This is a genomic window from Rhodococcus sp. B7740 (genome assembly GCF_000954115.1).
Classification (GTDB): Bacteria; Actinomycetota; Actinomycetes; order Mycobacteriales; family Mycobacteriaceae; genus Rhodococcoides.
Window position 1 is genome coordinate 4593759 of record NZ_CP010797.1, and the last position, 56479, is coordinate 4650237.

Genomic DNA, 56479 nt, shown 5'->3' on the forward strand with positions numbered 1-56479 from the left:
CGCCGCAACGTGGTCGACGCCTACCGCTACTGGCGACGCGAGGCGATCGTCGCCGACATCGACACCCGACGGCATTCGCTGCACGTCGCCATCGAGAACTTCACCAACGACGCGAACATCGGCACGGTGGTGCGCACCGCGAACGCCTTCGCCGCGCAGGCGGTCCACATCGTCGGACGTCGTCGGTGGAACCGTCGCGGTGCCATGGTCACCGACCGCTACCAGCACATCCATCACCACGACTCGGTGGAGGCGCTGATGGCGTTCGCAGCCGAGCAGGGCCTCGTGGTCGTGGCCGTCGACAACACCCCTGGGTCGGTACCGATCGAGACCGCGGAGTTGCCGCGTCACTGTCTGCTGCTCTTCGGTCAGGAGGGACCGGGTGTCACCGACAGTGCCCGCGAATCGGCTTCGATGACGGTATCGATCGCGCAATTCGGTTCCACGCGCAGCATCAATGCAGGTGTTGCCGCCGGGATTGCCATGCACTCGTGGATTCGGCGGCACGCGGATCTCGATGCAGCGTGGTGAGTCGCAGCGCTGTCCGACGGGGTTTCCGGGGCGGGATGTAACGAATCGGCAACGGTAGTGGCAGGATTGCGGCTATGCAGGAGTTGTGGTCGCAGCGTGCGGACGCTGCGGAGGGGGCCGTCGTCGCGCGGCACATGCGTCGGCTGTGGGGGCTGCCGGGCACGGCGTTGGGAGTCGTCGCCTGGCCACCGGCGCGTTCGGAACGGATGTTCCTGCGTTGGCACTACTGGTGGCAGGCCCACCTGCTCGATTGCGCGGTCGACGCCGCCGATCGCGATCTCACCGCCAAGCGCCGTCGGCGATTGAACAAGATCACCCGAGCGCACCGAACCCGCAACGTCAGCGGGTGGACCAACAACTACTACGACGACATGGCGTGGCTCGGGTTGGCACTCGAACGCGCGCAGCGGCAGCATTTCGTCGGCAATCGCGGTGGCATCCAGCAGATCGAGATGGAATTGTTCGACGCCTGGGCTCCGGCCGAGGGCGGCGGCATTCCGTGGCGCAAGAAGTCGGACTTCTACAACGCACCCGCCAACGGCCCGGCCGCGATCCTGCTGGCCCGCACCGGTCGGCTGTGGCGTGCCCAGGAGATGGCCGATTGGATGGACCGCACCCTCAAGGACCCGCGTACGGGGCTCGTTCTGGACGGAATGCATTCCACTCGTGCACTCGTCGACGCCGGAAAAACCGGCGAGATGGAGCGCGCCGTGTACAGCTACTGCCAGGGCGTCACGTTGGGCCTCGAGACCGAACTCGCTGTCCGACTCGGAGAACCCCGGCACGCCGAGCGAGTCCATGCCCTGGTCGACGCCGTCGACAACCACCTGACCCGCAACCTCGTCGTCACCGGCGGCGGTGGGGGAGACGGCGGCCTGTTCAACCCGATCCTCGCGCGCTACCTGGCGATGGTCGCGGTGGAGCTACCCGGAGACTCGGACGCCGACGACCGGGCACGCGAACTCGCTGCGGCGATCGTGCTGAACTCGGCCGAGTCGGCGTGGGAGAACCGTCTCGAAGTGGAAGACAATCCACTGTTCGGAGCCGACTGGACCCGCGAAGCCCGCTTCCCGGGGCAAGGCCTGCACATCGCCACCTTCACCGAGGGCACGGTCCGACCGTCCGATGTGCCCGAACGGGATTTCTCGGTGCAGCTCGGCGGCTGGATGCTGATGGAAGCGGCCTACCGAGTCTCGGCTGCGGGTTTCTAGAACACCTCGTCGGAGCGGACCGACGCAGACCCTATTCGACGACCTCTTCGACCTCGATGGTCTCTTCGGGCCGTGCCATTTCCTTGCGGTACTGCCAGATACCGAGACCGGTTCCGACGACGAGCAGCACCACCATGCCGATGAGGACGGCGGGCATCAGCCAGGGGATGCCCTCGATGAACGACCCGAAGTAGAACCCGATCAGCAGCAGCACCGGAGCCCAGATGATGGCACCGAGAGTGCTGGCGATCGTGTACTTGCGGTGATCCATCTTCGCAGCACCTGCGACCAGCGGGCACAGGGTGCGGACCCAGGGGATCCACCGCGCGACCAGCACCGCCCAGAAACCGTGCTTCTCGAGCAGAAGATTGACCTTGTGCAGGTTCTTGGTGTTGAGGTACTTGCCGTTCTTGCGGGCCACCAGAGTCGAGCCGGTGCGGTGCCCGATCGAATAGCCCACCTGGTTGCCTGCGATGGCGGCGACCATCGCACCGAGCGACAGCGCCCAGATGTGACCGGTGCCCGACGCGTGGGTCGCCATCACGATTCCTGCCGTGATCAACATCGAGTCTCCGGGCAGGAACAACCCGATGATCACTGCGCATTCGATGAACACGAAGGTCATCACGACGATCCACACGACGAGTGGGCCCGCTGTCTCCAACGGACCGAAACTGCCGGCGGCCTGGACGGACTCGGTCGACAGCGCAGTGGTAATCGACGACATGGACTCGATCACTTTCGGAAGATCTCGATCAGGACTTGGTGTCCGGGGCGTCGGCCTCGATCACGTCGGCCGCCTCCCCGAGCGGGGTCTTGCGGGCCTTGATCATGCGCTTGCCGACCTCGGCGACGATGGGAAGGACGGAGACGGCGACGATGATCAGGAAGATGATGTCGACGTGCTCGCGGATGAACGCGATCTGCCCGAGCAGGTACCCCAGCACCGTCACGCCCGCGCCCCAGAGGACGCCGCCGACGACGTTGTAGGTGAGGAACAGCGAGTACTTCATGTGCGACGCACCGGCGACGACCGGTGCGAACGTACGCACGATCGGTACGAAGCGCGCCAGGATGATGGTGATCGGGCCGTGCTTCTCGAAGAACAGGTGCGACTCGTCGATGTACTTCTTCTTGAAGAATCGCGAATCGTTGCTCTTGAACAGGGCCGCGCCACCCTTGGTGCCGATGAGATAGCCGACCTGGTCGCCGAGGATGGCCGCGATCGGGATCAGAACGACGAGGGTCCAGATGGACGCGAACGGCTCGATCTCGGTGGACTTCGACGCGGCGATCAACCCGGCCGTGAAGAGGAGGGAATCACCTGGGAGCAGCGGAAACAGCAGCCCGGACTCGATGAAGACCACCAGCAGCAGCCCGATCAACACCCAGTGCCCGAAGGAGTTGAGCAGGTTCACCGGGTCGAGAAAGCCCGGCAACAGGGCCAGGTTCGTCGTCATCGTTTCCGAGGCAGCTAGGAGACTCACCGCGCCCACACTACCGGCCGAAACTGGTAAGTCCTGAACAGATGGTGTCGCTCTGCTGTGAACGTGATGGCTTGTTCGGCACCGTCGACGGGCCGTCGCTCCCGGCCGACGTCAGCGGGAGTGGAGCCTGCGGAATGACCGGAGGGGCGCGGGAGTGGAGCCTGCGGAATGACCGGGGTGACGCGGGTACGCACGACACCGGGCCGGGAGGTTGCCATACTGCACTGGACACAACCGAACTTTTCTATGGAGGAATGACGCCGTGCCTATCGCAACTCCCGAGGTCTACGCCGAGATGCTGGGCCGGGCGAAGGAACACAAGTTCGCCTTTCCGGCAATCAACTGTGTGGGTTCCGAGTCCATCAACGCCGCCATCAAGGGATTCGCCGACGCGGGTAGCGACGGCATCATCCAGTTCTCGACCGGCGGAGCCGAGTTCGGCTCCGGGCTCGGTATCAAGGACATGGTCGTCGGTGCCGTGGCGCTCGCCGAGTTCGCGCATGTGATCGCGGCCAAGTACGACGTCACCATCGCTCTGCACACCGACCACTGCCCCAAGGACAAGCTGGACACGTACGTTCGTCCGCTGATCGCGATCTCGCAGGAGCGCGTCGACGCAGGCAAGAACCCGCTGTTCCAGTCGCACATGTGGGACGGCTCGGCCATCCCGATCGACGAGAACCTCGAGATCGCCAAGGATCTGCTGGCCCGCGCTGCGGCTGCGAACATCATTCTCGAGGTCGAGATCGGTGTCGTCGGCGGCGAGGAAGACGGCGTCGAAGCCGAGATCAACGACAAGCTCTACACCTCGAACGAGGACTTCCTCAAGACGGTCGAGGCCCTGGGCGCAGGCGACGCGGGCTCGCGCTACCTGCTGGCGGCGACCTTCGGCAACGTGCACGGCGTGTACAAGCCGGGCAACGTCAAGCTCAAGCCGTCGGTGCTGGCAGACGGTCAGCGGGTCGCGTCGGAGAAGCTCGGTCTGGCATCGGGATCCAAGCCCTTCGATTTCGTCTTCCACGGTGGATCGGGTTCGGCGAAGAGCGAGATCGAAGAGGCACTCGAGTACGGCGTGGTGAAGATGAACGTCGACACCGACACCCAGTACGCGTTCAGCCGTCCCATCGCCGGACACTTCTTCTCCAACTACGACGGTGTGCTCAAGGTCGACGGCGAGGTCGGCAACAAGAAGGCCTACGACCCGCGCAGCTACCTCAAGAAGGCCGAGGCCGGGATGACGGCCCGTGTCGTCGAGGCCTGCAACGACCTCAAGTCCGCCGGTCGCAGCGTCAGCGCCGGCTGATCCCCGTGAGCGGAACTTCGTAGCAGGCTACGAGGTAGGAGTGGAGCCTGCGGAACGACCCGCAGGCTCCGCCGCTCACGTCGGTCAGTTGCACACCTTCCACTGGTCGCCGTCGAGGCGCAGGTCGAAGGTGCGCGGGGAGCGATCGTTCGGGTTCGCGTCGGTGTGCGCGATCACCTGAGCGATCGCGGTGTCGTCGTCACCGACCTGGATGGCGTCGATGCTGTCGACGGTGGGGATGTTGCCCTGCTCGAGCGAGACGCGATGGACGTCGGCGAATTCCGCGTCGGGGATGTCTCGGTAGAACGTCGCCAGGTCACCGCACGAGGTGCTGCGCAGTGTGGCGAGGTCGCCGACGGCCAAGGCTCTGGTGAACGACTCGACGGTCGTCCTGATCCGGGCCTCCGGGGAGTCGTCGACGCTCGGGCGGTCGATCAGCAGGTATGCACCGGCGGCCACTGCCCCGATCACGACAACTGCGGCCACCAGCGCCGCCCACCACTTCTTGTGACTCGGTGTGCCGTGTTCCGTCGGGTCGGGTCCGATGCGCTGGGGACCGACCTGCTTCGACCCTGGTTTCTGCGGTTCGATCCTTCTCGGCCCGACTGGTTGCGGCACGGCGGCAGGTGATTTCTTCTCTGCCGCAACATCTTTCGTCCGATTTTCGGACGGGTTTCGGGGTGGGATACGACGCGGGGCCGCGGTCGGCTTTGCGACGGGCTTCGATTCCGCTGCGGCCGGTTCCTCGGCCGGAGCAGTGGCGATCTTCTCGGTGGCTGCGTCGGCCGGCTCGTCGACCTGCTTCTTCTTGTGGAGATCGATCTTCTCGGTGGCTGCGTCGGCCTCGGAGGGCGCCTTCTTCTTCTCGTCCGGCATGCGTTCTCCCTCGTTCACCGAATCCTGCGAGAACTCACGAGTTCTCGATTTCGTCAGCTGGCAGCCTATCGACCGTGTCGGGCGCTCGGCGCGAGCGCCACCGGGGGTGTTCGGACACGATTCGGTGACGTAGGGGCACAATGAGCGCCATGACTTCTTTCGGTGATCTGCTCGGACCCCAACCCACACTGTTGCCCGGCGACGACGAGGCCGAATCCGCGCTGCTGAACCACGAGGCACCCGAGACCGTCGCGGCGGCGCATCCGACGGCGTCCATCGCGTGGGCCTACCTGGCCGAGGCGGCGCTCGAGTCGGGAGCCACCATCACGGCGTACGCCTACGCTCGCACCGGCTACCACCGAGGTCTTGACCAGTTGCGTCGTAATGGATGGAAGGGATTCGGGCCGGTCCCGTACAGCCATGAGCCCAACCGAGGATTCCTCCGATGCGTTGCAGTCCTCGCCAAAGCGGCCCGCGACATCAACGAGCACGACGAGTACGCCCGCTGCCTCGACCTCCTCGAAGACTGTGACCCCAAGGCAGCAGAAGCGCTCGGCCTGGGCTGATCGGGCTCGCGCCAGCCGGGCGCGGGGTCGAACCCGGCTGAAGTCGGGCAGTGCTCGGCTGAAGTTGTCGCTGCTGCCGATCATTCAGTGCGCGTTGGCTGCGGGAGTGGCGTGGTTCGTGGCGACGGACATCGTCGGTCACGAGAGCCCGTTCTTCGCTCCGATCGCCGCTGTCGTCTCGCTCGGCGTCTCGCTCGGTGCTCGCCTGCGCCGATCGGCCGAGCTCGTCGTCGGAGTGACGGTGGGCATCGGCATCGGGGATCTGCTCATTTCGCTGATCGGTAGCGGGCCGTGGCAGATCGCTCTGGTCGTGGTGCTGGCGATGTCGGCAGCGGTGTTCCTCGACGGCGGGCCGATCATCGCGATGCAGGCCGGATCGTCCGCGGTGCTGGTGGCCACGCTCATCCCGCCCGGCAACATGGGTGGCCCCAACCGCATGGTCGACGCGTTGGTCGGTGGTCTGGTGGGCATCGCGATCGTGGCGTTGATCCCGACGCACCCGGTGTGGCGGGCCCGCAAGGATGCGGCGAGTGTGTTGGCCACGGCTGCGAGTGTGTTGCAGAAGGTGGCCGACGGCTTGGTGGCGAACGATCCCAAGCCGATCGAGGAGGCGCTACGTAAGGCGCGTGCGACGCAGTCGGGTATCGATGCTCTGCGAACCGATCTCAAGGGCGGCCGAGAGATCGCGCGAATCTCGCCGATGTACTGGAATCACCGCAACCGTCTGGCGTCGCTGGCGGCGACGGCCGATCCCATCGACAACGCCGTCCGCAACATTCGGGTGCTCGCGCGACGGTCGCTGACGCTGGTGCGCGACGACGAGATCCTCGATCCGCGCGTCGTCGACGAAGTGGAGAAATTGGCGCATGCGGTGGAGGTCCTGCGGCAGATGATCCTTGCCGATCCGGGGCAGAAGCCGGATGCGGCGGAGGCGGCACGAGTGTTGCGGTCGGTGGCGGCCGGTGCCAAACCGGAGTTGATCTCGAACGCCGGTCTGTCGGCAACGGTGGTCCTGGCACAGTTGCGCTCGATCATCGTCGACCTGCTGCAGGTCGCCGGGCTCAAACGTATTTCTGCGTTGGCGACGCTTCCGCCGACGGTGAAGCACCCGCACGTCCCGCCGGAGTTGTGACCCGAGGACACCATTGCATATATGCGTATGTACGCATATGGTGACTCCCGGAAGTCGATGCAGTCACGAGGGGGAGTCATGGGCGCGGGTCACGGGCACAGCCACGGCGTGGGCGGACACACGCCTGCGGGTGCGGGGCCACCCAGGTCCCGCGTTCGCAAGATGATCGTCGCCCTCGCGATCCTGGTGGTGTTTCTCGTCGTCGAGGCGACCGTCGCCGTCGCGATCGGCTCGCTGGGCCTGCTCGCCGACGCGGGCCACATGCTCACCGATGTGCTCGGCATGACGATGGGCTTGATCGCACTCGTGCTCGCCCGCAAGGGAAGTGCCGCAGCGGCAAGGACTTTCGGCTGGCATCGGGCGGAAGTGTTGACCGCCATCGCCAATGCCGTTCTGCTGCTCGGTGTTGCGGCGTTCATCATGTACGAGGCGATCTCGCGCATCGGCGACGCTCCCGAAATCCCCGGTGTTCCGTTGATTCTCACTGCGACAGCCGGTCTCGCGGCCAATATCGTCGTCATGCTGCTCATTCGCGGCGACGCCAAGGACTCCCTGGCCGTCCGCGGTGCGTACATGGAGGTTCTGGCCGATGCGGTCGGCAGCGTCGGGGTGCTCGTCGCCGGCGTGCTGATGGTCGTGTTCGGGTGGACCTGGGCAGACATCGTCGTCGGTGTCCTGATCTCCCTGTGGGTGATCCCGCGCGCGATCAAGCTCGCCGGCTCGGCACTGCGCATTCTCACCCAGGCCAGTCCGGGGCACGTCGACGTCGACGCATTGACCGGCGACCTGAGCGCGCTACCGGGCGTGACGGGGGTTCACGACCTGCACGTGTGGACGCTGACCACCGGAATGGACGTGGCGACAGTGCATCTCGAGTGCGAGGGGTCGTCGTCGATGGTGCTCGATCGCGCCCGGTCGTTGCTGTCCGCCTACGGTCTCGACCACGCCACGGTCCAGGTCGAACCCACCGCGCACGGCCGGACCTGCAAGGAAGAGCTCACCTGGTGACGGTGTGCACCTCGGAGCCGGGACGCCACACGTCGATCTGCATGTGATCGTCCACCAGTGACGTCAGGACGACCTCGGTGATGTCGAGGTCGAACACGTGGTACGGCACCAGTTCACCCGGTGCGGCGTCGAATATCGGTTGCAGCACAGCAGGATCGGTGATCTCGACGGCACGGCCGCCGATCTTCGCGTCCCCGCCCTCCATCGAATGGTGACCCGGATTGCTGTGCAGCGCGAACCGTCCGTCGCGCTGCAGATCTCGTGCTTTGACTGCCCCCAGCATCGAACCGAGGCGCAGCACACCGCTGTCGGCGAACTCGACCTCGGTGCCGCTCACGCGCGGTGAGCCGTCCGCCCGAAGGGTGGCGAGTACGTGGTGTTTGTGGGCGGTGAACCTGGCCTGCACTGCCGAGGCCAGGTTCGGGGCGGCTGTCGAGAAGTCGTTCCACGTCGTCATGGGGGAATTATGCGACCCGCCACCGACCGAATCGGGAATTGCTGCACACAACTTCTCGACAGCGACGGAAATCCCGTCGGTCACGGTCGGTGTCGTGCAGTCCTTCCCGGCGCTCGGGTCACAGCCAGAATCGCATCAGGTAGTTTCCGTTGCCTGCGAAGAACTCGGGAACACCGGACAGCCCGAACAGGGTGTAGATCGCCCCGAAGAAGGCGGAATTGACCGCGGGCACGAACAGCAACGCGACGAGAACGAGGATTCCGTAACCCTTGAACTGGTTCAGCGAGGCGCGGGTGGCGGGTGAGAGCGAGGGTTCGAGTGCGGCGTATCCGTCGAGTCCGGGCACCGGAATCAGGTTCAGGATCGTGGCCATGATCTGCAGGAACGCCAGGAAGCTGAGCCCGTACCAGAAGGCCTGATGGGTGCCGTCGGTGCCGAACATCCGAATGACGATCAGAAGGACCACGGCGACAACGGCGTTGGCGAACGGTCCGGCGAGAGCGATGCGCCGCTGAGTCGACGCCGAGAATCGGTCGGTTCGCAGGTACACGGCACCGCCCGGAAGCCCGATTCCGCCGATCGCGATGAACAGCACCGGCAGCACGATCGAGAGCAACGGGTGGGTGTACTTGAGCGGGTTGAGCGTCAGATAGCCGCGGAGTTCGACTTCGCGGTCGCCGGCCCGAAATGCGGTGTACGCGTGCCCGAATTCGTGCAGGCACACCGAGGCGATCCACCCGGCGAGCACCAGCACGAACACCCCGAGTCGGGCGGTGAGAGAGGTGACGTCCTCCGCTGTCCACGCCAGCGCGCCGCCCACTCCTGCGACGGCGAGAACGGCCACGAACACCGGGCTCGGCAGAACGGGACTGCGGCGTACCGGAACGGTCATCGGACCAGCAACCACTCTTCGTGGTGACGGTAGAACGTCGACCGCTTGACTGTTCTGTCGCCGGCGATGCCGTCGCGCATCAGGTCTGCGGCGGGGGAGCCGAGCTGCATCGCGCGTCCGCTCACCCAGCGGCGCGGCAGCAGTCGTCGACGGCTGATCACCCGCGCACGAAGGCCCGGTAGCTCCGGGGTCGGTGCCACCTCGACGCCGGGAACGACTCCGGAGAACAACCGCGTGTCGTCGACGTACGCCTCGCCTTCGAGGTCCGCGCCGCCACCGCCGCCGAGCAGAGCCCGCCCGACAACGGCCTTGCCCGCGTCGTCGCGGATGAGGGGCGTGCTCGACGCCGTGCCGGTCAGTGCCACCTTGGCCGCGCGCGAACCGGTGCCGAGCTTGTAGATGTGGGCGGCGTTGGTCGCGGTATCGGGCACGAACGCGACCTCGATGTGGAGGCGTTCGGTGCGCATCAACCTGGTCAGGACCGCGGCCAGCGAGGCGTCGTCGCCCAACACGATGATGCGCGGTGCGGGGGCCGATTCGATGTCGGCGAACAGTGCGTTGCAGTCGTCGTCGGTGGGCACGGCATCGGCGTTGCGCAATGGGACGTCGGTCAGCGTGATCGGCAACGGCGGGTTTCCGCAGTGCAGAACGAACGGTGTCACGGCGCTCCTAGATCATCGGTGAACCCTCGAACGACCATAGTGCCCTCGTTTCGGCTCCACCGTAGCGGCATGCGGGCCAGCTCACCGCCTCGGCTAGACTGTTCCCCCGGCCACTGTCGCGCCTGCGGCAATTGGTGACGGCTGCGTTCGATCGAGCAATATCTGCAGTACGTCCTCGCACGAAAGCAACGTAGGAGAGCACATGCCGGCGATAGTCCTGATCGGCGCCCAGTGGGGCGACGAGGGCAAAGGCAAAGCCACCGACCTTTTCGGTGAACGACTTCAGTGGGTCGTTCGCTACCAGGGCGGCAACAACGCCGGCCACACCGTGGTTCTCCCGAACGGCGACAAGTTCGCGCTGCACCTGATCCCGTCGGGAATCCTCACAGCCGGCGTGAAGAACGTCATCGGCAACGGCGTCGTCGTCGACCCGGGTGTGCTGCTCACCGAACTCGACGGCCTGGAAAAGCGTGACGTCGACACCACGAACCTGCTGCTCAGCGCCGATGCGCACCTGATCATGCCGTACCACGTGGCCATCGACAAGGTGACCGAACGCTTCCTCGGAGCCAAGAAGATCGGAACCACCGGCCGCGGCATCGGGCCGTGCTACCAGGACAAGCTCGCTCGTGTCGGCGTCCGGGCAGCCGATGTGCTCGACGAGAAGATCCTGACCCAAAAGGTCGAGGCTGCACTGGAATTCAAGAACCAGGTGCTCTCGAAGATCTATAACCGGCGGGCGCTGGACTCGCAGCAGGTCGTCGACGAGGTGCTCGAGCAGGCCGAGGGCTTCAAGCACCGCATCACCGACACCAGGCTGCAGCTGAACCTGGCTCTCGAGCGCGGTGAGACGATTCTGCTCGAGGGATCGCAGGGCACTCTGCTCGACGTCGATCACGGCACGTACCCGTACGTCACGTCCTCCAACCCGACGGCGGGCGGCGCATCGGTCGGTTCCGGCATCGGCCCCAACAAGATCGGGACGGTCCTCGGCATCCTGAAGGCCTACACGACGCGTGTCGGCTCGGGCCCGTTCCCGACGGAGCTGTTCGACAATCACGGTGAATACCTGGCCAAGCAGGGCGGCGAGGTTGGCGTCACCACCGGGCGGGCACGACGCACGGGCTGGTTCGACGCCGTCATCGCGCGGTACGCCACCCGCGTCAACGGCATCACCGATTACTTCCTGACCAAGCTCGACGTGCTCTCGAGTCTGGACACGGTGCCCATCTGTGTCGCGTACGACGTCGACGGCGTCCGCCACGACGAGATGCCGATGACGCAGACCGGTTTCCATCATGCGAAGCCGATCTACGAAGAGATGCCCGGTTGGTGGGAAGACATCTCCGGTGCCCGCACGTTCGAGGAACTGCCGATCAACGCGCAGAACTACGTCCTGCGTCTCGAGGAGCTCTCGGGGGCGTACATGTCGTGCATCGGAGTCGGACCGGGCCGCGACGAAACCATCGTCCGCCGGGACATCCTGAGGTAGACGGTCGACACGAAACACCAAGCCCCGAGGCCACACGGCCTCGGGGCTTTTTCGTGCCCGGGGATGCCCGTCAGGATCCGATTCTCGACAACGCGACGAAACAGCGCATTCAGTAGGAAACCGACGCGAAAAAGTACTGTGTTTGCTGTAGCCGAACGGTATTGCTGGGGACCTCGCTGCAAGGCGGTATTTTTCGTACTTCAGGTAGCTTTGCGCATCGCGTATTCGAGTAAACCGAAAGCATGAAACGGGCGACCACCGACAATTCGTGGTCGCGAACGGTGATCGATCCGACGGCGACGGAACAAATTCCGGCGGATATTCTCGTGCTCTTGAATTAATGCCGTCACATATATGTCGGAATCGAACTGCACATCTGCTCGCCTGCGTGGATAATTGCGCCCAGGTAAATCGACGGAAGGTCGAGCGATGACTGAGAATTACAACGGATTGGAAGTTTTCAGCTACCAATTCGATCGCTTCGCATACGAACATCCATGGATCGGCGCTCAGGCCGGTGAATTCATGCTCGGCCCGAGGGTGGGGGAATGCTCGAATTCACGCACGCTACCGTCTTCGCGCTTCCCGAGGGTGGCGCGCACGAAGTGCACGGTCCGATCCTCGACTGGTACCTCGGTCACGGGGGACCCTATGGCGCACTTGGCTATCCGATCAGCAACGAGCGTCCGACACCCACCGGATCCGGTCGCTACAACCTCTTTCAACGCGGAGCTATCGGGTGGTTGCCGGAGGTGGGTGCATTCACCATCGGTGGTCGGCACGAGGAATCCGATGTGACTCCGGGCCCGGAAGCTGAATTGGTGTCGGCGGTGGACGCTCCAATCAACGCACTCGGTATTTCTGCCTGAATCCGTTCCTGCTCCCCGTTTCGATCCAATTATTCGGTCTCGCGGTTTTGTTCGTCGATGAAGCAGCTCAGAACAATGTCGGCTCGTCGAATCCTGGGACGCCTTCGATGCCGAGTATTTTCTGTTTGGTGTTCGCGCCACCCGGTGCCGAGAAGCCGCCGACTTCCGTGCCTGCGCCGAGTACCCGATGGCACGGCACGATGATCGGCACAGGGTTGCGTCCCAACGCGCCGCCTACGGCCTGGGCTGCACCGGGGTGGCCGAGTCGGCGGGCAATGTCGCCGTAGGTGAGTGTCGCGCCCCGGGGAATGCTGCTGCACACGGTGTAGACCGAGGCGTCGAACTCCGAGATGTCGAGGACCAGCGGAATCGGGCTCATGTCGACTGTCCGTCCATCGAGCAGGTCGACAATTCGCGCGATCGCGTCGGCCGCCAACGCATCGACAGGCCCTGCTGCTGCGCCGAAGCGGTTCAGATAGTCCAGCATCGCCTCGTCCGACGGCTCGGGCAGGGCGACTGCGAGCACGCCGTCGTCGGTCCAGGCGATTCCGCAACGGCCGATGGAGGTGTCGAAGAGCGTGCTGCTCGGCATCGGTCCAGTATCCACCTGCCCTCGTGTGGCAGTCCAGTGGAATGCGCAATGGACTTGAATGTCGGAGGCCAGTGGGCGAATACTGGAGTGCATGGCTTCGAGAGTCCTCAATGCAACGTCACTGGCCCGCGATCTCGGCAGCTGGCGCGGCGACGCGTCCTCGGACGGATCCGGGAGGCGCAAGGCGTCGCGTCCGACGTATCGCGCATTGGCCGATGGCGTTCGACTGCTGATTCACGACGGTCGCATTCCGCTCGGCGTCGGTCTGCCCAGTGAGCGTGATCTGTCCGCGGCTCTCGATCTCAGTCGTACCACCATCACGTCCTCGTACTCGGTGCTGCGAGACGAGGGTTATCTGATCAGTAAGCAGGGATCACGCAGTACCGTCGCTCTGCCTGCTGTGCCCACCCCCAACGGAATGTTGATTCAGTCGACATCGCCTTCGGGTCCGGTGGTGGACATGTCTCACGCAGCGATGGCAGCAGCGGACGGCACCATGACCGCGGCGTACGAGTCTGCGCTGCAAGCACTTCCGACCTATCTTCCGACGCACGGCATGGAGCCCATCGGTCTGGCGGTGTTGCGGGAGGCCATCGCGCAACGCTTCGTCGAGCGTGGCCTGCCGACGACGGCCGACCAGATCATGGTCACTTCCGGTGCGCAGCAAGCAGTTCGGCTCCTGCTGGGTACCTTGACCTCGCCCGGCGATCGGGTGCTGATCGATCACCCGACCTATCCCAACGCCCTCGAAGCGATCAGGCGAGTGGGTGCCCGTCCCGTACCGGTGCCGGTACGTCCGGCCGACGGCGACTGGGATCTCGACGGGATACGCAGTGCAGCACGGCAAACGGCAGCCAAGGTTGCGTACCTGATTCCGGACTTCCACAATCCAACCGGGCAGGTGCTCGGTGCCGAGGGGCGGGCCGAACTCGCACGCATCACCCGCGACACCCGTATGACGCTCATCGTCGACGAAACCATGGTGGACCTGTGGCTCGACGCCCCGCCGCCGCCGCCGGTCGCGTCGTTCGGGCGGGTCTCGGGGTCCGACATCGTCACGATCGGTTCGGCGTCCAAGTCGTTCTGGGGCGGACTGCGCATCGGATGGATCAGAGCGCATCCGTCGCTCGTCTCACAGCTCGCGGGCTCGCGGGCAGCGCACGACCTCGGCACCTCGATCATGGATCAGTTGGCGTCCTCGTTCCTGTTGCAGGACGCCGAACCCGCGCTCGAGCTCCGTCGATCGCACTTGCGCGAGCGTCGGGACGTACTCGAAGAGGCTCTGGCCGAACATCTTCCGGACTGGCGCTACCGCCGCTCCGAGGGCGGCATGTCGCTGTGGTTGCAGCTGCCTGCACCGGTGTCGAGTGCGCTCGCCGCCACCGCGCCTGCATTCGGCGCGATACTCGCGGCGGGCCCGCGATTCGGCGTCGAGGGTGCGTTCGAGCGCTACCTCAGGTTGCCGTACACCCGTGAGCCGCAGGAGCTTCGGGCCGCGGTGATGGCGACGGCTGCTGCTTATCGTGCCCTCGCTCCCAGCGCCGAATCGGAGCAGCCGGCCCTCGTGTTCTGAGCGGCCATGTTCTGACCGCGAACTCGAAGTTATGGACGGAAATCAGCCGAAAGGCGTCCACAACTTCGAGTTCGGCGCAAACAGATCAGACCCAGACCGACGCGATGTCGGTTGCTTCGGCGGGCGGTGGCGTCGGGACTCCGTTTTCGGTGCGGGAGAAGCGCGGTGCCGGGCGGTGCTGGGTGACGCCGCCGATGTCGATGAGGGAGTCGCGGTCCTTCATGTGCGGATGGTTCGGGGCCTCGGCGAAGGTGAGGACCGGCGATACGCAAGCGTCGGTGCCGTCGAAGATCGCGGCCCATTCGTCGCGGGTCTTGGACAGGAACGTCGAAGTGAATCTCTCGCGCAGCTCGGGCCAGCGCGACTTGTCCATCTGCCGCGGGAGGTCCGCATCGGCGAGGCCGAGGCCGGTGAGCAGCTGGGCGTAGAACTGTGGCTCGAGCGAGCCGACCGCCATGTACTGGCCGTCGGAGGTTTCGTACGTGTCGTAGAACGGTGCGCCGGTATCGAGCAGGTTGGTGCCACGGTCGTCGCTCCAGGCTCCGACACCACGCCAGGCCCAGATCATGTGCGAGAGTGCGGCGGTGCCGTCGACCATGGCCGCGTCGACCACCTGGCCCTGTCCGGAGTTCTGGCGCTCGTAGAGCGCCGCCATGATGCCGAAGACGAGGAACATCGAGCCCCCGCCGAAGTCGCCGACCATGTTCAGCGGCGGCACGGGGCGCTCGCCCTCGCGACCGATCGCGTTCAGCACGCCGGTGACGGAGATGTAGTTGATGTCGTGGCCTGCGGTCTGCGCCCACGGGCCTTGCTGGCCCCAGCCGGTCATGCGGCCGTAGACCAGGCGTGGGTTGCGGGCCAGGGCGTCGTCGGGTCCGAGGCCGAGGCGTTCGGTGACGCCGGGTCGGAAGCCCTCGATCAGCACGTCGGCGCGTTCGACGAGACCGAGCACCTTCTCGATGTCGGCCGGATCCTTGAGGTTGGCCTCGACGATGGTGCGGCTGCGCAGCTGGTGGTCGTGGGCAGAGATCTGCCCGGCACGCTGGACGCGTACGACGTCTGCGCCGAGGTCGGCCAGCAGCAGTGCGGCGTGCGGGCCGGGCCCGATGCCCGCGAGTTCGACCACGCGAAGCCCTGCGAGTGGTCCACCAGTGTTCGACACGTTGTTTGCCTCGTTCCGACTCGTCACCTGCGAATGTGAATGGAGACTAACTTGTACTAGGTCGTCCAACCGATCGGGGTGTGGATAATAGGGCTGTGACTGCCCCAGATCCCGTCCGTATCGGTACACCGCTCACTCCCGGGGCCACCCGGGTGATGCTGCTCGGCTCGGGTGAGCTGGGCAAAGAGGTGATCATCGCGTTCCAGCGCCTCGGCGTCGAGGTGATCGCCGTCGATCGCTACGACAACGCCCCTGGTCATCAGGTGGCTCATCACGCGTTCACGATCGACATGAGCAACCCCGAAGAACTACTGGCGCTGATCGATTCGCAGCAGCCGGATTTCGTGGTGCCGGAGATCGAGGCCATCGCGACCGATGCCCTGGCCGAGGTCGAAGCGCGGGGCAGGAGTGTGGTGATCCCGACGGCGCGCGCGACGCAGTTGACCATGAACCGTGAGGGCATCAGGCGTCTCGCCGCCGAGGAGCTCGGGCTGCCGACGTCACCGTACGCCTTCGCCGATTCGCTGGAAGACGTACGAGAAGCGTTGTCCACCATCGGCTTTCCTGCCGTGCTCAAGCCCGTCATGTCCTCGTCGGGCAAGGGGCAGTCCGTCGTGCGCAGCGAGGACGACGTCGAAGCGGCGTGGGACTACGCCCTGAAGGGCGGCCGCGTCGACCTCGGCCGTGTCATCGTCGAGGGATTCGTCGATTTCGATTACGAGATAACACTTCTCACCGTTCGAGCGAGCGACGGAACTTCGTTCTGCGAGCCGATCGGGCACCTGCAGGAATCCGGCGACTACATCGAATCCTGGCAACCACAACCGATGTCCGACGCGGCCCTGGCCGGTGCGCGCGACGTCGCCGAGCGCATCACGACGGCGCTCGGTGGGCGTGGGTTGTTCGGTGTCGAACTGTTCGTGCAGGGCGACAACGTGTACTTCTCCGAGGTCAGTCCGCGGCCGCACGATACGGGCCTGGTGACGCTTCGTACGCAACGGTTCTCGGAGTTCGAGCTGCATGCCCGCGCCGTTCTGGGTCTGCCGATCGACACGACGCTGCTGTCGCCCGGTGCGTCGGCGGTGATCTACGGCGGTGTCGACGCGGACGGCATTCACTTCGAGGGCGTCGCCGATGCGCTGGCCGTCCCCGAGACCGACCTGCGCCTGTTCGGCAAGCCGACGAGCTTCGTCCGACGCCGGATGGGCGTCGCGGTGTCGACGGCCTCGGACATCGAGACGGCACGGAGCAGGGCCCGCGAGGCAGCAGGCAAGGTTCGTCCTGTCGTCTGAGTCGACACAGGGCACACTGAGCCCATGAGCGTGCTCGGTGAGGTCCTGGTCGGCCTGGTGATTCTGGTCGGCCTCGTCGGTATCGTCGTCCCGATTCTGCCGGGCACCATCTTGATCTTCGCGGCCGTCGCCGTGTGGGCGTGGGTCACCGGCGGAGCCGCCGCCTGGACGGTGTTCGCGATCGCGACGGTGTTGTTGGTTCTGAGCGGCGTCGTGAAGTACACCTGGCCGGGCCGGCGCATGCGGGAGGCCGGAGTGCCGATGCGATCGTTGATGATCGGCGGACTGCTCGGCATCGTCGGATTCTTCGTCATCCCCGTCGTCGGACTGTTCGTCGGCTTCATCGCCGGCGTTTACGTCGCCGAGGTGCCCAGGCATCGCAATCATTCCGAGGCATGGAGATCGACCGTGCACGCCACCAAGGCGGCAGGACTGTCCATCCTGGTGGAGCTGTTCGGCGCGTTGCTCGCCTCGGCGGTGTGGCTCGGGGGAGCCGTGCTCGTATAGATCAGGAGACCCGATACCAAGCCCGGGCGTTGCCGTCGAGAACCGCCGGGAGATCGCCGCCGACGGCGTGAGAAATGATGTCGATGTCGGTCTCCGAGAACGGACGCGGGGCGCGGGTGCCCGGTAGATCGGTGCCGAACATCAACGCTGCCGGATTCACGCGATGAATCTTCTGCAGAGTGTCGATGATGTCGAGGTCCACCCGGCCGAATCCCGTTGCCTTGACGCGTACTCCGCGGTCGACGAGGTCGAGCAGATACGGCAGGCCCTGCGTCGACAGTCCCAGGTGGTCGATGCTCACGGCCGGCAGCTTCGCGAGGATGGGTTCGAGGGAGAGCAGCAGGGACGCGTCGACGTACAGCTCGGCGTGCCACCCCACCAGTTCGTGCACGCGCCGCGCCTGGGTGGTGAGCATCTGGACGTCCGTCTCGCCGCGCTTGAGGTTGAAACGCATTCCGCGGACACCCGCGTCGTCCAGCGCGACGATGTCCTCGTCGGAGCACTCCGGATCGATCTGAGTGACGCCCACCCAGCCACGCCCCAGGGTCTTCAACGCCGCGAGCAGGTAGGTCTGGTCGGTGCCCTGGAACGATCCCGAGACCACTGCGCCACCGGTGATACCGAGCCCGTCGACGTCGTAGAGGTAGTTCGAGACGGTGTACGGATCGGGCAGGAAACCGTGGTTCTCGATGAGCGGAAACGCGGGGTCGATGATGTGTAGGTGGGCGTCGAACACGGGCCCCAGCATGCCAGCTCGCGCATTCGGCGTCGCGGCCACCGTCCGCGGTGTTTGAATTCGAAACATGAAACCGGAGACCACAGTCGTTCTCGACGGATACACCTACTTCGAATGTCCGAGATGGCACGAGGGGAGGATCTGGGTATCGGACTTCTACTCCCATCGCGTCGTGTCCGCCCTCGAGGACGGCTCCGACGTACGAGTCGAAGCAGAGGTGCCCAATCAGCCGTCGGGCCTGGGATGGTTGCCCGACGGGCGGCTGCTGATCGTGTCGATGCGCGACTACAAGTTGCTACTACGTGAGCACGACGGTTCGCTGACCGTGCACGCGGATCTGTCGACGTATGTTCGGGCGAATCTGAACGACATGCTCGTCGACGCCCAGGGGCGCGCGTACATCGGCAACTTCGGCTTCGATCTGATGAACTTCGCGCCCGTCGAGACGGCCGACCTGATTCGCGTCGACCCGGACGGTTCCGCGCACGTCGTGGCGTCGGATCTGTACTTCCCCAACGGAATGGCGTTCACCGCGTCGGGCGAACTGCTGGTGGACGAGACGGTCGGCAATCGGGTCAGTGCCTTCGACATCGCCGAGGACGGGTCACTGGGGGAGCGCCGTGATTGGGCGAAGTTCGGCGAACTGCCGTCGTCGACGGACATGGCCACGGCCATCGGGGAGGTGAAAGTGGCCGCCGACGGATGCTGCATCGACACCGACGGCACGATGTGGATCGCCGACGCACTGGGGCAACGAGTGCTGCACGTTGCGCAGGGCGGGGAGGTTCTCGAGCAACTCGATTTCGATCTCGGAGTCTTCGCCTGCGGACTCGGCGGATCCGACGGCCGCACGCTGTTCGTCTGCGCTGCACCGGATTTCAACGAGCATCAACGGAAGATCGAGACCGAGGGCAAGTTGCTGGCAGTGCGCGTGTAGTGCGCTTCGCGCAGTGGTGCGGTTGTGCGCTCCCTGGGGCACACAACCACACCACTGCCGCAGGCACTCAGGCCTTGTCGGGCTCGGATGCCTTCAGCATGTCCTCCCGCTCGACGACCTTCACCCGCTCGCGGCCCTCGGGCTCGCCGAGTGAGCGCTCGTGCGCGTCGAGGCGGTACCAGCCGTCCCACGTGGTGAAGGGGACCTGCTTGCCTTCGAGGAACGAGGTGACGGCATCGAGATCCGGTTCGACTGCGCCGACGAAGCTCGGCGCATCCTCGAGGAGATTCGCGACGGTCTCGTTGGCGTCGCCCTTGGTGTGGCCGATGAGGCCGACGGGTCCGCGCTTGATCCAGCCGGTGACGTACGTGGCCGGAACGGGCGTGGTGGACGACGGGGACTCGACGACGCGTCCGGCCTCGTTGGGGATGGTGCCTGCCTGCTCGTCGAACGGGAGCTGGCTGATGTTCTGGCTGAGGTAGCCGACGGCGCGGTAGACGGCCTGAACGTCCCAGTCGTTGTACTTGCCGGTGCCCTTGACGTTGCCGGTGCCGTCGAGCTCGGTGCGCTCGGTGCGTAGACCGACGACCTTGCCGTCCTCGCCGAGTACCTCGTGGGGAGACTCGAAGAAGTGCAGGAACAGCTTGTGCGGGCGGCTGCCGACGTCGCGGATGGCCCAGTCCTGCAGGGTGTTGGCGACCATGTCGATCTGCTTGGAGCTGCGGCGGGCCTGCTCGGAGCCCTCGTCGTAGTCGATGTCCTCGGGAGAGACGATGACCTCGATGTTGGGGGAATGGTCGAGCTCGCGCAGCTCGAGCGGGGTGAACTTGGCCTGAGCCGGTCCGCGGCGGCCGAAGACGTGCACCTCGACGGCCTTGTTGGCCTTGAGGCCCTCGTAGACGTTGGCGGGGATCTCGGTGGGGAGCAGTTCGTCACCGGTCTTGGCGAGCACGCGCGCGACGTCGAGAGCGACGTTTCCGACACCCAGGACGGCGACCTTCTCGGCCTCGAGCGGCCAGGTGCGCGGCACGTCCGGGTGGCCGTCGTACCAGGAGACGAAGTCGGCGGCGCCGTAGCTGCCCTCGAGGTCGATGCCGGGGATGTTGAGGGCGCGGTCCGCGTTGGCACCGGTGGAGAAGATGACGGCGTCGTAGAAGCGGCGCAGGTCGTCCAACGTGATGTCGGTGCCGTAGTCGATGTTGCCGAGGAGGCGAACCTGCGGCTTGTCGAGCACCTTGTGCAGGGCGGTGATGATGCCCTTGATGCGCGGATGATCGGGGGCCACGCCGTAGCGGATCAGCCCGAACGGCGCAGGCATGCGCTCGAAGAGGTCGATGCTGACGCCCGGTCCGCTGACATTGTGGTCGGACTTCATGAGCGCGTCGGCGGCGTAGATGCCTGCCGGTCCGGCACCGACGATGGCGACGCGGAGTGGACGAGTCTGATCGGTCATGTGCAGCGAGCTACCTTCTTCGAGGGAAGTGCGGACACCCCAGCATAAATTAAGGACTACCTGAGCTGGGGCAGTGGGCAACTTGCCGGATTTCCCGGTTTCCGGTAGGAATTGCTCTGTGCGCACGACATACCTGGTCCGACGGTTCACCGTCGACTTCTGTCGTACCTGCACCAACATGTGTTGTCGGTGACAAGACCCGACGCCCCTTCCCCTCCTCCAGCAGGACGGGACCCCTCTCTCGACGGCAGCGTTGCCGAAGATCAGCGCTCGACCGTGCACGGATTCGAGGACACATGACCACTCTGGAACAGACCGCAACTCTCACTCTCGACAAGCTCGGCCCGAGCTTCGGTGCCGAGGTCATCGGCCTCGACGTCGCGTCGGCGTCGGACAGCCAGATTCACGCCGTACGACGAGCCCTCGTCGAACACAAGGTTCTCGTGTTGCGTGGACAGACGCTCGACGACGCGGGCCACATCGATTTCGGCCGCAGGCTCGGTGACCTCACCGCAGGTCACCCGGTGCACGACAGCGGTCACGTCGCCCCCGAGGTCTACGCCCTCGACAGCCAGGACAACGGATTCGCCGACGTCTGGCACACCGACGTCACGTTCATGGAACGCCCGCCGATGGGCTCGATCCTGCGTCCCGTCGTCCTACCGCCGCACGGTGGCGACACCAATTGGGCCGACAGTCAGCTCGCCTACGAATCCCTGTCCGCACCGGTCCGCCGAATGATCGACGGGCTCACGGCAATGCACGACGGCAACCGCGAGTTCGGTTACTACCTCGCGCATAAGCGCGGCGGAAAAGGCAACGTGTGGGACGGCAAGGAGGTCACCGCGCTGGTCCCCGTCGAACATCCGGTCGTGCGGGTCCATCCGGAAACCGGCCGCAAGGGGCTGTTCGTCAACCCGGGTTTCACCTCCCACATCGTGGGTGTGTCGGAGGCCGAGAGCCGCGGAATCCTGGACCTGCTGTACGCGCACCTGACCAAGCCCGAACACATCGTGCGGCACCGCTGGCGCTTGGGTGATCTGGTGCTGTGGGACAACCGCAGCACCTCGCACTACGCCAATCGCGACTACGGCACCGAGCACCGCAAGATGCACCGCATCACGTTGCGAGGAGACATTCCCGTCGGACCCCGCTAGTGCCCGGCCCGTCGGATCGAGGAAGATTGGCCGCATGGCGTCGTGGAGTGAACGTAGGCAGCAGTGGGTCGACAGTCGTGAGGAAGCGCGCAACAACGCGTCCAAGGCGGCTGCCGACTCCGGCGAGCAGCGTCCGCCCAACGCGTGGCCGTTCATCCTCGCCGTCGGCGTCGTCGTGGTGTTGCTCGTCGGCATCTTCGCGGCCTCGAAGTTCGCACCTGCCGAGGACAACGTGACGCAGGCCCAGTTGCTCACCGACGCCGTCGACGGATTCCTCGAGGCACAGAACACCGGCGACGCAGACTTGCTGCGCCAGAACACCTGCTTCGATCAGGTCGAGCGCCTCGTTCCGGGCGACGATGCGCAATACCGAACCGATCGAGCAGGCGAGGTCGAGCGGAACGGCGAGACGTCCATCGACGGGGTGCCCTCCGACTATCAGGTCAACGGCGACCGCGGAATGGTCACGGTCCCGCTGAAGGAAGAGAAATCCGGAGCGCAGACCGACGACGTGTGGAAGTTCCTCCGCGTCGACGACAAGTGGCTGGTGTGCAATGTCTGATCTCGGTATGTGTGACGTAACGGCAAGTGACGGAAGGCTGATCCAGTGACCTACGCAGGTGACATAACCCCGGAAGCTGCCTGGGAGTTGTTGCAGAACAACCCCGAGGCCGTGCTCGTGGACGTTCGTACGCGCGCCGAGTGGCAGTACGTCGGAGTTCCGGACACCTCCGGCATCGACCGCCCGACGCACCTGATCGAGTGGGTCAGCTTCCCCGACGGTGCCCGGAACGCCAACTTCGTCGACGATCTCAAAGCCGCAGGCGTGGACGGCGATCGACCGGTGGTGTTCCTGTGCCGCTCCGGTCAGCGATCCGTCGGAGCCGCCGAGGCCGCGACGGCAGCGGGCATCGGTCCGTCCTACAACGTGCTCGACGGCTTCGAAGGCGCCACCGACGCCGACGGCCACCGCGGAGCCACGGGTTGGCGTGCGGTCGGGTTGCCGTGGAGGCAGTCGTGACGAACCTTCCCAAAGGCGGCGGATTCGACAAGCCCTTGCCCGAGGGCGTGGGTCAGGGAACGCTGGGAGTGCGCGGCGGCCTAATGCGATCGGGCTTCGACGAGAACGCCGAAGCCCTCTATCTCTCTTCGGGTTTCGTGTACGAGAGTGCCGGTGCGGCCGAGCAGGCGTTCACCGGTGAGATCGATCATTTCGTGTACTCGCGCTACGGCAACCCGACGGTCAAGATGTTCGAGGAACGGCTGCGGCTGATCGAGGGTGCCGAGGCATGCTTCGGGACCTCGAGCGGAATGTCCGCGGTGTTCACGGCGTTGGGTGCATTGCTGAAGGCCGGTGACCGGTTGGTCGCTGCGCGTAGTCTTTTCGGGTCGTGCTTCGTGGTGTGCAACGAGATTCTGCCGCGGTGGGGAGTAGAGACCGTCTTCGTCGACGGCGAAGACCTCGAGCAGTGGGAGCAGGCGCTGTCGGTGCCGACCACGGCGGTGTTCTTCGAGACCCCGTCCAATCCGATGCAGTCGTTGGTCGACGTCAGGCGCGTCTCCGAACTGGCTCATGCGGCCGGCGCAACGGTGGTGCTGGACAATGTGTTCGCGACGCCGCTGCTGCAGCGCAGCCTCGAACTCGGTGCCGACGTGGTCGTGTACTCGGGTACCAAGCACATCGACGGGCAGGGGCGGGTTCTCGGCGGTGCCATCCTCGGCTCGAAGGAGTACATCGAAGGACCGGTGCAGACTCTGATGCGACACACCGGCCCGGCGCTGAGCCCGTTCAACGCCTGGACGTTGCTCAAGGGCTTGGAGACGATGCCGGTGCGGGTGCGGCATTCGGTGAAATCGGCGCTGCAGATCGCCGAGTTCCTCGAAGGCCATCAGGCGGTCAGATGGGTCAAATATCCTTTCCTGCAGTCGCATCCGCAGTACGAGCTGGCGAAGTCGCAGATGTCGGGCGGCGGTACCGTCGTGACGTTCGAGCTCGACGCTCCCGAGGGCGAGGGCAAGAAGCGTGCCTTCGAGGTGCTCGACGCATTGCGCATCGTCGACATCTCCAACAACCTCGGCGACTCGAAGACACTGATCACCCATCCGGCGACCACCACGCACCGCGCGATGGGGCCGGAAGGCCGTGCGGCAGTGGGCATCACCGACGGCGTCGTACGCATCTCGATCGGTCTCGAAGACACCGAGGACCTGATCGGGGATCTGGATCAGGCGCTGAAGTAGTCGGTGTCAGAGTGTCACCGGTACCGGTTTGTCGATGAGGGAGTAGTGCGCGGCATCGCCTGCAACCACTCGGCTTCTCTCACCCTTCGGGTGTACCGGCACGTCGCCCGCCAAGGTGATGCGTTCGAGGCGACGGTACTGATCGTCCCAGTCGGCGACGGCGTAGTGCTGGGTGGCACGGTTGTCCCAGATGGCCACGTCGCCGAGGCTCCAGGTCCAGCGAACAGTGTTCTCCAGCTTGGTCACTCGATTCTGTAGGAGATCGAACAGCGTCTGCGACTCCTTGGTCGACAATCCGATGAAGTTCTTCACGAAGTGACCGAGTAGCAGAGTCTTCTCGCCGGTCTCGGGGTGTACGCGGACGACTGGGTGTTCGGTCTCGAAGTATGTGGACTGGAACTCCTTTCGGTACTCCTCGGTCTTGTCGTTCCTGATCTTCTCTGCAGCAGTCGCCGAGTAGTCGTAGTTGTTCGAGTGCGTGGCCCAGAGGTTGTCCACCAACGCCTTCAGTGAATCCGGCAGCTGAGCGTAGGCGGCGGTCTGTGAGGCCCAGGTGGTGTTCCCGCCGTATTCCGGGAGGCTGACCGCACGCAGGATCGAGGCCTTCGGGATGCGATCGACGAACGTCACGTCCGAATGCCAGCTGTTGGCCTTACCGTATTCGGAGTCGATGGCCAGTGTCCTGGTGCCACGGGAGGTCACCGTCGGGTGCGGGGTGGTCGGCGACCCGAGCAATTCGGCGAACGCATACTGGCTTTCGTCGTCGAGATGGTGCTGGCCGCCGAAGAAGATGACCTTGTGCTCGAGCAGAGCCCGACGAACGAACTGGACAGTGTCGGCATCGAGATCGCCGCCGAGTCGCACGCCCTCGATGCGGGCACCGAGGTTGCCGCCGATCTTGATCGCACGCAGAGCTGTCATATTCTCGGCAAGAGTGTCCACCGACATGTCGATACCTTTCGCTGGTCGAAGACTGCCCGAATCACACTGGCGCAGTCCGTAATTCAACAAGCTGACCACTGTCGATCGTGGATGTACACAGTTCGATTCACCGTGATCTCAACACCACGATCTCGACACCAGGATCTCGACACCACGATCGATCGGTAGCGGTGTACGGGTGGACGTCAGTGCTCGAATACGCTGAGAACGGTGCGGAACTTGGCCGTGGTCTCGTCCAGCTCGGCGTCGGGGTCGGAATCCGCGACGATGCCCCCACCTGCCGTGGCCGTTCCCGAAAGTCCGTCTGCCGAGAGCTCGATACAGCGGATCGTCACCATCCACTCGCCGTCGCCGCTGCCGTCGGTCCAGCCGACCGCTCCGGCGTAGAAGCCGCGGGAGCCCTCGACGTCTGCGATCGCCGCCATCGCTGCCGCTCGGGGGACACCGGCGACAGCAGCGGTGGGGTGCAGTGCCAGCGCGAGGTCGAGCGCCGAGGTCTCGGGGTCGGCCAAGGTGCCGACGATCGGCGTCGACAGGTGCCACAGCTGCGGAGTGCTGCTGAGCTGTGGCGACTCGGGCACCTCCAGCGTCTCGCAGAACGGCGTCAACGCAGCCCGGATCTCGTCGACGACGAAGCGATGTTCGGCCTGATCCTTCGCACTGGCCGCCAACGCCGCGGAGATGCGCGCTTCCTCGTCGGGGTCGGTCGATCGTGCGGCCGTTCCGGCGAACGGATGGCAGGTGACGATGTTGCCGCGCTTGCGAACCAACAGTTCCGGGCTCGCGCCGACGATGTGCCTACCCCGATGCGTGGCGGGGGACAGGTCCGCCAGGAAGCCGTTGCCCATCGGATCGCGTGAGACCAGAGCGCTGAGCACCGAGGCAGCGTCGATCGGGGAATCCGCCGTCACTTCGATGGCCCGCGCGAGGACGATCTTCTCGGCCACACCGGCTTTCAGCTGCTCGACGACATCCCGCACTCGCTGCACGTGCACGTCGGGATCGGGAATCTGTCGTGCGACGGTCACCTCGGGCAACGGCGGTTGAGCATCGACCGTCGACCAGGGTCCGTCGAGGCGGTAGAACTCCTCCGGCTCGATCAGGGCGGTGGCGTCGGACATGTCGAAAGGGATTGCGCCGACGACATTTCGGCCGTCCCGCACCGCAGCGACCGCGTCGGCGATATCGGGAAACGCGTGCCGGACACCCAGCCCGACGACGTGGTGATCATGGCGGGACAGAACGAATTCGAGAGTCATCAGAACGGGTTCTGCGTGCGGCCCACCAGGTCTGCGACGGAATCGAGAACTTTGGTCGGCCGGTACGGGTACTGCTCGACGGACTGGACCGTCGAGATCCCGGTGAGGACCAGGATGGTCTGCAGTCCGGCTTCCAGGCCCGAGAGCACGTCGGTGTCCATCCGGTCGCCGATCATCAGCGTGTTCTCGGAATGTCCGCCGATCGCGCGCAGGGCCGACCGCATCATCAATGCGTTGGGCTTGCCGACGTAGTACGGCTCCTTACCGGTGGCCTTGGTGATCAGCGCGGCCACCGAACCGGTGGCGGGCAGTGACCCCTCACGGGACGGGCCGGTGGCATCGGGGTTGGTTGCGATGAAGCGCGAACCCCTCTCGACGAGACGAATGGCGGTGGTGATGGCCTCGAACGAGTACGTCCGGGTCTCGCCGAGCACCACGTAATCGGGGCTGGAGTCGGTGAGGGTGTAGCCGATGTCGTGCAGGGCGGTGGTCAGACCCGACTCGCCGACGACGTAGGCGCTACCACCGGGCCGCTGATTGCCCAGGAACGTCGCGGTGGCGAGGGCGGAGGTCCAGATCGACTTCTCCGGAATGTCCAGACCGGTGAATGCGAGACGCGCGCGCAGGTCACGGGGGGTGCGAATCGAATTGTTGGTCAGCACGATGAACGGGATCTCGTTGGCCTGCAGCTCGGCGAGGAACGTGTCGGCACCGGGGATCAGGTGATCCTCGTGGACGAGCACGCCGTCCATATCCATCAGGTACGTCCACTGCTGAGGCTTCTCGGTTTCGCTCACCCATCCATTGTGAACTACGGCGGTCGCACCGAAGGCGCGACTACGGTACTAACTCGCCTGCAGTTCCTCCGCACGCCGGGAGTTGGCTCGGTGCTGTTGTCGCTCCCGGGCTGTCGTTCCGCCCCAGACTCCGAACGGTTCGTTGGCGGCCAGTGCGAATCGTCGGCACTCGTCGATGACCCCGCAGCCCGCGCACACCTGCTTCGCGCGGTCCTCCCGTGCGCGGCGAGCCGAGCGGCCTTCGCCGGACGGGGAGAAGAAGATCTCCGAGTCCTGGCCGCGGCACAGTGCGTCGACCTGCCAATCCCAGGATTCGGTGGTGGAGGAGATTCTGCGTTCGATCATGGCGATTGCGGTGTTCTTCGACGTGGCAGAGTTGTTCGGCATCGTGGCGACCCATTCCTTTCGTCGACGCTGCGCGAGACCCGGCCCGCACAGAACGATTCGCTACCGAAAAGGCTCGCCGGGTCGATGGTGCGACGCAATGATTGAAATCAGGCTGATTCGAGGGGCTGCAGTCGGTGCGTTGTCGACGGCTGCGGAGTGTTTGCAGCATCGCCGGGCCGTGGGGATTCGTGGCAAGGTGCAGATATGACTCGGCCGCTCAGGTTCTCCGCATTCGTCATGAACACCACCTCTCATATCGTGCACGGTGCGTGGCGCAAGCCGGAAGCGGAGCAGTCCGACTTCTCCTCGTTGGATCATTGGGTGTCGTTGGCGAAACAACTCGAGCGAGGCAAGTTCGATTTCGTGTTCTTTGCCGATGTCGTGGGGCTGTACGACGACCATCGAGGTTCGTGGGAGAAGTTCGTCGAGTCCGGTTTGCAGATTCCCAGCAACGATCCCACCGTGATCGCGTCGGCGATCGCTTACGCGACAGAGCATCTCGGGATCGCCTTGACCTCGTCGATTCTGCAGGAGCATCCGTTCAACTTCGCGCGGAAGATGTCCACGCTCGATCACGCGTCCAACGGCCGTATCGCCTGGAACATCGTGACGAGCCTGTCACCCAACGCTTGGCGCAACTTCGGCTACGGAGATCTGGCTCTGCACGAGGATCGATACGCCTGGGCGGACGAGTACGTCGACGTCGTGTACAAGCTGTGGGAGGGGTCGTGGGACGACGGAGCTCTGTTGCAGGACAAAGCATCCGGTCGACACGGTGATTTCTCGAAGGTGCACAAGATCGATCACGTCGGTGCGCGCTACAGCGTCGAGGGCCCGCATCTCGTGGCTCCGTCTCCGCAGCGGACACCACTGTTGTTCCAGGCCGGATCGTCGCCGACGGGCCGACGCTTCGCTGCGCGCAACGCCGAGGCCCAGTTCATCGCCTCTCCCACACCCGAGGCCGCGCGCTCGCTCATCGCCGACACGCGCCGTCTGGTCGTCGAGGCAGGGAGGTCCCCCGGAGACCTCGAATTCTTCCAGGGTCTGTCGTTCGTCATCGGTAGTACCGAGAGCGAAGCTCGACGCAGAGAAGCGGAGTTGGACGAATACGTCGACGACGAGGCGATGATCGCGCACGCTGCGGGTGGGATCGGCATAGATCTGGGCTCCTACGATCTGGACACTCCGATCGGTCAGGTGCAGGGACAAGGCTCGCAGAGCACGTTGGCGTGGCTCCGCGAGGCGATCACCGATCGAGAACCCACCGTTCGGGATCTGGCGCACATGCGGACTCGGAGCGGGCGGGTAGTGGGAACGCCGGAGTCCATCGCCGATCGTCTCGAACAGTGGCGCGACGCCGGCGTCGACGGGATCAACGTCATCAACTCGACGATCCCGGGCAGCTACCTGGAATTCATCGAACATCTGATGCCGGTTCTTCGGCAACGCGGGCTGGCGCAACGGGAGTACGGCCGGGGCACCGTCCGAGCCAAACTCACCGGCCGGGACAGACTGCCCGCGTCGCATCCGGCTGCCCGATACCGGGGTGCCTTCAGCTGATGCCAGGCCGATAGCCGAGTTCATCGTGATAGCACCCAAGGCAGTGACCCTGTTGTTGGCAGCCGCATAGACCCCCGTTGTACGACCGGAGTTTGCGTTCAGTCCGCACTGTTGGCGTTGTGCTCCAGGGCTGCAGCGACCCAGAACTCCAGTGCTGCTTCGATCGTCAGCGATGCAGCGTCGATGGTGATCCACCCTTGGCCCATCGACCGGTCTCGACCCATCACGGCGTGGTGTGCTCCCTCCCGCTGGAGATATTCGGGTTCGCGCACACCGTCGACACGAACCAGCAGCGCACGGCTGCCTGTGCCGACACACACCACCATCTTGTCTCGTACCAGGAAAGCCAGACCACCGAACATCTTCTGCTCGCGCAGATTCGCTTCATCGGCGAGAGTGGCGCGGACGCGGTCTGCGAGTAGCTCGTCGTACGGCATGTGCTGCCTCCCCGGTGGTCGCTGCACTCATCGAAGACCCGTTCCGCATCGGACGCAACCGCGAATCACCCCGTGTGTGGACTGCTGTGTCGGTAGCAGGTTGTGCAGAAGCAGAGCGGTGTCCTCGAGGCAGTGCTGTGCCCTGAGACTGGTTCGGATCGTCAGGCGGGTTGTCGTGGTTCTTCGTCGCCTGCATCGTCGTGCTGGTCGGGTGGGTAGAGGACTTCCTCGGGGTGGTGGGCGTGATTGATCAGGCCTCGGCGTTTGGGATCCATTCCGGCGGGTGGGTGCCACAGGGTGCGGCCCGGGTACCGGTGTCCTGCTCCGGTTTTGGTGGTGGCCCACTTGCCGGGTCCGGTACCGACGAGTGCGTGGTGCATGTCGCAGCCGAAGGTGAGGGAGTCGATGTCGGTGAGGCCGCCGGTGTTCCAGTCGGTGAGGTGGTGGGCTTGGCACCAGGTTGCGGGGCGGGTGCAGGAGGGGAAGCTGCAGCCACGGTCGCGGGCGATGAGCACGATGCGTTGGTCGGCGGAGGCGATGCGTTTGGATCGGCCGAGGTACAGGGCTCGGCCGTGGTCGTCGAAGATGGTCAGGTAGTGGTGGGCATGGGAGGCCATGCGGATGGCGTCGCGGATCGACACCCGTGATCCGGTGGCGGTCATGGCGTAGCCGCAGCCGGCTTCGAGGTCTTTGAGGGTCATGGTGACGATGGCGGTGACGGGTAGGCCTCGGTGGGTGCCGAGTGTCCCGGAAGCCAGGGTGTGCCGGAGCGCGAGTTTGAGGGCGTCGTGTTGGCGTTCGCGTTGGGTGCGGATATCCCGCGCGGCGGCAGCGTCGCGTGCTGCGGTGTCCGGTGCGGTGTCCGGTGCGTCGTCGGTGTCGGATCCGACGGCGTCGTCGGGATTGGTTGCGAGGTCCGGGTCGGTTGTGTCGCCGGGCTCAGCAGTGTCCTGTGGTTCTGTGGTGTCGTCGTGCCCTGTGCCGCAACCACAGTCGAGGCCGTCACCGCACCGGCCATCACCGTCGCAGGGATCGTCGCCGTCGAATGAACCGTCGTTCCACAGTCCCGCATCGCTCCACAGTCCCTGATCGCTCGTCGAACGGTCGTCCGGCTCCGGTGGCGGTGGGGTGTCGGTATCGCAGACGCCACTCGGTGTGGGCGAATCCGGTTCGGCTGCTGCAGGATCGGGACGCGCACCGTCACTCGTGCTGTCCTTGCCGCCGGTCTCGTCGTGGATGATCGATGTGGGGTCGGCGGGGTTGTTGACGCCCGGTTTCGCGGCTTTGGAGAACAAGGCTTCGAGGTAGGCCCGTAGTTCGGGGTCGACGCAGAATTTTCCTTCCGACATTCCGTCGGCACCCTGCTCACCGAGGTAGAAGAACGCATCCCTGCGTTTCGGTGGTTTCGGTGGCTTCCCGTCTTCGTCTTCGTCCTCGTCTTCGTCGTGGTCGCCGTCGGGGTTGAGGATCGAATCCAGGTGCGCCACCAACGGTGCGAAGTCGTCGGGTCGCCTGGTCGAGGCGTAGCCCGCCAGTTGTTCGTCGGCGAGCTCGCGCGTCTGCGGGTCGACGTCTCGGGGCAGGTGGCGGAAGAATTCGCGGATCATCTGCACATGCTTGGCGTCGAGCAGCCCCGCCCGCAACGCAGCAGCAGTGTGCGGCAGCAACGGCGGCAGGACTTCCCCGGAGAGGGCGGTGCGATCACCCAACTCGGCAGCCAGACGCACCCGAGCACCGGCTGCTCGCGGGGTGATCCGCAGCATCCACGCCACCGACGACGGCACCGATCCCGGATACACATCGAGGCCGTGCTGAGAGATCAGCTCATTGAGCCAGGTGTACGAGTGCGCCGTCAGAGACCTGGTCGCCGTTTCCATCCGCTGAACCACCGCGCGCCGGTCCGCGTTCGACCACGACACCGACGCCTGCCCGGCCAACTCCGCGACCGCGGACTCGACCCGGTCGACCAACACAGACAAGTCGGGATCGGACACCTCAGGGGCGGGCGGCACCGTCTCGATGCCGTCCACCCCTGATCCGCCGTCCCCCGAAAGCATGCACAGAATCTATCGCGACCCACCGACACACTTTCGAACACACGTTCTCCGCATGGGCACGCTGCGAGACGGTCGAACCGAGCAGAATCGCCAACCTGGAATCGGTATGTGGCGCATAACAGATGGATCGATAGTGTGACGTTGTCGATTCTGCGTAACGCCGAGTCGCGCCAGCGCTGGTCAGGGCGTTCAATAACGGTCAAGGCCGACTTAACGACCACAGCAGCGGCGCTGGTTTCGGTGACGATCGTGCTGCGTGTCAGTAACTCCGCCACTCGTGTGTCGAGCCGGTGTCCGTCAGCTGCGTGTGACCCAATGGGGATGATCGAGATGAACGACGCGTTTCGCTTTTTCGCTTCGTGCAGTTCGCCGAGAGAATTGGTCACCCGACTCCAATTCGGCACGACGGAATTGTGGTCCGAGGACTTCGACCTCCCCACCCGTTGGCGGTATATGGCCGACTTGATCGACTCCGATAGAGGGCTGCTCGCCGAATTGGACGGCGCAGTGTCCATACCGGTCGTCGAGACCCTCACTGCGACGGCGGAACTGTGCAGACAATCGGCTACCGAGCGTGTGTTCGCATCCGACTGGATGCTGCTGCGGCGTGCGTTGGCGTGGCTCGAACGCACAGGTTCCGAAGTCGACCACGCGCTACTTGCTGTGGCCGACGAGTTGACGCTGATCGGGCTGGATGCTGCGGAGCAGGATTTCTCGGTCGCAACTTGGCTGTGTGTGGATGTATTGGATCGGTTCGCCGCGGCCGACGAAACAATCGGCTATTGGGTGCGACGCGTGTGCGATCACGAATCGAACAGGTCAGAGCAACACATCGATTCGGAACCTATCGGCAGCGAAGACGCTGAATTGACCGTTGCCGTCTGACTGTTGGGGTGATTCCGGCCGCCGTCCATTCCGAGTCCCACGTCGTGCGCAATTCCTACCCCGGTTGGCAACTGCGCCGACCCTCTCGTAGTATCTGAAACGTAGGACCATCCAGAGCGACCGAGAGACCTGGCTCTATGACGTCGCAGCAACCCCCCGCTCGTCGGGTGAGGGTGCTACCGCCGGGACCGATGGAGGAATTTACGTGAACACCCGAGTCGCCTCAGGTTTCGTCGACGGTTGCCGCCGTCTCCATGTGGATCTGTGCCGTCTGAACGGTTCGACCTGTCTTAGCTGACATTTCGGCACCGTACTTTTCGACACCACACCTCACCTCACCATCTGCACGACCTCCTTCCTGGGCACACGTGGCTCGGACGCGGGAGTTCGTGTGCGATCGACCAGATACCGGAGACACCCACGTGTCCACTCGCCCTGTTCTTTTGGTGGCCGGAGTAATCGCCGCCACCGCCACACTGCTCGCCGGGTGCGCTGGTAGCGCCACCACCTCGAATGCCGATGCCGGCCCCGCCCAGCCGGGCGGCACGCTGCGCTACGGCCTGTCCGGGGCCCCGACCTGCTCCGACCCCGCGCAGTCCGGCACCAATCAGACGATCTATGTCACCCGACAGGTGGTCGACTCACTCACCGATCAAGATCCGGAGACCGGCGAGATCGAACCGTGGTTGGCCGAGAGCTGGGAAGTGAGTCCCGACGCGAGGTCGTTCACCTTCCAGCTGAAAGACGGAGTGACGTTCAGCGACGGCACCCCGCTCGACGCCACCGCCGTCAAGGACAATTTCGATGCCATCACCGCAACCCTCGGTGCCGCCAAGGCGCCACTGGCCGCCAGCTACCTGACCGGATATCAGGGTGCCACGGTCGTCGATCCGCTCACGGTCCGCATCGAGTTCTCGGCACCCAATGCGCAGTTCCTCCAGGCGAGTTCGACACCTCAGCTGGGAATCCAGTCCACTGCGACGTCGGCGCAGTCGGCCGAGTCGCGGTGCTTGGGTACCAACATCGGATCGGGACCGTTCACCTACGCGGACTACCAGCAGGACCGCTCCGTCACCTTGGCCAAGCGAACCGGATACAACTGGGGCTCTGCGGTATTCGGCCACGAGGGCGAGGCGTACCTGGACCGCATCGAATTCACCATCGTGCCCGAGTCGGGTGTACGTACCGGCAGTTTGTCCTCCGACCAGCTCGACGCGGTCAGTGACGCGCTGCCGCAGGACGCGCCGCAGATCGAGGCGGTCGGTGGCCGGATCCTCACGACATCCAACCCCGGCGTTCCGTTCGGCATTCAGCCCAACGTCACTCGCGGTGCGCTGCAGGACCCCGCCGTCCGGACGGCTCTGGTGCCGGCGATCAATCGTCAGGAACTCGTCGACACGGTCCTCGGACCGGACTTCCGAACGGCCACAAGCACATTGGCCAGTGCTACCCCGGGCTACGTCGAACTCGCAGATGTCACCTACGATCCCGAGAAGTCGAAGTCGCTCCTCGACGCCGCGGGCTGGGTTCCCGGTGCTGACGGAATACGCGAAAACGACGGACAGAAGCTGAGTTTCAAGGTCATGTATTCGGCCGTGTTCGCCGGCAACCAGGCGATCCTGGAGTTGACCCAGCAGCAGTTGCGCGCGGTCGGCGTCGACCTACAGCTCGAGCTGGTGTCCACGTCGGAGGCGACGGCGCGGCAAGGCACCAAGGACTACGACTCCACGTACTACAACAGCACCCGCGCCGACGGCGACATTCTGCGCACTTCGTTCGCAGTCGACGGCCGCAACCTCAATGCGCGCGGCCCGATTCCGGATCTGGATGCATCGTTGACGGAGCAGCTCTCGGCCACGGACGTTGCAGCGCGCAACGAGATTCTCGCAACCGCGCAGGAACAGATCCTCGACAACGGATTGTGGATCCCCACGATCGAGCTCTCGCAGGCCGTCGGCGCGGCTTCGGCGGTGCAGGATCTGAAGTTCGAGGCCTCGGCCCGCCTGCAGTTCTTCGACACCTGGCTGAGCGGGCAGTAGCGCCGTGATCCGCTACATCGGGCAGCGAGTACTGCAGGCACTTGCGGTGCTGTGGGCCGCCTTCACCATCTCGTTCATCGTTCTCTTCCTCCTTCCCTCGGACCCGGTCAGTCTTGCCGTCGACTCGGCCGGATCGGGCACGCCGGCGGACGCTGCGGCCATCGCCGAACTGCAGGCTCGCTACGGCCTGGATCAGCCGGTGCTGGTGCAGTATTGGCATTCACTGGTCGGGTCCGTGCAGGGCGACTTCGGATTGTCCATTGCCACCGGCCAACCGGTGACGACGGCCATCCTCGACGCGGTGCCCAGCACACTCGGTCTGGCGGCCACTGCCCTGGTGCTGGCGGTCGTGTTCGGATCCGCGGTGGCCTACACCGCCACGTACACCCAGATCGCATGGCTGAAGAACCTGTTGCTCGCCCTCCCACCGCTCGGGGTGGCCGTGCCGACGTTCTGGGTAGGACTGCTGCTGCTGCAACTGTTCTCGTTCCGACTTCGCTGGTTCCCCGCATTCGGTGACGCAGGCGCAGCGTCGTTGGTGCTACCTGCCGTGACGCTCGCTCTACCGACCGGCGCTGTGATCGCCCAGGTTCTGGCCACCAGCATGGCCACCACGTGGAAGCAGCCGTTCGTCGATGTGGCTCGTGCCAAGGGGGTCTCACGCCTGCGGGTGCAAACTCGACACGTTCTGCGACTGTCCTCGATCCCCGCCTTCACGATTGCCGGGGTCCTGGTCGGCACCCTGCTGGCCGGATCGGTAGTGGTCGAGACGGTCTTCTCGCGTGCAGGAGTGGGACGTCTGACCCAGACGTCGGTGCTGGCGCAGGACATTCCGGTGGTGCAGGGCATCGTCGTTCTCACTTCGCTGGTCTTCGTCCTGGTCAATCTCGCAGTCGACCTGCTCTATCCGCTGATCGATCCGCGCATCGTGCGCGAATACCGGCCCGCGCAGGCCAGTGCAGAACCGGAGAAAGCTCATGTCTGACATCCTGATTCGTGAACCTGCCGTCCATTCGACGAGTCCCGAGGCAAGCGAAGCAGCACCGGTACCCACGCGGCGACGAGGTCTGCGAGACGTGGTGAAACACATCTGGCTCGGTGCCTCCGTGATCGTGCTGTTGTCGGCTCTCGGGTTCGCGCTGTTCCCGTCCGTGTTCGCCAGCGGCGACCCGCTGGTCGGCACGCCGGCCGACAAGCTCCAGGCACCCAGCGCGTCGCACTGGTTCGGCACCGACAACATCGGCCGTGACGTCTTCACCCGAGTGGTCCACGGTTCCGGACTGTCGCTGACGGCAACGCTGTTGGCGGTCGGTATCGCACTGGTGGTCGGCTCGATCATCGGTCTGGTCTCGGGCGCCGTCGGCGGAATCGTGGACGCGGTGCTGATGCGAATCGTCGATGTCCTGCTGTCGATTCCGACGTTGTTGCTTTCGTTGGCGCTGGTGACCGCACTGGGCTTCGGCACCGTGAACGTCGCTATCGCCGTCGGAGTCACGCTGATAGCCAACTTCGCCCGAGTGATGCGCTCGGAGGTACTGCGGGTGCGCAGATCGCTGTACGTCGAAGCGGCGTACGCCTCGGGTGTGCGGTGGTTCGATGTCTTCCGCAGGCACATCCTCAGAAACTCGTACGGCCCTGTGATCGCTCTCGCTGCAGTCGAATTCGGTATGGCGGTTCTCGCGGTATCGGCGCTCAGCTTCCTCGGTTTCGGTGCTGCTCCGCCCACCCCGGAGTGGGGATCGCTGATTTCCGAGGGCCGCAACTTCCTGGCCACCGCATGGTGGATGACCACATTGCCGGGATTGGTGATCGTGGCTGTCGTCGTGTCCGCGCACCGCCTCGGGCATGCACTCGAGAGGCGATCGCGATGAGCCCCATTCTCGAAGTAGAGAATCTGCACGTCAATTACGGTGAGACGACCGCCGTCTCCGGCATCGGGTTCACCGTCGACCGCGGTGAAGTGGTGGCCGTGGTCGGTGAATCGGGCTCCGGAAAGTCGACGACTGCGCACGCCCTCATCGGCCTGCTCTCGGGTTCCGGACGCATCGTGGGCGGATCGGTGACGTTCGACGGGCAAAGGCTCGATACGGCGTCGGACAAGACGCTGAACCGGTTGCGCGGCCGCCACATCGGGCTCGTCCCGCAGGATCCGACCACTTCGCTGAACCCGGTTGTTCGCGTCGGCGACCAGGTTGCCGAGGTGCTGCGGGTGCACGGTCTGGCCGATCGCCGCTCCGCGAAGATCGAGGCGATTCGGATCCTCACCGAAGCCGGGCTGGACAACCCCGAGGTGCGGGCGCGGCAGTATCCGCAGGACCTGTCCGGTGGGCAGCGTCAGCGCGTATTGATCGGAATCGCTCTCGCGTGCCGCCCGGAACTGGTGATCGCCGACGAGCCGACCAGCGCCCTCGACGTCACCGTCCAGCGTCGCATCCTGGACCATCTCGACACCAGGATCGCCGAGACCGGTGCCGCGGTCCTGCTGATCACCCACGACCTGGGCGTGGCTGCGGACAGAGCCGACCGCCTCATCGTCATGAGCGCAGGACGGATCGTCGAATCCGGCCCCACTGCAGAGGTGCTGGCGAACCCGACCCACGCGTACACACGTCAGCTGTTGGCTGCAGCGCCCTCGTTGAACACCGCCGTACGACCCGCGCGCCCCACGGTCGGCGAGCCGATCCTGACGGTCGGCGACGTCTCGAAGCGCTTCACCATCGGCCGCGGCGTCCACCTCGATGCGGTCAAGGGAGCCACATTGACCGTCGAACGTGGGCGGACGGTCTCGCTCGTCGGCGAATCCGGTTCCGGCAAATCCACGTTGGCGCGCATCGCGATCGGTCTCGAGAGCGCGTCGTCGGGGTCGGTCACGTTCGACGGCAGGGACATCACGGGTCTGCGTGGCAAGGCCAAGCGTGAACTGCGGCGGCGTGTACAGATCGTCTATCAGAACCCGTACGCCTCACTGAACCCGAAGTTGCGCGTCGGGGAGATCGTGCGAGAACCGTTGGACGCGTTCAAGGTCGGTACCTCGCGTGAGCGTTCCGAGCGTGCCAGGACGCTGCTCGATCAGGTGGCACTCACCAGCGATTACCTGGCCCGGCGGCCGGCCGAGCTCTCCGGTGGGCAGCGTCAGCGCGTCGCCATCGCCCGCGCGTTGGCCCTCGCGCCGGAGCTGGTGGTGCTCGACGAGCCGGTCTCGGCCCTCGACGTATCGGTGCAGGCGCAGATCCTGACGCTGCTGGGCGACCTGCAGTCCGAGCTGGGTCTGAGCTACCTCTTCATCTCCCACGATCTGGCCGTGGTGCGTCAGATCAGCGACACCGTGGCCGTGATGCAATCCGGAGTCATCGTGGAATACGGCGACACCGCAGCACTGTTCGACAATCCACAGCAGGACTACACCCGCGAGCTACTCGGGGCCATCCCCGGAAGCGCGCACGAGAAAGCGAGCACCAGTGTCTGACACGCTGTTCCTGACCGCGATCGAGCTGAAAGGCACCGGCGCACATTCGCAGGCCTGGCGTTGCCCCGACTCCCGCGCCGAAGAAGTGTTCACAGCAGGATTCTGGATCGACCAGCTCCAGGCTGCAGATCGAGCAGGTGTCGATGTCGCCTTCCTGGGCGATTCGTTCGCCAGTCGGACGCTCGAGGCCGCAGCCGTCGCGGCACGGGCAGCCGCCCTCACCGAGAAGATCGGGCTGGTGCCCACGATCACCGTCACGCACACCGAGCCGTTTCACATCTCGAAGCAGATCGCGAGCCTGGATTTCGCATCCCACGGCCGGGCCGGGTGGCAGGTCGAGGTCAGTCCGGGAGCCGAGCAGGCAGCGCTGTTCGGTCGGAAAGCGGAGCAGGACAACAGTAGTCTGTGGCGTGAGGCGGACGAGGCAGTCGAGGTCGTCACCAGGCTCTGGGACAGCTGGGAGGACGACGCCGAGATTCGCGACGTCGAGTCGGGGCGGTTCATCGACCGAGACAAGCTGCACTACATCGACTTCGAGGGTGAGAACTTCTCGGTCAAGGGCCCGTCCATCACTCCGAGGTCTCCGCAGGGGCAGCCGCTCGTCGTGATCCGCGTGGACTCCACGGAGTCCGTGTCGGTGGCCGCGGCGCGCGCCGACATCGTCCGCATCGCCGCCGACACAGTCGAGAATGCGGCCACTGTTGCCGCCCGTATTCGACGGGCCGTCGTTGCGGAAGGCCGTGACCCGGCCGACGTGTTCGTTCTGTTGGATGTGGAGACCCTGGTATCCGATTCTGCCGCTGAAGAACTCGCTCAGCTCGACAACTGGGCGGGGCACGTCAGAGTCGCCGAGTCCGTGTCGCATATCGGCGACCTGGCGGGCTTGCACCTGCTCCTCGGATCCGTCGAGGCGGCCGGCCTGGACGGAGTCACGCTGGTACCGCTCGCGCTGCCGTCCGGAGTGGCAGCACTACCGGCCACGGACACCCGCAGCGGATCGACCTTGCGCGAGCGTCTCGGCCTGAGACGTCCGGCCAATCTCTATGCACGCGAAGGGAAGAGCCTGTGACGAAGAAGCAGATTCATCTGGGTGCCCATTTCCCGGGCGTCAACAACACCACCGTCTGGGCCGATCCGGAGTCGAAAAGCCAGATCGAGTTCGATTCGTTCGTACACCTCGCCGAATCGGCCGAACGCGGCCTGTTCGACTTCTTCTTCCTCGCCGAAGGGCTGCGACTGCGTGAGCACCGCAACAAGATTCACGACCTCGATGTAGTAGGGCGACCCGATACGCTCACCGTCCTCAACGCGCTTGCGTCGGTGACGAGCAGGCTCGGACTGGCCGGGACGATCAACACGACCTTCAACGAGCCGTTCGAGCTCGCCAAACAGTTCTCGTCGCTGGATCACCTGTCCGACGGTAGAGCGGCATGGAACATGGTGACGTCCTCGGACGCGTTCACGGGCGAGAATTTTCGGCGGGGCGGCTACCTCGATCGTGCCGACCGCTACGTGCGTGCCAACGAGGTCATCGACGTCGCGCGAAAGTTCTGGGACTCATGGCAGTCCGACGCGTTCGTCGTCGATCGCGAGCGTGGAGTCTTCGGCCGCGAATCGGAGATCGGAACGGTCCGGCATTCCGGACCCCAGTTCGATGTGGAGGGCCGCTTCACGCTGCCGCGCAGTCCGCAGGGACATCCGGTTCTGTTGCAGGCGGGCGATTCCGACGAAGGTCGAGAATTCGGTGCCGCCAAGGCCGACGCGATCTTCACCATCCACGGCACTCTCGAGGACGGACAGAAGTTCTACTCCGACGTGAAGGGTCGGCTCGCCAAGTACGGCCGCGATCACGACGACCTGAAGGTGCTGCCCGCGGCGACGTTCGTGCTCGGAGATTCTGCGCAGGACGCCGCCGAGAAGGCGGATCACATCCGGCATCAGCAGGTCAGCGGCAGGACGGCCATCGCGTTCCTCGAACAGGTGTGGGGACAGGACCTGTCCGCATACGATCCCGACGGGCCACTGCCCGACATCGAACCCAGCGGCGATGTGTCGATCACCCGTGGCCGTGCGAGACACGGCGACCCCAGAACCATCGCCCAGCAGTATCGCGAGCGAGCCGAAGCAGACAACCTGAGTATTCGTGAACTGATCATCGCGATGACGACGCGGCAGCAGTTCGTCGGAACCCCTGCGCACGTGGCCGAGGAGATCGACGGTTACGTGCAGAACAACGCGAGCGACGGCTTCATTCTCGTCCCGCACATCACCCCTGCCGGCCTCGACGAATTCGTCGACAGAGTGATTCCGGAATTGCAGGACCGCGGCAGCTTCCGCACCGAATACACCGGCACCACCTTGCGCGAGCACCTCGGTCTGCGGCACCCGTACGAACAGCGAGAAGGAGTGCGAGCATCATGAGCGATTTCGAGCAGGACTGGAAGCAATGGCATGCCGAGCGAGAGGCGTCCTACGGTGATCCCCTCGGTTGGGTGTCGTTGACCGGGTTGTATTGGCTGACCGATGAATTCGAGACCGTCGCGGATCTTCCCGGCCGGTGGAGGGCCGACGCCGATTCGGTGACCGTCGAGGGGTTCGATGGCGTGACCGCGCTGAATCCGGTGGAGGGCGCACCGGGCATCCTGGTGCAGGACGGAGATCGGCGTATCGAGGTGATCCGTCGGACCGGTTCGGTCGCGCTGCGGGTGCACGACCCGAAAGCGCAGACCCTGCAGTCCTACGACGGCATCCCGGCCTACGAGCCCGACGAGGAGTTCGTTGCCACCGGGACGTTCACCCCGTACGACTCTCCGGTGACCGTCACGACCGGAGCCGTGGTGGAAGGACTCGAACATCACCACTCGGCCGTGGGCACTCTCGACTTCGAGTTGGCCGGTGCCTCTGCGCAGCTGATTGCCTTCGGTGGCAACGGCAATGGTCTGAAGGTCCTGTTCACCGACGCCACGAGCGGGGTGACCACCTATCCGGCTGCACGGATCCTGGCAGTGCCCGCACCGGTGGACGGCACCGTCGTTCTCGATTTCAACCGGGCATCGAACCTTCCGTGTGCGTTCACCGACTACGCGACGTGCCCGGTTGCGCCTACCGAGAACAGGCTGACCATCGCCGTCGAGGCAGGGGAAAAGAACCCGAGATGACCCGAGTTCCATTGTCCGTTCTCGATCTGTCCCCGATCAGCGAGGGGTCCACCGTCCAGCAAGCGCTGCGAAACACGGTCGACCTTGCACGCCAGACCGAGGAGTGGGGCTACGAGCGCTATTGGGTGGCCGAGCACCATTTTGTCGGGGTCGCGAGTTCGTCGCCCGCGGTGCTGATCGGCCTGATTGCTGCTGCCACCAACAGGATTCGCGTCGGATCGGCGGCCGTTCAACTCGGATTCACCACGGCCGCAGCTGTCGTCGAATCGTTCGGGACCGTCGACGCGTTGTATTCGGGAAGGATCGATCTGGGGGTCGGTCGGTCGGGTCAGCGACGAGCCGAGGCGGTCGCAGGCGATGGGCGGGGGATGCCCGAGCGTGTGTCGTCGCCCGATCCCAGTGGGCTCTTTCCTCCCGCACCGGCGGAGGCTGCACCACGTAGGACCCCACTGCTCTCGGCGTCCCTGGCGGCGCTGCAACAGCCCGAGGCGCAGGCACCGGATTTCGTCGGTCAGCTCGACGATCTGGCCGCGCTGCTCGCCGGGACTTACGAACGGGACGGTGTGCCGTTGACGGCGAGGCCGGGTGCGGGTGCGGGCTTGTCGGTGTGGCTCTTCGGCAGCAGCGCGGGGCCGACCGCGCGTGAGGCAGGTGCGCGTGGTCTGCCCTTCGCGGCCAGCTATCACTTCAGCCCGGGCACGACGCTCGACGCGATCGACGAGTATCGCCGATCCTTCGTGCCCTCGGCAGATCTGTCCGAGACGTACGTGGCGGTATCGGCCGATGTGGTCGTCGCGGAATCGGACGAGCAGGCACGTGGGCTGGCAGCGTCGTTTCCGCAGTGGGTGTACAGCATTCGCAGTGGACACGGTGCCGCCGAGTATCCGAATCCCGACAGTGCCACGCCGTTGACCGACGAGCAGTATCGGCTCGTCGCCGATCGGGTGGAGACCCAGTTCGTCGGATCCGCAGCCACCGTGACGGACAGGTTGGAGGCGTTGCAGGAGGCGACGGGCGCGGACGAACTGGTGCTCACCTCGGTGACCTACGATCACGTGGATCGGTTGCGTTCGTACGAGCTGCTCGGTAAGGAGTGGGGACTGCCGCGACTACGGGTGTGATCGGAACATACTCACCGCACCGACCGTTGGAGATTCCATGACACGAGCAGCAGTGGCAGCGTCCTACGGTGGGCCGGACGTCATCGAGATCGTCGAACGAGAGGTTCCAGAACCGTCCGACGGTGAGGTCCTGGTCGAGCTGAAGGCGATCGGCGTCAATCCCTTCGACTACAAGAGCTACAGCGGCGCGTTCGGCACCGACGAATCCAAGCTCCCGATCGCGTTGGGCAGTGAGGCGTCGGGCATCGTCGTTGCGGTCGGCGGAGACGTCGAGGGGCCGGTTGGACCCATCGCCGTCGGCGACGCCGTGATCGTGTCGGGCCGAAACGGTACCTACGCCGAGAGGATTCTGATTCCCGCACGGTTCGTCTTTCCGAAGCCGGCCGCATTGGACTGGAACGTTGCTGCCGGAGTGCTGGCCGTAGCCGGAACGGCCTACGACGCACTCGAATCCGTCGCCGTGAAAGACGGTGACACGGTCCTCGTGCACGGGGCCGCAGGCGGCGTCGGATCCGTCGTGGCCCAGCTCGCGAAAGAGCGCGGTGCCACCGTCATCGGAACCGCACGCGCACAGAATCACGACGCACTGCGTGCATTCGGGGCCGAGCCCGTCGAATACGGTGATGGCTTGCTCGATCGTGTTCGTGCGGCTGCCCCGAACGGTATCGATGCAGCCGTCGATGCCGTGGGTACCGACGAGGCCATCGATGTCTCTCTCGAAGTGCTCACGGACCGAGCACGTTTGGTGACGACGGCCGCCTTCGGCCGTGCTGAAGCGGACGGGTTCTCGACCGTCGGTGGGCCGGCAAGCATGGAGCGTCGACGCCTCGCATCGCCCGCGCTGTTGAAGCAGGCCGCCGCGGGAGTCATCGAAGTGACGGTCGCCAAGACCTTCCCGCTCTCCGACGCCGCGAGGGCGCACGCCGAACTGCAGTCGACGCACCCGCGCGGAAAGTTCGTCCTGATTCCCTGACGCGGGAGCTGTGCGATCCGCTCTGTGGCGGGCCGCCGCGGACGTTCTGCGATCGGTTAGCGTTGGCGCATGAACTCGGCCACGGACGACCTTGTGAAGAGCTACCTCGACGCCCTCCATCGCGCCGACCTCGATGCGATCGTGAGTCTGTTCGCGCCAGGTGCCGTTGTGCATTCGCCGTTGTACGGTCCGACTCCCGCACCCGACTTCTATCGCGCTTTGTTCATCGATACCGACAGCGCGGAGCTGACGTCGAAGGGCGTGTCAGAGGGGCGCACCTCGGCAGGAACGCGGCTCGTCACGTTCTGGTTCCATTTCGACTGGCGGCTACCCTCCGGGGTGGCTGCCCCGTTCGACGTCGTCGATGTCGCCGAACTCGACGACGACGGCCGGATCACAACACTGTCGATCGTGTACGACACGGTCGACGTGCGACCAGCTTTCGAACGGGAGACCGGATCTTCTTGGAGGTCGACGGAACAGGATCGGTAGCGCCAGGCCTTCGAATCAGCGTGATTGCAACGGGTGCGCTATTCGGGCGGCGAGCCTAGCGTCGCGTTCATGACCTGGCTCAGAAGACGCCTGACGGCCATCATCGATCGTCTGGGATCACAACCTGCCTGCACCCACGCTGCCGTCGACTTCGGTATTCGCGGCTGAATACGGACGGGGGTTGGCCCGCACCCTCAGCGGTCGTATGAATCCCACCATGTCAGTACGCGGGTTCCGATCAGGGTCAGCCACTTCGAGCGTTCGCCCTCCGGCACGTCGGTCTCGAACCAGACCCGACCGGACAGGGTTCGACCCTGCAACCACGTTCCGTCGCTCTGTCGGGCGGCCCGGACGACTCCGATTGCCTCCTCCAGACGACGATCCGGCGGCGTTCCGTCGAGCAGAGACGCGTGCCGAAAATAATCGAGTGCGTTGAGAGCGCTGTACATCCAGCGGAACGGGTGGACGAAGCGACTCACCCAGGGTCCGACCGCCTCGCCGGTGGACAACGTGTACAACAGCTTTCGCGTCAGCAGATATTCTTCACCGGTGCGTCGTGCGGCCCGCGTCTCCATCGTGGCACCGGTGGCCGCGTCGTACGCCAGCAATCCTTTCAGCGAGTTCAGCGTCGAGTGGAACGACGATCGGGTTGAACCGTCGACCCACTCGCAGTTCCATCCACCGTCCTGCAGTTGGTGCGCGAGAAACCATTCGACGATGCCCTCGACGTCGGCACCGAGCCACAGCCCGTTGGCGAGGGTCCACGCATTGATGCAGCAGTCCACCTCGCCGCCCCAGTACGGCAGGTTCTCGTACTCCCACCGGCTGTTCTCCGCGAGCAGTTCTGCGGTGCGACGCGATTGCAGAACGGCTGGGTCGACACCCCATTCGCGCAGCGAGTTCAGCGACCAGGTGGTTGCGGTCCAGGGTTGCCCCGGTTCGGCCGAACCGTCGAAGCCGGCAGGGAAGTACGCACCACCCGCCCATTGGCCGTCCGCGTCCTGCAGCGCCAATAGTCGTGCACCGAACCCTTCGGTCGGCACTCGTGCGCGCGTTGCCTCCCATATCGCGGGGGATTCGTTCACGATGTCGCGCTCGACCTGCCAACGCAGCGCCGGATCCGAGTCGATGAGCCATTCGCGCAGGGAGTCGGCGACCATGACCGAGGAGTCTAATGTCGTTCGTTCGCGGGCGGTCCAGCTAACGATCGGGTCTCGACTCGCGGGGGGTAGCGCTCCGCACGATCTACGATTGCGACATGACTGCAGATCCGACCACGCCCGCACCGTCGACCAGTTCGGCCAACTGGAAACGACGCGCCATCCTCGTCGGAGCGGGCATCGTGCTTCTGCTGATCGCGTATTTCATCCTCGCGGCTTTCCTACCGCGCTGGTGGAGTCTGCGGGTCGAGGAACTGGCCGATCGCACGTTCACCAAGGGCATCTTGTGGGGACTGCTGTTCGGCATCGTCTGCACCTTCGCGCCGCTGGTGTTCTTCTGGAGCGCATGGTCGGTTCGCAAAGGCAGGGCAGGAAAGCAACTGGCGATCGGATCGGTCATCCTGGCTGTCGTCACCGCCATCCCGAACCTATTGACACTCACCATCGTTCTCGGAACCAGCAATGCCGCTCATGCCGGCGAACGCACTCTCGACACCAGCGCACCGGGCTTCCGCGGCGCGACGGCATTGGGCGCGATCATCGCCGTGGTCCTCGTGGCTCTGCTGGTCTTCGTTGTCGTTCGCCGAAATCGTCGTCGCAGGTCCGTCGCACTGTCGCAGTAACGGTCACGCGCTCCGCAGTACGGTCGGGTCGGTGATGACGCGGATGCCCGGCTCCGGGTCGAACCGGTAGCCGGCCCCGCGGACCGTGGTGATCAGTCGGCCGAAGTGTCCGAGTTTGGTTCGCACCCTCGACAGGTGTACGTCGACGCTGCGACCGCCGTCGGAACCGCTGAGCTCCGACCGATTCACGACAACGCGAGGGCGTTGTGCGAGATACGCGAAGATCTCGAACTCTGTGTGGCTGAGGCGCACACTCTTGCCGCCGACGATCACGTCGCGAGCCGGCAGGTCGATCACCAGAGGAGCGTTGAGTTCGTTGACCCGCACGTCGAATCGGGTGAGGATCTTCGCATGCGGGGCATAGCTTTTCGCTGCGCCACGAAGGGCATCGGCGAGTGCGTGCAGTTGTGGGCGGGTCAATCCCTGCAAGGACGACGTGCCCGAGTCCGAAATGCGGAGGACGACTGTGGCTTCGGTGCTCATGGCTGGTTGTCTCCTGTGACGAACGTGCGCTGCAGAACTGGGTCGGATGGTCAGCGTGGGCAGCGACAGTTCTCGTTCACAGTCACAGAATGATCGATGGGGTGAGGTTTCGTCAGGGATGCGCTCACCGTGATTGCAACGGTTGACCGGAGGATCTCGCGCGTGTTGCGATCAGGCGTGACCGACGCACTCCACCCTCGCACCGACCTCATCACCCGTTCCGTCGACTGGGATCATCCCGACGCCGACGCTCTCCGGGCCGAGATGGCCGCCGAGGTGGGTCCTCGCTACGCAGATCGCGCTGCCCTGATGGCGAAGACCCAGGCCAATGCCGTCGACGAGGGCACGGTGCACCGCACGTTCGTCGTCTACCGCCGCGATGCCGAGGGGGTCGAGCAGGCGGTCGGCCATGCGGCACTGCGGTGGAACGGGCTCGACCTCGAGCTCAAACGAATGTTCGTCCACGTGGACCACCGTGGAACAGGCGTCTCGACGGCACTGCTGGTCGCCTCGGAGAACGCGGCTCGTGAGCAGGGACTGCCGCGGCTGATCCTGCAAACCGGAGACCGTCAACCCGACGCAGTCCGGCTGTACGAGAAAAGCGGTTACACCCGTATCCCGGTGTTCGCGCCCTACGACGTGCTCCCGTTCTCCAACACCTTCGAGAAACGATGGTGAGTCGATCGAGGGTCAGAGCTTGGGCAGGGTCATGATCTCGGCACCGTCGTCGGTGATGACCACGGTGTGCTCGCTGTGCGCGGTGCGGCATCCCGTCGAGCTTCTCAAGGTCCACCCATCGGGGTCGGTGACCAGCTCGTCTGTGTTCTCCATGATCCACGGCTCCAGTGCCAGCATCAGACCCGGTCGAAGGCCGTAGCCACGGCCCGGCCGTCCGGAGTTGGACACGTGCGGGTCCTGATGCATCGTCGAGCCGATGCCGTGGCCGCCGAACTGCATGTTGATCGGATAGCCGGCGGCACCGAGGACCGTGCCGATGGCATGGGAGATGTCGCCGATCTTGTTGCCGGGGCGAGCTGCGTCGATGCCTGCGGCCAATGCTCGTTCGGTGGCCTCGATCATCGCGGTGTCTTCTCCTCGGGCCTCGCCCACGACGAAACTGATGGCCGAGTCCGCCGCCACACCGCCGAGTATCACGGCCAGATCGAGGGTGAGCAGATCGCCGTCGGCAAGAGAGTAATCGTGCGGGAGACCGTGCAGCACAGCGTCGTTGACGGAAGTGCAGATGTAGTGACCGAAGGGCCCGCTCCCGAACGACGGCGCGTAGTCGACGTAGCAGGACGTCGCCCCGGCTCCCTCGATGATCTCCTTGGTCCACTGATCGATCTCGAGCAAATTGGTGCCGACTGTGGCGCGTTCGCGGACGGTCCGAAGTATTCCGGCGACCAGGGCGCCGGATTCGCGCGCGAGGGGGATCTTGCTGGGAGGGAGGATCTCGATCATGTGGTGCCTTTCGACGTATGCCGAACAACGATACCGGTATAAGTATTGGTGTCGAGTCCGACGGCACGCAAAGCCGTGTGTCGGTTCGTGCGACGCTGTCTGTCGTGTCTGCTCATCCTCTCGACGACCCCGTTCGTTGTTCCCTCGAGGGCTCGCTCTCGCGGTTCGCCGTCAGCCGCGGACGGATCGTGCGGGCCGATCCCGAGGTGTCTCCGTTCCTGGTGCACCCCGACGTGCTCGAGTCCCAGGACTGGGACGACATCGCCGCTCTGTTCGGGCCACGCACCGTCGTAGGGCTGAACGGTCCGGAACGTGCACTGCCCGAGGGCTGGTCGCACGTGGAGACCTTCGGCTTGGTGCAGCTGGTCGGCACGCATCTCGAGACGCGGCCCTTCGCCGAGGCGGTCGAGCTGACGGCCGCGGACGTCCCGGAGATGCTCGATCTGGTCGGCCGCACCGAGCCGGGACCGTTCCTGCCCCGCACCATCGAACTCGGCACGTACCTCGGTGTTCGACGCGATGGCGCGCTGATCGCGATGGCGGGCGAGCGCATGCACCCTCCGGGGTGGACGGAGATCAGCGCGGTGTGCACCGACCCGGCCTTCCGCGGACAGGGTCTGGCGACGGATCTGGTTCGCGCCGTCGGTCACGGTATTCGCGCCCGCGGTGAGGAGCCGTTCCTGCATGCGTCGGACGCGAACGTCCGCGCCATCGAGCTCTACCTCTCCATCGGATTCGAGTTGCGTCGAACCTCGCAGCTGACGTTGGTCCGTACGCCCGCGCCGAACGCGCGATAGGTTCCGAAATTCGCTGTTGCGCGCTCTGAGCCCGAAGGCATACCGTTACCTGTGCGAACAAATAGGGATGTGATCTACGACGACGGATTGGTCCGTCTCGACGAGGCAGGCGTCACCCTGAGGTACTACTACTTCCCCTTCGCCACGAAGAAGTTCGTGCCCTACGGCAGGATTCGCGCGGTCGATACCGCCGTTCTCGGCAACTGGAACGGGCGGTGGCGGCTGTGGGGTGCGTCCTGGATCGACCAGTGGCTTCCGCTGGACGTGATGCGTCCCAAGAAGGACACTGCAGTGGTGCTCACCATCCGCCGCATCTCGCCGGTCTTCACCCCCGACGATCCTGAATCGGTTGCCCATCTGATTCGCGAGCGCATGACCGCACGGCAGTGACACGCCCCGACGAGCGGTTCACGCTCGCCAGTGAGCGCACCTTTCTCGCCTGGCTGCGGACGTCGCTCGGGCTCCTGGCCGGCGGAATCGCGATCGTTCACCTGGTTCCCGATTTCAGCACGGGATGGGTTCGGACGACCCTCGGTCTGATTCTCATCGGCCTCGCCGCAGCGGCACCGATCATCGGCCTACGGCGGTGGCTGCGCGTTCGACATGCTCTGGAGAACGGTGCACCGATGCCGGAGTCTCGAGACCTGTGGATCTTCGCGATCGGTATCGGTGCGGTGGCTTTGCTGGCTGCAGTGGTCACGGTTCTGGGGATCCAGTAGTACTCAGCCGACCACCGCGGGTGCACAATCGAAGAACTAGGACGACCAACGACAGGAGTTCGGCGTGGCGCAGGGTCTCAAACTCGGTTACAAGGCATCGGCGGAGCAGTTCGGGCCGCGGGAGTTGGTCGAGCTCGGTGTGCTGGCCGAGCAGCACGGTATGGATTCGGCGACGGTCAGTGACCACTTCCAGCCGTGGCGTCACGAGGGTGGCCATGCGCCGTTCTCGCTGGCATGGATGACGGCCGTCGGTGAACGCACCAACACGATCCAGCTCGGCACCTCGGTGCTGACGCCGACGTTCCGCTACAACCCGTCGGTCATCGCGCAGGCGTTCGCGACCATGGGCTGCCTGTATCCCGGACGCATCATGCTCGGTGTGGGTACCGGTGAGGCGCTCAACGAGATCGCCACCGGGTTCACCGGCGAATGGCCGGAGTTCAAGGAACGATTCGCGCGCCTGCGTGAGTCGGTGCGGTTGATGCGTGAGCTGTGGCTCGGCGACCGGGTCGACTTCGAGGGCGAGTACTACACGACCAAGGGCGCGTCGATCTACGACGTTCCCGAGGGTGGCATCCCGGTGTACATCGCGGCCGGTGGTCCGGTGGTGGCGCGGTATGCCGGACGTGCGGGCGACGGATTCATCTGCACCTCGGGCAAGGGCATGGAGCTCTACACCGACAAACTGCTTCCCGCGGTGGAAGAGGGCGCGGGCAAAGCCGAGCGCGACGCCGGTGAGATCGACAGGATGATCGAGATCAAGATCAGCTACGACACCGATCCCGAACTGGCGCTGGAGAATTGCCGCTTCTGGGCACCGCTGTCACTGACGCCGGAGCAGAAGCACTCGATCGACGATCCGATCGAGATGGAGAAGGCCGCCGACGAGCTGCCGATCGAACAGGTCGCCAAGCGCTGGATCGTGGCATCGGACCCGGACGAGGCAGTGGAGAAGGTCAAGCAGTACACCGACGCAGGCCTGAACCACCTGGTGTTCCACGCACCGGGCCACGATCAGAAGAGGTTCCTCGAACTGTTCGAGAAGGACCTCGCGCCGCGCCTGCGCAAGCTCGGCTGACTCCCGACGAGATCAGCGATCGGCCGTGAGTGCGAACAATCGCATGTCGCGGTCGGTCCTGGTCTCGTATTCGCCGTACACCTCGACCATCGCGTCGAACTGGCGGTAGATGCGTGCCTTCTCGTCGCCGGTGATGCGGGTGGCCGTCACCGGAATCTTCTTGCCGCCGATGGCCACGACGGCCTTCGGGTCGGCGAGCAGGTTCGACGTCCACGCCGGGTGGTGCTGCTGACCGAAATTCGATCCGACGACGTAGATCTTGTCGGCCTCCCGGTAGTACAGCAGCGGGCTGGTCCTGGGTTTGCCGGATTTGCGGCCGGTGGTGGTCAGCAACACCACCGGTGCCGCGATGGGGCCGAGGACGGTGAAGCGGCCGTCGGACTTGGTCAGCAACCACCGGTCGACGCCTGCGAGGTTCCTGATGACCCACGAACCGGGCTTCGTCGACGCGAACTTCACGGCGGGCTTGCGGATGAACGAGGTTTCGCTGCCCCAGCGCACATCCGGGAACGGTGATTCGGCCATGGTTCATGGGACAACCCGACCGCGCCCGGTGTCAACACCGCAACCACTGGGCAGGAGTGGAGCCTGCGGAACGACCCCTACTAGGCTGGCGGGCATGGCTGAGCCCAGCGGCACCGACGCGTCGGACATGTATCCCTCGAGCATCTACATCGCGTCACCGGAAGGGGACACCGGGAAGTCGACCATCGCGCTCGGTGTGCTGCAGATGCTCGCCGCGTCCGCGGCCAGGGTCGGGGTGTTTCGTCCCATCGCCCGCTCCACCGACGAGCCGGATTACATCCTCGAGTTGCTCGTCGAGCACACCACCGCAGATCTGACGTACGAGCAGTCGCTCGGTGTCACGTACGAGCAGGTGCACGCCGATGCGGATGCAGCGCTCAGCGAGATCGTCAACCGGTACCACGAGGTGGCCGCTCAGTGCGACGCCGTGGTGATCGTGGGCAGCGACTACACCGACGTCGGCAGTCCCAGTGAGCTCGGTTTCAATGCTCGCATCGCCGTGAATCTCGGTGCCCCCGTGCTGCTTGCGCTGCGCGGGTCCGGTCGCACGCCCGACGAGATCGCGCAGCTGGCCACTCTGTGCCACGGCGAGCTGCGTCAGCATCATGCCCACCTGGCTGCGATCGTGGCCAACCGTTGCGCGCCGGACGATCTCGATGCGGTGACCGACGCCTTGGCGTCGGTCGGCGTGCCTGCGTGGTCGCTACCGGAGATCCCACTGCTCGTCGCGCCGACGGTGGCGGAGCTGCTCGAGGCGGTGGACGGTTCCCTGTACTCCGGTGACTCGTCGCTGCTGCAGCGAGAAGCGTTGCGGGTCATGGTCGGTGGTATGACGGCCGAACACATCCTCGAACGCCTCACCGAGGGCGTCGTCGTCATCGCGCCGGCGGACCGGTCCGACGTGCTGCTCGCCCTCGTCAATGCCCATGAGGCGGAGGGTTTTCCCTCACTGGCCGGCATCATCATGAACGGCGGCATCGAACCCCATCCGGCGATCGCTCGTCTGGTGGCAGGGCTCGGCCCCCGGTTGCCGATTCTGACCACCGAGCTCGGCACCTTCGATACCGCCTCCGCTGCAGCGCAGACGCGCGGCCGCGTGGCGGTGGGATCGCAGCGCAAGGTGGACACCGCACTCGGACTGATGGAACAGCGGGTCGACGCGAAAACCCTTCTGGGGCGGCTCGACATCGCCATCCCCACCATCACGACCCCGCAGATGTTCGAGTACCAGCTGATCCACCGAGCCCGCGCCGACCGCAAACACATCGTGCTTCCGGAGGGCGGTGACGATCGCATCCTCCGGGCTGCCGGACGTCTGCTGCAGCGTCAGGTCGCGGACCTGACGATCCTCGGCGAGGAGGGCCCCATTCGACGACGCGCATCGGAACTGGGCGTCGATCTCGACAGCGCTACGGTTCTCGACCCCAAGAACTGCGACTACGCCGAGGACTTCGCCGCCGAGTACACCGAGCTGCGCAAACACAAGGGCATGACGATCGACCGTGCCCGCGAGATCATGGCCGACATCTCGTACTTCGGAACGATGATGGTGCACAAAGGAATTGCCGACGGCATGGTCTCCGGTGCCGCGCACACCACCGCGCACACCATCAAGCCGTCGTTCGAGATCATCAAGACGACCGAGGGCGTATCGACCGTGTCGTCCATCTTCCTGATGTGCCTGTCCGATCGTGTTCTCGCCTACGGCGACTGCGCCGTCGTACCCGACCCGACGGCCGAGCAACTCGCCGACATCGCCTTGTCCTCCGCGCAGACAGCAGCCCAGTTCGGTATCGAGCCGCGGGTGGCGATGCTGTCGTACTCCACCGGTGAGTCCGGTTCCGGAGCCGATGTCGACAAGGTACGGCAAGCCACAGCGCTTGTGCGCGAACGCAATCCGGAACTGCTCGTGGAGGGTCCGATTCAGTACGACGCGGCGATCGAACCGTCCGTCGCCGCGTCGAAGCTGCCCGACTCCGACGTTGCAGGCCGTGCGACGGTGTTCATCTTCCCGGACCTCAACACCGGCAACAACACCTACAAGGCCGTCCAGCGCAGTGCCGGTGCGGTCGCCGTCGGACCCGTTCTGCAGGGCCTGCGCAAGCCCGTCAACGATCTCTCGCGCGGCGCGCTGGTCGAGGACATCGTCAACACCGTCGCGATCACCGCGATTCAGGCACAGGGCATCGCCGAGGCCGATGGGGAGGGCAAGTGAGTATCCTCGTCGTCAACTCCGGCTCGTCCTCGGTCAAGTTCCAACTGGTCGACCCCGGCTCGGGGGAGTCCGTGGCCAGCGGGCTCGTCGAGCGCATCGGTGAGTCCGACGGACGCGTCGAACTCGACCACCGGGGCGAGACCGTCGAGCGAGTCCAGCGCATCGACGATCACGGTGCCGGTCTGGCCCTGGCCTTCGAGATGCTCGCCGACGCAGGCGTCGAACTGGAATCGGTCACCGCCGTCGGGCACCGTGTGGTCCACGGCGGGACGGTCTTCTACCGTCCGACGATCATCGACGACTCCGTCGTGCAACAGATCTCCGATCTGAGCAACCTTGCGCCGCTGCACAATCCGCCGAACGTGCTGGGCATCGAGGTCGCCAGGAAGCAGCTGCCGAACGTGCCGCACGTGGCCGTGTTCGACACGGCCTTCTTTCATTCCCTGCCCGACGCCGCCGCGACCTATGCCATCGACGCAACCGTCGCTGCCGAGCACGACATTCGGCGCTACGGCTTCCACGGCACCTCGCATCGGTACGTGTCCGAGCAGGTGGCGCAGTTCCTCGGTCGCGACCTCGCCGACATCGACCAGATCGTGCTGCATCTGGGCAACGGTGCCTCGGCCTCGGCCGTCGCAGGGGGCAAGGCGGTCGACACCTCGATGGGACTGACTCCACTCGAAGGGCTCGTGATGGGTACCCGCAGTGGGGATATCGACCCCGGTGTGATCATGCACCTGCGACGCAGTGCAGGCATGAGCGTCGACGACATCGACGACCTGCTCAACCGTCGCTCCGGCCTGATCGGACTGTCCGGGGTCAACGACTTCAGACAACTGCAGCAGCGCATCGACGACGGGGACGCCTCCGCACGTCTGGCGTACGAGGTCTACATTCATCGTCTCCGCAAGTACATCGGCGCGTACATGATCGGCTTGGGCAAGCTCGACGCCATCACGTTCACCGCCGGTGTCGGTGAGAACGCCTCAGCGGTGCGTGCGGATGCCCTGGCGAATCTCGAGGGCTTCGGCATCGAGATCGATGCCGAGCGTAATGCGCTGCGCAGCAAACAGGCTCGGGTGATCTCGACCGACGCGTCTGCCGTCACGGTGTTGGTGGTGCCGACCGACGAGGAGCTGGCGATCGCTCGTGCGGCGGACGACCTCGTCCGAGAAGGCAGCTAGAACAGCGCTGCAGTCAGAAGAGCGACCGTGGTCTGATCGCGTTCGCCAGATCCACCAGCGAGAAGCGGTGGGCGCGATCGGTGGCGTTGCGGGCCAGTGCGCGAAGGCCCTTCTCGGTGCCGCGCCGCAACCCGTCCTCGGTGAACGGGACGCTGAGAATGGGTTCTCGCTCGGCTGTGGCGGCGTGGCCGGAGACGATCCAGTCCAGGGCCATCGCCAGCACCAGTGTCCGCATCTGCAACGCCCGGCTCTCGGCTTTGGGTAGCAGCGCCACTCGACGTGCTGCAGAACGGAAATCGGCCTCGGACAGCTCGGCTCGCGAGCGATCCATCAGCAACGTCAACACGCTGGTCATGCGGGCCATGGAGTAGTGCCGCGAGCTGATCGGCACCTGATCGAGCGCGGCGATGGCACCGGTCTGATCGCCTCGGCGCTGCAACTGCCTCGCCAGGCCGAACGCCGAGCTGACGATGCCACGATTGGTTCGCCACACCGCTCGGTACAGGCCCTCGGCGCGGGCCCGCCACTTCTCGGCTTCCTCCTTGTCGCCCGCGGCCACATGCCCGAGCAGTTCCGACGTGGCTCCGAGAGCGAGCTTGGGCGCGAGTTCGCCGGGCATCGCACCGAGCACGTTGTCGAAATGGGTGAACGCAGAATCGTATTCGTGATGCAGCAGCGCGATCAGGCCCGCGTACCACTGCACCCGCCACGGGTCGGCAGTGTGGTCGGTCGACTGCACCTTCGCCAGGATGTCGGTTGCATCGACGACGTTCCCGAGATCCAGGTGGGCCTTGACCTCGGCGAGCGTGATCTCGAGGCTCAGTTCCACCGGACTCGACGAACCTGCGGAGCGGCCCGATTCGGCCCCGGCGGTGACGCGTTCGATGCCGTTGCGTTTGGCGTGCTGCAGCGAGTCCAGGGTCTGTCGCGGTTCGACGTGTACGGCCGCCGCCAGCAACGGCGCGCTCGGATCGTTGGGGTCCACCAGTGGAACCGGAAGCGCAGCAACCACTTCGGCGGCCGTCATTCGTTCGTGGCGTACCGTACCGTCCACGTAGGTGTCGGTGCGTCCCACCGACTGCTCGGTGCCGAAGGTCGTACGGGGCGGGCTGAACACCGTCGACAGTCCGGGCCGCTCGACACCTGTCCTGATGGCCAGAATCTCACGCAGCACGCCGGTGGCCTGCCCGGCCAACTCGTCCGCGGATCGGAACCGCCGAGTGGGGTCCTCGTGCGTCGCGCGCAGCAGCAGTCGATGCAACGACGGAAACTGCTGTAGCACTTCGGATTCCTCGGCCGAGGGTAGGCCGTCGAGGTACTTGCCGTTCTTCGACGGCATGTCCAGCGTCAACACCGCGAGTGTGCGGCCGACGGTGAAGATGTCCGACGCCACCGTCGGTCCCGTCTTCACGATCTCCGGTGCCTGATAACCCACCGTGCCGTACAGGTAGCCGTAGTCCTCGATGCCCGCGACCGCGCCGAGGTCGATGAGTTTGATCTGGTCGTCGGAGACCATGATGTTCTCCGGTTTGAGGTCGTTGTAGACCAGCCCGATCGAATGCAGATAGCCCAGTGCCGGAAGCACTTCGAGTACGTAGGCCAACGCTTGCTCGACGGGCAGACGGGCACCGTCACCGCAGGCGGTGAGGATGTCGCGCAGCGAACGACCGCCGACGTATTCCATCACGATGAAGCCGACGGTCGAGCCGTCGCTGCGGGGTTGCTCGACGAAGTTGTAGATCTTCACCACGCCGGGGTGGGCGACCTCGGCGAGGAACTGTCGCTCCGCGACCGCGACCGCGTGCGCCTCTTCGTCCCCGAAATGCAGCAGTCCCTTGAGGACCACCCAGCGGTCACTGACGTTGCGGTCGATGGCGAGGTAGATCCAGCCGAGCCCACCGTGTGCGATGCACCCCTGCACGTCGTACTGGCCGACCACGCGATCGCCCGGCTCCAGCAGTGGAGTGAAGTCGAACGTGGCGCCGCAGTGCGGGCAGATACCCATCGCCACGTCGGGCTCACCCGGTTCGCTGCGACCGACCTTGGCATTGCACTTCCAACAGAACCGTTTGTGCTGCGGCACCGTCGGATCCGACATCACTGCAGTGGCGGGATCGACCGGTTCGACGCGAGGCACGTCCACCAGACCGCCGCCGAGTCGTCGCCGAATGCCGGTGCTGCGCGATCGACCGGATCTCGATCGACCCGTCTTGGAGCGGGTGGAAGCGGACTGTGACGCCGTCGATGTCGGGGTCGGATCGCCGACCGTCGACCGCGAGACGGCCTGAGTACGCTCGACGCCGTCCGTTCCCGACACTGCTTGCGTTCTCGACACCGCCCGGGTGCGCTCGCTGTCGTCGGTGCGCGAGACCGCCTGCGTTCGCTCCGCCGGGGCCGTGGGCTGCTGTTCGTCGTCCATGTCCAGGCCCCCTAATCGCTGTACGTCGCGCTGGGCGGACCGGGGGAGGGACCGAGCACCGTCAGCCAACGATCGTAGATGCGATTCCAGGTGCCGTCGGAGCGGA

General features: G+C 65.1%; 58 protein-coding genes and 1 riboswitch (2 of these 59 only partly in view). Of the genes, 36 read left to right on the forward strand and 22 right to left on the reverse strand.

Annotated elements, in window-relative coordinates:
* Both NY08_RS21400 and NY08_RS21405 read left to right on the forward strand, forming a co-directional pair.
* Positions 1 to 531: the 3' portion of a TrmH family RNA methyltransferase gene (locus NY08_RS21400; RefSeq protein ID WP_176459340.1), read on the forward strand. The gene continues 159 nt to the left of window position 1, outside the view; 531 of the gene's 690 nt are visible here — the last part of the coding sequence; its start codon lies off the left edge, out of view; the stop codon is at positions 529 to 531.
* 74 nt (positions 532 to 605) lie between these two features.
* Positions 606 to 1742 carry a glycoside hydrolase family 76 protein gene (locus NY08_RS21405; RefSeq protein WP_045198663.1) on the forward strand — a complete coding sequence of 379 codons (1137 nt, stop codon included), beginning with the start codon at positions 606 to 608 and terminating at the stop codon, positions 1740 to 1742.
* Between the two features lie 31 nt (positions 1743 to 1773).
* On the opposite strand, the gene NY08_RS21410 is transcribed toward NY08_RS21405, so the two are convergent.
* Together NY08_RS21410 and NY08_RS21415 are read right to left on the reverse strand one after the other, a co-directional pair.
* Positions 1774 to 2469 (reverse strand): DedA family protein, encoded by a 696-nt coding sequence (locus NY08_RS21410; protein WP_045200918.1) that lies wholly within the window; start codon positions 2467 to 2469, stop codon positions 1774 to 1776.
* A gap of 28 nt (positions 2470 to 2497) precedes the next feature.
* Positions 2498 to 3202: a VTT domain-containing protein gene (locus NY08_RS21415; RefSeq protein WP_045198665.1), complete on the reverse strand. Its 705-nt coding sequence runs from the start codon at positions 3200 to 3202 to the stop codon at positions 2498 to 2500.
* A gap of 289 nt (positions 3203 to 3491) precedes the next feature.
* Between NY08_RS21415 and fbaA the strand changes: the two genes are divergently transcribed.
* Positions 3492 to 4532, forward strand: a complete 1041-nt coding sequence (gene fbaA / locus NY08_RS21420; RefSeq protein WP_032397153.1) for a class II fructose-bisphosphate aldolase — start codon at positions 3492 to 3494, stop codon at positions 4530 to 4532.
* Positions 4533 to 4616: 84 nt separating this feature from the next.
* Here the strand turns inward: fbaA and NY08_RS21425 are convergent, their stop codons facing one another.
* Positions 4617 to 5408: an Rv0361 family membrane protein gene (locus NY08_RS21425; RefSeq protein WP_144407412.1), complete on the reverse strand. Its 792-nt coding sequence runs from the start codon at positions 5406 to 5408 to the stop codon at positions 4617 to 4619.
* 149 nt (positions 5409 to 5557) lie between these two features.
* Here NY08_RS21425 and NY08_RS21430 point away from each other — a divergent pair, with 149 nt between their 5' ends.
* The 3 genes from NY08_RS21430 (at position 5558) to NY08_RS21440 (ending at position 8114) form a co-directional block, all read left to right on the forward strand.
* Positions 5558 to 5974: a DUF3151 domain-containing protein gene (locus NY08_RS21430; protein ID WP_032397398.1), complete on the forward strand. Its 417-nt coding sequence runs from the start codon at positions 5558 to 5560 to the stop codon at positions 5972 to 5974.
* A gap of 64 nt (positions 5975 to 6038) precedes the next feature.
* Positions 6039 to 7106: an FUSC family protein gene (locus tag NY08_RS21435; protein ID WP_094614127.1), complete on the forward strand. Its 1068-nt coding sequence runs from the start codon at positions 6039 to 6041 to the stop codon at positions 7104 to 7106.
* Between the two features lie 78 nt (positions 7107 to 7184).
* Positions 7185 to 8114 (forward strand): cation diffusion facilitator family transporter, encoded by a 930-nt coding sequence (locus NY08_RS21440; protein ID WP_032397152.1) that lies wholly within the window; start codon positions 7185 to 7187, stop codon positions 8112 to 8114.
* Here NY08_RS21440 and NY08_RS21445 read toward each other — a convergent pair.
* From NY08_RS21445 to NY08_RS21455, 3 genes are all read right to left on the reverse strand, one after another.
* Complete coding sequence (locus NY08_RS21445) at positions 8104 to 8571, reverse strand: pyridoxamine 5'-phosphate oxidase family protein (RefSeq protein WP_045200922.1); 468 nt, start codon at positions 8569 to 8571, stop codon at positions 8104 to 8106. The genes NY08_RS21440 and NY08_RS21445 overlap by 11 nt on opposite strands.
* A gap of 118 nt (positions 8572 to 8689) precedes the next feature.
* Positions 8690 to 9463 carry a site-2 protease family protein gene (locus NY08_RS21450; RefSeq protein ID WP_045198668.1) on the reverse strand — a complete coding sequence of 258 codons (774 nt, stop codon included), beginning with the start codon at positions 9461 to 9463 and terminating at the stop codon, positions 8690 to 8692.
* A complete protein-coding gene (locus NY08_RS21455; protein ID WP_032397150.1) occupies positions 9460 to 10125 on the reverse strand; it encodes a hypothetical protein in 666 nt (221 codons plus the stop codon). Before NY08_RS21455 ends, NY08_RS21450 begins: the two co-directional genes overlap by 4 nt.
* Before the next feature lie 202 nt (positions 10126 to 10327).
* Here NY08_RS21455 and NY08_RS21460 point away from each other — a divergent pair, with 202 nt between their 5' ends.
* The gene (locus NY08_RS21460; RefSeq protein WP_032397149.1) at positions 10328 to 11617 is read left to right on the forward strand and encodes an adenylosuccinate synthase; all 1290 of its coding nucleotides are present in this window, start codon (positions 10328 to 10330) and stop codon (positions 11615 to 11617) included.
* Between the two features lie 548 nt (positions 11618 to 12165).
* Positions 12166 to 12486: an LGFP repeat-containing protein gene (locus tag NY08_RS21465; protein WP_235386988.1), complete on the forward strand. Its 321-nt coding sequence runs from the start codon at positions 12166 to 12168 to the stop codon at positions 12484 to 12486.
* A 67-nt stretch (positions 12487 to 12553) separates the two neighbouring features.
* On the opposite strand, the gene NY08_RS21470 is transcribed toward NY08_RS21465, so the two are convergent.
* Complete coding sequence (locus tag NY08_RS21470) at positions 12554 to 13078, reverse strand: methylated-DNA--[protein]-cysteine S-methyltransferase (protein ID WP_045198670.1); 525 nt, start codon at positions 13076 to 13078, stop codon at positions 12554 to 12556.
* A gap of 91 nt (positions 13079 to 13169) precedes the next feature.
* Between NY08_RS21470 and yczR the strand changes: the two genes are divergently transcribed.
* Positions 13170 to 14651, forward strand: a complete 1482-nt coding sequence (gene yczR / locus NY08_RS21475) for a MocR-like transcription factor YczR (RefSeq protein WP_045198672.1) — start codon at positions 13170 to 13172, stop codon at positions 14649 to 14651.
* Positions 14652 to 14736: 85 nt separating this feature from the next.
* Here the strand turns inward: yczR and NY08_RS21480 are convergent, their stop codons facing one another.
* Positions 14737 to 15813: a CaiB/BaiF CoA transferase family protein gene (locus NY08_RS21480; RefSeq protein ID WP_045200924.1), complete on the reverse strand. Its 1077-nt coding sequence runs from the start codon at positions 15811 to 15813 to the stop codon at positions 14737 to 14739.
* 95 nt (positions 15814 to 15908) lie between these two features.
* Between NY08_RS21480 and purT the strand changes: the two genes are divergently transcribed.
* Both purT and NY08_RS21490 read left to right on the forward strand, forming a co-directional pair.
* Entirely contained in the window at positions 15909 to 17105 is a 1197-nt protein-coding gene (purT, locus tag NY08_RS21485; protein WP_045198674.1) for a formate-dependent phosphoribosylglycinamide formyltransferase, read from the forward strand.
* A gap of 24 nt (positions 17106 to 17129) precedes the next feature.
* Positions 17130 to 17612, forward strand: a complete 483-nt coding sequence (locus NY08_RS21490) for a DUF456 domain-containing protein (RefSeq protein WP_032397139.1) — start codon at positions 17130 to 17132, stop codon at positions 17610 to 17612.
* Between the two features lies 1 nt (position 17613).
* Here the strand turns inward: NY08_RS21490 and NY08_RS21495 are convergent, their stop codons facing one another.
* On the reverse strand, positions 17614 to 18348 hold the full coding sequence (locus NY08_RS21495) for an amidohydrolase family protein (protein WP_179272861.1): 735 nt from the start codon (positions 18346 to 18348) through the stop codon (positions 17614 to 17616).
* Positions 18349 to 18415: 67 nt separating this feature from the next.
* Here NY08_RS21495 and NY08_RS21500 point away from each other — a divergent pair, with 67 nt between their 5' ends.
* Positions 18416 to 19285, forward strand: coding sequence for an SMP-30/gluconolactonase/LRE family protein (locus tag NY08_RS21500; RefSeq protein ID WP_032397138.1), 870 nt, complete (start codon positions 18416 to 18418; stop codon positions 19283 to 19285).
* Between the two features lie 67 nt (positions 19286 to 19352).
* Here NY08_RS21500 and NY08_RS21505 read toward each other — a convergent pair whose 3' ends face one another.
* On the reverse strand, positions 19353 to 20738 hold the full coding sequence (locus NY08_RS21505; protein WP_032397137.1) for an FAD-dependent oxidoreductase: 1386 nt from the start codon (positions 20736 to 20738) through the stop codon (positions 19353 to 19355).
* 296 nt (positions 20739 to 21034) lie between these two features.
* Between NY08_RS21505 and NY08_RS21510 the strand changes: the two genes are divergently transcribed.
* The 4 genes from NY08_RS21510 to NY08_RS21525 are packed head-to-tail and all read left to right on the forward strand — an operon-like array spanning position 21035 to position 24136.
* Positions 21035 to 21895, forward strand: a complete 861-nt coding sequence (locus NY08_RS21510; protein ID WP_045198676.1) for a TauD/TfdA dioxygenase family protein — start codon at positions 21035 to 21037, stop codon at positions 21893 to 21895.
* A gap of 34 nt (positions 21896 to 21929) precedes the next feature.
* Positions 21930 to 22457 (forward strand): Rv0361 family membrane protein, encoded by a 528-nt coding sequence (locus tag NY08_RS21515; RefSeq protein ID WP_032397135.1) that lies wholly within the window; start codon positions 21930 to 21932, stop codon positions 22455 to 22457.
* Positions 22458 to 22502: 45 nt separating this feature from the next.
* Positions 22503 to 22916 carry a rhodanese-like domain-containing protein gene (locus NY08_RS21520; RefSeq protein ID WP_045198678.1) on the forward strand — a complete coding sequence of 138 codons (414 nt, stop codon included), beginning with the start codon at positions 22503 to 22505 and terminating at the stop codon, positions 22914 to 22916.
* Positions 22913 to 24136, forward strand: a complete 1224-nt coding sequence (locus NY08_RS21525; RefSeq protein ID WP_082074068.1) for an O-succinylhomoserine sulfhydrylase — start codon at positions 22913 to 22915, stop codon at positions 24134 to 24136. Before NY08_RS21520 ends, NY08_RS21525 begins: the two co-directional genes overlap by 4 nt.
* A gap of 6 nt (positions 24137 to 24142) precedes the next feature.
* Here the strand turns inward: NY08_RS21525 and NY08_RS21530 are convergent, their stop codons facing one another.
* The 4 genes from NY08_RS21530 to NY08_RS21545 all read right to left on the reverse strand — a co-directional run bounded on the left by NY08_RS21530 (position 24143) and on the right by NY08_RS21545 (position 27521).
* Complete coding sequence (locus NY08_RS21530) at positions 24143 to 25084, reverse strand: TauD/TfdA dioxygenase family protein (protein WP_045200926.1); 942 nt, start codon at positions 25082 to 25084, stop codon at positions 24143 to 24145.
* A 179-nt stretch (positions 25085 to 25263) separates the two neighbouring features.
* Positions 25264 to 26337, reverse strand: coding sequence for an isochorismate synthase (locus NY08_RS21535; protein WP_045198682.1), 1074 nt, complete (start codon positions 26335 to 26337; stop codon positions 25264 to 25266).
* Positions 26337 to 27095 (reverse strand): HAD-IIA family hydrolase, encoded by a 759-nt coding sequence (locus NY08_RS21540; protein ID WP_094631006.1) that lies wholly within the window; start codon positions 27093 to 27095, stop codon positions 26337 to 26339. Before NY08_RS21540 ends, NY08_RS21535 begins: the two co-directional genes overlap by 1 nt.
* Before the next feature lie 87 nt (positions 27096 to 27182).
* Positions 27183 to 27521: a WhiB family transcriptional regulator gene (locus NY08_RS21545; RefSeq protein WP_371828383.1), complete on the reverse strand. Its 339-nt coding sequence runs from the start codon at positions 27519 to 27521 to the stop codon at positions 27183 to 27185.
* Positions 27522 to 27725: 204 nt separating this feature from the next.
* Here NY08_RS21545 and NY08_RS21555 point away from each other — a divergent pair, with 204 nt between their 5' ends.
* Complete coding sequence (locus NY08_RS21555) at positions 27726 to 29081, forward strand: LLM class flavin-dependent oxidoreductase (RefSeq protein ID WP_045198686.1); 1356 nt, start codon at positions 27726 to 27728, stop codon at positions 29079 to 29081.
* Positions 29082 to 29179: 98 nt separating this feature from the next.
* Here the strand turns inward: NY08_RS21555 and NY08_RS21560 are convergent, their stop codons facing one another.
* Positions 29180 to 29518, reverse strand: a complete 339-nt coding sequence (locus NY08_RS21560; RefSeq protein WP_045198687.1) for a TfoX/Sxy family protein — start codon at positions 29516 to 29518, stop codon at positions 29180 to 29182.
* Positions 29519 to 29679: 161 nt separating this feature from the next.
* The gene (locus NY08_RS25320; protein ID WP_052683905.1) at positions 29680 to 31575 is read right to left on the reverse strand and encodes an HNH endonuclease signature motif containing protein; all 1896 of its coding nucleotides are present in this window, start codon (positions 31573 to 31575) and stop codon (positions 29680 to 29682) included.
* A 135-nt stretch (positions 31576 to 31710) separates the two neighbouring features.
* Between NY08_RS25320 and NY08_RS21575 the strand changes: the two genes are divergently transcribed.
* The 11 genes from NY08_RS21575 to NY08_RS21625 all read left to right on the forward strand — a co-directional run bounded on the left by NY08_RS21575 (position 31711) and on the right by NY08_RS21625 (position 43709).
* Entirely contained in the window at positions 31711 to 32460 is a 750-nt protein-coding gene (locus tag NY08_RS21575; protein ID WP_144407413.1) for a hypothetical protein, read from the forward strand.
* A 104-nt stretch (positions 32461 to 32564) separates the two neighbouring features.
* Positions 32565 to 32658: riboswitch (SAM riboswitch) on the forward strand.
* A gap of 224 nt (positions 32659 to 32882) precedes the next feature.
* The gene (locus tag NY08_RS21580; protein WP_045198691.1) at positions 32883 to 34499 is read left to right on the forward strand and encodes an ABC transporter substrate-binding protein; all 1617 of its coding nucleotides are present in this window, start codon (positions 32883 to 32885) and stop codon (positions 34497 to 34499) included.
* A gap of 4 nt (positions 34500 to 34503) precedes the next feature.
* Positions 34504 to 35484, forward strand: coding sequence for an ABC transporter permease (locus NY08_RS21585; RefSeq protein ID WP_045198693.1), 981 nt, complete (start codon positions 34504 to 34506; stop codon positions 35482 to 35484).
* The gene (locus NY08_RS21590; RefSeq protein WP_045198695.1) at positions 35477 to 36370 is read left to right on the forward strand and encodes an ABC transporter permease; all 894 of its coding nucleotides are present in this window, start codon (positions 35477 to 35479) and stop codon (positions 36368 to 36370) included. The genes NY08_RS21585 and NY08_RS21590 overlap by 8 nt, the downstream gene beginning before the upstream one ends.
* Positions 36367 to 37965 carry a dipeptide ABC transporter ATP-binding protein gene (locus NY08_RS21595; RefSeq protein ID WP_045198697.1) on the forward strand — a complete coding sequence of 533 codons (1599 nt, stop codon included), beginning with the start codon at positions 36367 to 36369 and terminating at the stop codon, positions 37963 to 37965. Before NY08_RS21590 ends, NY08_RS21595 begins: the two co-directional genes overlap by 4 nt.
* Positions 37958 to 39034 carry an LLM class flavin-dependent oxidoreductase gene (locus NY08_RS21600; RefSeq protein WP_045198699.1) on the forward strand — a complete coding sequence of 359 codons (1077 nt, stop codon included), beginning with the start codon at positions 37958 to 37960 and terminating at the stop codon, positions 39032 to 39034. The genes NY08_RS21595 and NY08_RS21600 overlap by 8 nt, the downstream gene beginning before the upstream one ends.
* Positions 39031 to 40386: an NtaA/DmoA family FMN-dependent monooxygenase gene (locus NY08_RS21605; protein WP_045198701.1), complete on the forward strand. Its 1356-nt coding sequence runs from the start codon at positions 39031 to 39033 to the stop codon at positions 40384 to 40386. The genes NY08_RS21600 and NY08_RS21605 overlap by 4 nt, the downstream gene beginning before the upstream one ends.
* Positions 40383 to 41123 (forward strand): DUF1684 domain-containing protein, encoded by a 741-nt coding sequence (locus NY08_RS21610; protein WP_045198702.1) that lies wholly within the window; start codon positions 40383 to 40385, stop codon positions 41121 to 41123. Before NY08_RS21605 ends, NY08_RS21610 begins: the two co-directional genes overlap by 4 nt.
* A complete protein-coding gene (locus NY08_RS21615; RefSeq protein WP_045198704.1) occupies positions 41120 to 42244 on the forward strand; it encodes an LLM class flavin-dependent oxidoreductase in 1125 nt (374 codons plus the stop codon). Before NY08_RS21610 ends, NY08_RS21615 begins: the two co-directional genes overlap by 4 nt.
* Positions 42245 to 42281: 37 nt before the next feature.
* Positions 42282 to 43217, forward strand: a complete 936-nt coding sequence (locus NY08_RS21620; protein ID WP_045198706.1) for an NADP-dependent oxidoreductase — start codon at positions 42282 to 42284, stop codon at positions 43215 to 43217.
* Positions 43218 to 43286: 69 nt separating this feature from the next.
* Positions 43287 to 43709, forward strand: coding sequence for a nuclear transport factor 2 family protein (locus NY08_RS21625; RefSeq protein ID WP_032393747.1), 423 nt, complete (start codon positions 43287 to 43289; stop codon positions 43707 to 43709).
* Between the two features lie 194 nt (positions 43710 to 43903).
* Here the strand turns inward: NY08_RS21625 and NY08_RS21630 are convergent, their stop codons facing one another.
* Entirely contained in the window at positions 43904 to 44869 is a 966-nt protein-coding gene (locus NY08_RS21630; RefSeq protein ID WP_045198713.1) for a squalene cyclase, read from the reverse strand.
* A gap of 98 nt (positions 44870 to 44967) precedes the next feature.
* On the opposite strand from NY08_RS21630, the gene NY08_RS21635 reads away from it, so the two are divergent.
* Positions 44968 to 45492, forward strand: coding sequence for a hypothetical protein (locus NY08_RS21635; protein ID WP_032393749.1), 525 nt, complete (start codon positions 44968 to 44970; stop codon positions 45490 to 45492).
* A 3-nt stretch (positions 45493 to 45495) separates the two neighbouring features.
* On the opposite strand, the gene NY08_RS21640 is transcribed toward NY08_RS21635, so the two are convergent.
* A complete protein-coding gene (locus NY08_RS21640; protein WP_032393750.1) occupies positions 45496 to 45975 on the reverse strand; it encodes a winged helix-turn-helix domain-containing protein in 480 nt (159 codons plus the stop codon).
* A gap of 264 nt (positions 45976 to 46239) precedes the next feature.
* On the opposite strand from NY08_RS21640, the gene NY08_RS21645 reads away from it, so the two are divergent.
* Positions 46240 to 46653: a GNAT family N-acetyltransferase gene (locus tag NY08_RS21645; RefSeq protein ID WP_082074070.1), complete on the forward strand. Its 414-nt coding sequence runs from the start codon at positions 46240 to 46242 to the stop codon at positions 46651 to 46653.
* 12 nt (positions 46654 to 46665) lie between these two features.
* On the opposite strand, the gene map is transcribed toward NY08_RS21645, so the two are convergent.
* The gene (map, locus tag NY08_RS21650; protein WP_045198715.1) at positions 46666 to 47436 is read right to left on the reverse strand and encodes a type I methionyl aminopeptidase; all 771 of its coding nucleotides are present in this window, start codon (positions 47434 to 47436) and stop codon (positions 46666 to 46668) included.
* A gap of 104 nt (positions 47437 to 47540) precedes the next feature.
* On the opposite strand from map, the gene NY08_RS21655 reads away from it, so the two are divergent.
* The 4 genes from NY08_RS21655 (at position 47541) to fgd (ending at position 50030) form a co-directional block, all read left to right on the forward strand.
* Entirely contained in the window at positions 47541 to 48233 is a 693-nt protein-coding gene (locus NY08_RS21655; RefSeq protein ID WP_144407414.1) for a GNAT family N-acetyltransferase, read from the forward strand.
* A 69-nt stretch (positions 48234 to 48302) separates the two neighbouring features.
* Positions 48303 to 48623, forward strand: a complete 321-nt coding sequence (locus NY08_RS21660) for a hypothetical protein (RefSeq protein ID WP_082073910.1) — start codon at positions 48303 to 48305, stop codon at positions 48621 to 48623.
* Complete coding sequence (locus NY08_RS21665) at positions 48620 to 48952, forward strand: YidH family protein (protein WP_032393753.1); 333 nt, start codon at positions 48620 to 48622, stop codon at positions 48950 to 48952. The genes NY08_RS21660 and NY08_RS21665 overlap by 4 nt, the downstream gene beginning before the upstream one ends.
* A 64-nt stretch (positions 48953 to 49016) precedes the next feature.
* Positions 49017 to 50030, forward strand: a complete 1014-nt coding sequence (gene fgd / locus NY08_RS21670; RefSeq protein ID WP_032380238.1) for a glucose-6-phosphate dehydrogenase (coenzyme-F420) — start codon at positions 49017 to 49019, stop codon at positions 50028 to 50030.
* 12 nt (positions 50031 to 50042) lie between these two features.
* Here fgd and NY08_RS21675 read toward each other — a convergent pair whose 3' ends face one another.
* Positions 50043 to 50555: a nitroreductase/quinone reductase family protein gene (locus NY08_RS21675; RefSeq protein WP_032393754.1), complete on the reverse strand. Its 513-nt coding sequence runs from the start codon at positions 50553 to 50555 to the stop codon at positions 50043 to 50045.
* Positions 50556 to 50649: 94 nt separating this feature from the next.
* Between NY08_RS21675 and pta the strand changes: the two genes are divergently transcribed.
* Together pta and NY08_RS21685 are read left to right on the forward strand one after the other, a co-directional pair.
* Positions 50650 to 52770 carry a phosphate acetyltransferase gene (gene pta, locus NY08_RS21680; protein WP_045198723.1) on the forward strand — a complete coding sequence of 707 codons (2121 nt, stop codon included), beginning with the start codon at positions 50650 to 50652 and terminating at the stop codon, positions 52768 to 52770.
* The gene (locus NY08_RS21685; RefSeq protein WP_045198725.1) at positions 52767 to 53954 is read left to right on the forward strand and encodes an acetate kinase; all 1188 of its coding nucleotides are present in this window, start codon (positions 52767 to 52769) and stop codon (positions 53952 to 53954) included. The genes pta and NY08_RS21685 overlap by 4 nt, the downstream gene beginning before the upstream one ends.
* Positions 53955 to 53967: 13 nt before the next feature.
* Here NY08_RS21685 and NY08_RS21690 read toward each other — a convergent pair whose 3' ends face one another.
* Both NY08_RS21690 and NY08_RS21695 read right to left on the reverse strand, forming a co-directional pair.
* Positions 53968 to 56373 (reverse strand): serine/threonine-protein kinase, encoded by a 2406-nt coding sequence (locus tag NY08_RS21690; RefSeq protein WP_045198727.1) that lies wholly within the window; start codon positions 56371 to 56373, stop codon positions 53968 to 53970.
* A gap of 11 nt (positions 56374 to 56384) precedes the next feature.
* Positions 56385 to 56479, reverse strand: the 3' portion of a protein-coding gene (locus NY08_RS21695; RefSeq protein WP_032393756.1) for a glutamate ABC transporter substrate-binding protein. 877 nt of this gene lie beyond the right edge of the window; 95 of the gene's 972 nt are visible here — the last part of the coding sequence; the start codon falls outside the window, past its right edge — the gene reads right to left on this strand; its stop codon occupies positions 56385 to 56387.

Bases quoted from the DNA above. Each gene is read 5' to 3' on its own strand.
- NY08_RS21405 (WP_045198663.1), top strand. From the start codon at position 606: ATGCAGGAGTTGTGGTCGCAGCGTGCGGACGCTGCGGAGGGGGCCGTC.
- NY08_RS21410 (WP_045200918.1), bottom strand. From the start codon at position 2,469: ATGTCGTCGATTACCACTGCGCTGTCGACCGAGTCCGTCCAGGCCGCC.
- NY08_RS21415 (WP_045198665.1), bottom strand. From the start codon at position 3,202: ATGACGACGAACCTGGCCCTGTTGCCGGGCTTTCTCGACCCGGTGAAC.
- NY08_RS21425 (WP_144407412.1), bottom strand. From the start codon at position 5,408: ATGCCGGACGAGAAGAAGAAGGCGCCCTCCGAGGCCGACGCAGCCACC.
- NY08_RS21430 (WP_032397398.1), top strand. From the start codon at position 5,558: ATGACTTCTTTCGGTGATCTGCTCGGACCCCAACCCACACTGTTGCCC.
- NY08_RS21440 (WP_032397152.1), top strand. From the start codon at position 7,185: ATGGGCGCGGGTCACGGGCACAGCCACGGCGTGGGCGGACACACGCCT.
- NY08_RS21445 (WP_045200922.1), bottom strand. From the start codon at position 8,571: ATGACGACGTGGAACGACTTCTCGACAGCCGCCCCGAACCTGGCCTCG.
- NY08_RS21450 (WP_045198668.1), bottom strand. From the start codon at position 9,463: ATGACCGTTCCGGTACGCCGCAGTCCCGTTCTGCCGAGCCCGGTGTTC.
- NY08_RS21460 (WP_032397149.1), top strand. From the start codon at position 10,328: ATGCCGGCGATAGTCCTGATCGGCGCCCAGTGGGGCGACGAGGGCAAA.
- NY08_RS21465 (WP_235386988.1), top strand. From the start codon at position 12,166: ATGCTCGAATTCACGCACGCTACCGTCTTCGCGCTTCCCGAGGGTGGC.
- NY08_RS21470 (WP_045198670.1), bottom strand. From the start codon at position 13,078: ATGCCGAGCAGCACGCTCTTCGACACCTCCATCGGCCGTTGCGGAATC.
- yczR (WP_045198672.1), top strand. From the start codon at position 13,170: ATGGCTTCGAGAGTCCTCAATGCAACGTCACTGGCCCGCGATCTCGGC.
- NY08_RS21490 (WP_032397139.1), top strand. From the start codon at position 17,130: ATGAGCGTGCTCGGTGAGGTCCTGGTCGGCCTGGTGATTCTGGTCGGC.
- NY08_RS21500 (WP_032397138.1), top strand. From the start codon at position 18,416: ATGAAACCGGAGACCACAGTCGTTCTCGACGGATACACCTACTTCGAA.
- NY08_RS21505 (WP_032397137.1), bottom strand. From the start codon at position 20,738: ATGACCGATCAGACTCGTCCACTCCGCGTCGCCATCGTCGGTGCCGGA.
- NY08_RS21510 (WP_045198676.1), top strand. From the start codon at position 21,035: ATGACCACTCTGGAACAGACCGCAACTCTCACTCTCGACAAGCTCGGC.
- NY08_RS21515 (WP_032397135.1), top strand. From the start codon at position 21,930: ATGGCGTCGTGGAGTGAACGTAGGCAGCAGTGGGTCGACAGTCGTGAG.
- NY08_RS21530 (WP_045200926.1), bottom strand. From the start codon at position 25,084: ATGTCGGTGGACACTCTTGCCGAGAATATGACAGCTCTGCGTGCGATC.
- NY08_RS21535 (WP_045198682.1), bottom strand. From the start codon at position 26,337: ATGACTCTCGAATTCGTTCTGTCCCGCCATGATCACCACGTCGTCGGG.
- NY08_RS21540 (WP_094631006.1), bottom strand. From the start codon at position 27,095: ATGGATATGGACGGCGTGCTCGTCCACGAGGATCACCTGATCCCCGGT.
- NY08_RS21545 (WP_371828383.1), bottom strand. From the start codon at position 27,521: ATGCCGAACAACTCTGCCACGTCGAAGAACACCGCAATCGCCATGATC.
- NY08_RS21555 (WP_045198686.1), top strand. From the start codon at position 27,726: ATGACTCGGCCGCTCAGGTTCTCCGCATTCGTCATGAACACCACCTCT.
- NY08_RS21560 (WP_045198687.1), bottom strand. From the start codon at position 29,518: ATGCCGTACGACGAGCTACTCGCAGACCGCGTCCGCGCCACTCTCGCC.
- NY08_RS25320 (WP_052683905.1), bottom strand. From the start codon at position 31,575: ATGCTTTCGGGGGACGGCGGATCAGGGGTGGACGGCATCGAGACGGTG.
- NY08_RS21590 (WP_045198695.1), top strand. From the start codon at position 35,477: ATGTCTGACATCCTGATTCGTGAACCTGCCGTCCATTCGACGAGTCCC.
- NY08_RS21595 (WP_045198697.1), top strand. From the start codon at position 36,367: ATGAGCCCCATTCTCGAAGTAGAGAATCTGCACGTCAATTACGGTGAG.
- NY08_RS21610 (WP_045198702.1), top strand. From the start codon at position 40,383: ATGAGCGATTTCGAGCAGGACTGGAAGCAATGGCATGCCGAGCGAGAG.
- NY08_RS21615 (WP_045198704.1), top strand. From the start codon at position 41,120: ATGACCCGAGTTCCATTGTCCGTTCTCGATCTGTCCCCGATCAGCGAG.
- NY08_RS21620 (WP_045198706.1), top strand. From the start codon at position 42,282: ATGACACGAGCAGCAGTGGCAGCGTCCTACGGTGGGCCGGACGTCATC.
- NY08_RS21625 (WP_032393747.1), top strand. From the start codon at position 43,287: ATGAACTCGGCCACGGACGACCTTGTGAAGAGCTACCTCGACGCCCTC.
- NY08_RS21630 (WP_045198713.1), bottom strand. From the start codon at position 44,869: ATGGTCGCCGACTCCCTGCGCGAATGGCTCATCGACTCGGATCCGGCG.
- NY08_RS21635 (WP_032393749.1), top strand. From the start codon at position 44,968: ATGACTGCAGATCCGACCACGCCCGCACCGTCGACCAGTTCGGCCAAC.
- NY08_RS21640 (WP_032393750.1), bottom strand. From the start codon at position 45,975: ATGAGCACCGAAGCCACAGTCGTCCTCCGCATTTCGGACTCGGGCACG.
- NY08_RS21645 (WP_082074070.1), top strand. From the start codon at position 46,240: ATGGCCGCCGAGGTGGGTCCTCGCTACGCAGATCGCGCTGCCCTGATG.
- map (WP_045198715.1), bottom strand. From the start codon at position 47,436: ATGATCGAGATCCTCCCTCCCAGCAAGATCCCCCTCGCGCGCGAATCC.
- NY08_RS21675 (WP_032393754.1), bottom strand. From the start codon at position 50,555: ATGGCCGAATCACCGTTCCCGGATGTGCGCTGGGGCAGCGAAACCTCG.
- pta (WP_045198723.1), top strand. From the start codon at position 50,650: ATGGCTGAGCCCAGCGGCACCGACGCGTCGGACATGTATCCCTCGAGC.
- NY08_RS21690 (WP_045198727.1), bottom strand. From the start codon at position 56,373: ATGGACGACGAACAGCAGCCCACGGCCCCGGCGGAGCGAACGCAGGCG.